This window comes from Enterococcus sp. LJL51 (assembly GCF_054871795.1).
Genome location: NZ_JBTXLW010000006.1, coordinates 57,672 through 115,342, shown reverse-complemented (window position 1 = coordinate 115,342; position 57,671 = coordinate 57,672). Strand labels below are relative to the sequence as shown.

The following is a 57,671-nucleotide window of genomic DNA, read 5'->3' as shown; positions in this document are numbered from 1 at the left end:
GGCATTGATTCTCCTGTTAAAGAAGACTGGTTCACAAACAAATCCTTTGTCCAAAACAAAACTGCATCCGCTGGAATCATATCCCCGGTTGCTAAAGTCACAATGTCTCCTGGCACCACTTCATCCATAGGAATTTCTTTCGTTTCTCCATCCCGAGTAACAGCCGTTGTATTTTCAATCAGTTCTTTCAATGCCAAACTTGCTTTTTGAGAACGATATTCTTGCACAAACGTGATAACAACACTAGCTAGAATCATTAGGCCCATCACAATTGCCGCTTCATAATCGCCTGTTACAGCGGATACAACCATCAATAGTGCTAGTACAAAAACAAAAGGATCTTTGAAAGCCTCTAAAAACATCAGCAGTGCAGGCGTTGGCTTTTGTGCTGATACTTCATTAGGACCAAATTCTTCTAAACGCTGCTCTGCATCCTCTGTAGAAAGCCCTCTTTCTGATGTCCGCAGTTCCATCATCAATTCCCGTTCTGATAATAATGCCAGTTTTTTTAGTTCTTGCTCTTTTGTTTCTTTTTTAAAATCTGTTAATTTTTTATTCATCATTATCTTTTCCCCCGATTATTCTGCCTAACCGGAAAAGAAAAGTTCTATCCGATCAGACAAAGATTATTGTTCATTCGCCTCTGATGTGGGTCTTCCATGATAATCTTCCTCTCTGTCTTTCCCTTTATTTTAAGTATTGAATAATTCCTGCATGCTCCTGTTCACAGCCTTGTCTGATTTAAGCGATACTTCGCTCTCTTTATTCGCCAAGTACTTTTCATCATCTGCTCTGTAGACAATCGCAGTGATTCAAACAGATGTCACAACGCTCTTTTTCTCTCGCCTTGTACTATTTAACATCTGATTGCTAGCAATCCGTGTTAACTTAAAAGGATACTTCGCTCTCTTCGTTCGCCAAGTACTTTTCATCATCTGCTCTGTAGACAATTGCAGTGATTCAAAGCAAAACGCACACTCAACAATAGAGTGTGCGTTAAAATAGCAACTTAAATAATAGTTTCTCTATCGTTGAGCTTTAGCACTATAGGGCGTAGATAATTTCTTATCAGCTACGTTATGAATAACCTTCACGATTATTCCTGTTCAACCAACTAAGAGTCTCTCGATTCTTTCGCGGCAGCAGCCTGTGTCCATATAGGAGCCTCACCTAACAATTCATATTCAATTCTATAACCAAAATCATAATAAAGCATTATCTGATAAAAGTCAAAACAAACCAATCGTTATTTTATTTTTTTGCGTTATTCTAAAGAACGCAGAGTGAATATTCTCACAGCGCTATAAACAAATCTAGAATTAACAATTGTGTTGCCTTTCTCAAAAAAGAACTTGAAAGAAAAATCAGATATTCTCTGTTTTTCATTTCAAGTTCTATGATTGTATTCACTTTTTATCTTACGAGGAATTATTTGATAGAAAACCAATCATCTTGTTTGGTACTATATTTTTTAAATTATTCGCTGATTTTTACTTCGGACTCTTTCATTTCTTCTAGATATTTATAAACCTGTTGTCCAGCAATTCCGCCTTCACCAACAGCTGTTGTAATCTGTCTCAATGTCTTTTCACGAACATCGCCAATCGCATAAACACCTGGAATTGCTGTTCTCATTTCCTGATCAGTAATGATCCAGCCTTCTTCATTTGTAATGCCGCTTGAACGGAAAGGCTCAGCTAGCGGATCCAATCCTACATAGATAAAGACGCCATCTGCCGCTGTTTCTTTCACTTCATTCGTTTTCACATTTCTCAACTGAACCCCTGTCACAGCCATGTCATTTCCGATAATCTCTTCTAAAACAGAATTCCACTCAAAATTGATTTTTTCATTGGCAAATGCACGATCTTGAATGATTTTCTGAGCACGCAATTCATCTCTACGATGAACAATAGTTACTTCAGAAGCAAACTGAGTCAGATACACCGCTTCTTCAACTGCTGAATCTCCACCACCAATGACCATCAAGTGTTTGTTTCTGAAAAATGCACCATCACATACGGCACAGTAAGAAACACCCCGTCCAGCATATTCTTCTTCACCAGCTACACCCAATTTTCTATGCACACAGCCGGTAGCAATAATCACTGTTTTGCCTTCATATGTAGTATCTTCACAAATAATTTCTTTGTAATCTCCATGATCCTTAATATCTAAAACCATGCCGTAGACATTTTTTGTTCCAAATTTTTCTACACTATCATACATTTTCAACGAAAGATCCGGCCCCATAATTGAATCAAACCCAGGATAGTTCTCTATTTCTGCGGTATTATTCATTTGTCCTCCTGGTACGCCGCGTTCAATCATCAAAACAGACAGATTGGAACGAGAAGCATAAAGTGCAGCAGTCATTCCTGCTGGTCCTGCACCAATCACAATCACATCATACATAAGTCATTCTCCTTTTCTCTCTTATCAAGAACTGTTATTTTCAAAGTGGAACAGCTGTTTCTGTTTTAAGACAACAAAAGCATTTCTGTCCTCCGAAGAAAAAAACAAGAATAAATGTTCTCTTTTTTCAAGTATATTTACTTTACAACCTAAACCTTTGATTGTCTATTTATCTGCCTAAGCAGACACCTTTATCATAATAACACAATCTCTTTAAAAGATTGACTGTAATTTCCATTTCTTTGCTCTTGTTCAATCAGAAGCTTTAATAACACTCCAGCCGTTGTTCATATTCGTATACTTCCTGCCCGTTAATTTTTGTTACAGTCATCATTTTTTTAGGATAATTAGAGACTTTAATCTTTTCATCAAGAAGAGAACTCCCTTGTTCCATTTGAAGACTTTTCACATCTGCTGTATCATAGATTTTTTTAAGCAGCGGCTTGATTTCAAACGAACTATGTTCGCTGCAGCGAACACCAACCAAGACCATATTATGCTGATCTGTAAAACCAAGATGTAAGTCAAAGAATAGAAGCTCATGCTGATTAGATACTGAATGGAGAATTACTGCTTCCCCTTGACCACTAATAATTTGGTCATATTTCGCTGCCATCCAATCATCATCCCAGTTAATATGCAGCAATTTACATACCTTAGAAAATTTTTCATCATAAAGAATATCGAAGATAGATAGCATAAAAATGAAATCTGTATACATACAGTATAGCTCCTTTATTTTTTTTATTCCAAAACAATTTTATCATTCGATATCTTTTGAAACAATAACGCTAAGTGTAGTTTAGTCAAAAAACTTTCTTATCTCTAGCTTACGCCTCTTACCTTCTAGCTTCCCATTCTGCTTTAGTCAGCAAATATTCATAGGAGGGAAAAGTCTGGTTAAGAGATTTTGAAACAAATTCACCTTCCTGATCAAACTGAAAGCCGCATTTTTCAATTAGTTTTTTTGAAGGGCGATTTACTTGGAAACAACAGGCATAGATCTTAACAATCCCCTGATTAAATAAATAAGGAAGAAAGTTTTCGATAACCTCTGCCATAATGCCTTGACCCTGATAGCCAGGATGCAGCACAAATCCCAGCTCTTTAGTATCTGTTCTCCCATCTACAGAGTCCTCATGTGCAGTAATATGCCCGATTACTTTAGTACTTTCGTTCAGAACAATAGCAAAAGTAAACCCACTTTTCAAAAACCGCCACAGCATCCTTTCAGCTTCTGACAGACTTTCATGATATTTCCAGCCTGCTTGTTCGCCCAATCCGCTAATTCTGCTATATGCATATAGATCAGCCAAATCCAAAGAGTCAAACGGTCTCAGAGTTGTTCGCTTGGTAAAAATCATCTTTTCTCCCCCTTTCATTTATACAGAAAACCGGCACTGAAAGTAGACCATGTAATGACTTTTCAGCACCAGTATTTTTTCTATTAGACTTCACTGTTTTGAAGCTTGTACATATCTGCATACAGGCCTTCCAGCTTCAGCAATTCCTCATGATTTCCCTGTTCAACGATGTGTCCTTTTTCTAAAACTAAAATCAGATTAGCATCTCGAATCGTTGAAAGACGGTGAGCAATAGCTATTGTAGTCCGCCCTTGTCTCATATTAGCCAGGCCTTCTTGGATAAGTCCTTCTGTCTCTGTATCAATATTTGCTGTTGCTTCATCCAATACCAGAATCTTAGGATCTGTCACCATTGTTCGTGCAAAAGAAATCAGCTGCCGTTGCCCGCTTGAATAGCTTGCCCCCCGCTCAATAACTTTAGCATGGTATTGATTCGGCAACGTTTCGATAAACTTATCTGCCTGAACAAAGCGTGCAGCTTCTTCAATCTTTTCATCGCTGATGTTCTTATTCAGCATTCGAATGTTCCCGGCAATATCTCCGTAAAACATAAATGCATCCTGTAATACCAGCCCCATTTTTTTACGCAATTCTGTTAATGGATATTCCCGAATATTCCGATCATCCAACAGAATTTCCCCTTCGTAAAACTCATAGAAACGCATCAGCACATTAATAATTGAGCTTTTTCCGCTTCCTGTATGTCCTACTAGGGCAATCGTTTCGCCCGGATTTGCTGTAAAGCTGATATTTTTCAGCACATAATTTTCTCCATCATACGAAAAACTAACATTTCTAAATTCTATTTTTCCATCCTGAATTTCTCCATCTGCATCCGGTTCCTGCTGAGGAGTTTCTTCTTCCGTATCAAAAATTTTCAAAATACGGCTGCCTGCAACCATACCATCAGTGAAAATACTTAGAAAATCCATCATTTGCGTCATTGGTTGAAAAAAGGCTTGAACATAAGTGACAAATGCGTAAATAAGCCCCACCTTAACTGGTGAATCCAATGCGTCCAGCCCAAACAAAGACAGTGCAACTGATACTGCTAAAGCGTACAGCAAATTAATAATCGGACTTAAAAGCAACGAATTCACACGAATCATCGCAAATTTTGTCTGCAGATATTCTTCATTTGTTTTTTCAAACTCATTTTCCAGTCTTTTTTCTTGTCTAAACTGCTGAATAATCTGCATACCAGAAATATATTCGTTCAGCTTGGTATTTAACTGACTCAGTCTTTCTCTCATGTTCCGATAAATACGGGAGCTGAATTTTTGATAATAAGCAATTACAGCCAACAGCACCGGCAGGAATAACAAGATGCAAAAAGCAATCTTTGAATCTATTTGCAGCATACCGACAAAAGAAGAGATTACTGCAAAAATTCCAGTCAACACCATCAAAAAAACATACCAGAATTCAAACAGAGTTTCTGTATCATTCGTCACACGAGAAACAATTGACCCTGCCGGTGTCTGATCGAAATAGCGCATACCTAAGGTCTGCAGCTTTTCAAATAGTTTTACCCGAATGTATTGATAGGTTTTCAGTGAAGCCATGGAATATAGAAACCACTGAAAAAACCAGATAATACTTTTCAAAATAATTCCAAGCAGATAAAGTCCTGCAAACAAATAGATAATCTGAGAAGTCGCTGTTTTAGTTGTTAAGTAGTTATCCATCAACAATTGTATAATTCTTGGCAATAGTGCATTAATAACTGACAGAATAAACGCAAAGCCGATAGCTCCAGCAAACGTATTCCGAAAAGGCTTTGCATAGTTGAATAGACGTCTCACAATCGTTACCTGTTCTTTGACAGGAATCGATTTGGACCATGCAGATTGTTGTTCCTCCATTACTCTTCACTCCCTTCGATTTTCGCTTCCAGCTGCTGTTTATCCCACATACGACGATACCAGCCATTTTTTTCCAGTAGTGCCGAATGAGTTCCCCGTTCAATGATTTGGCCCTTATCTAAAACAATGATATCCTGCGCATGCATAACACTACTCAATCTGTGAGCAGAAATGATTGTGGTTTTATTTTGTCTAGCTGCTTTTAGATTACTTAAAATTGCTTCTTCCGTTTTGGCATCTACTGCTGATAAAGCATCATCTAAAATTAGCAGCTCCGGATCAATAATCTCAGCTCTGGCAATTGATATCCTTTGTCTTTGTCCTCCTGAAAGGGAGACACCTCGTTCGCCGACCATTGTATCGTACCCTTTGGCGAAGCCTTTAATATCCTCATCAATAAAAGCCATTTGAGCAGCTTTTTCCACTTCCTCCTGTGATAATGAAGGATCTGCAAAACGAATGTTGTCCCGCACAGACATGGAAAACAGAAAATGATCTTGGGGAACGTAACCGATACCTGTCAGCAAAGCGTCCAAAGAATAATCTTTGACATTGTATCCCCCTAGTCTAATCTGCCCTTGATAATTATCATATTCCCGCAGAAGAAGCTTCAGAATCGTTGTTTTTCCTGCTCCTGTTTTACCAACAATTCCTAAAGTCTGACCTTCATTAATTGTAAAATCGATATCTTTGAGGGTTGCTTCTTCCTCTCCTGGATAAGAAAATGAAGCAATAGACATTGATAATGTTCCTTTGGCTGGTGTCTGAATGGCCTCCTGACGTTCAATAATGTGTGTCTTTTCATGCAGCAATTCATTCACCCGATCGTAACTGGCATTCCCTCTCTCAAGAACGTTGAACAATCGGCCAATGGCAAACATCGGCCACACCAGCATCCCAATATAGCTGATAAATGAAACCAGCTGTCCTAAGGAAATAATATCCTTCATAATAAAATGACCGCCCGCAATAATCGTTAGAACATACGAGATGCCAATAATCAGGGTAATAAATGGATCAAACAATGCATCTAAAAAATTTACTCGTTTATTTTTAACAATCGAATCATCGATTTTTTCAGTAAAATCCTTAATGTCTTCTTTTTCCTGCCCAAAGGTTTTTATCACTTTGATTCCAGTAATACTTTCCTGCGTTTTCTCATTAATCGCTGAAAAAGCGGCTTGAGAATCTCTAAAAGCATCATGGAGCTTTGAACCAAGAATTCGAGACATCAATGCCAGCAGCGGCAGCGGAACCAAAGCAATCAATGTTAACCGCCAATCGACAAACAACACCATAGCAATAATCGTACTGCCTCCAGTCAGAAATGAATCTGCAAAGGTTAGAATTCCTGCTCCTGCAACATTCTGAATAGCATTCAAGTCATTCGTTGCATGAGCCATTAAATCTCCTGTACGGTGTTTCTGATAAAAAATACTGTCCATCTTTGTAAAATGATAAAACAGCTGCCTTCTCAGTTCTTTTTCTAATCGAGCCGCCCCGCCCCAGATATGTTTTCGCCATATATAACGAAACACATATTGTGCGAGTGCAGCCGCCAGCAGGATACTTATCCAGAACACTATCTGACTGAAGCTAAATCCATCCTGGTCTATAATATCTACTACTACACCAATGACCTTAGGCGGTACAAGCTGAACAAGCGCCACCATCACTAATGCAAAAATCCCAATAATATAACTTCTTTTTTCTTTTTTGAAAAACCAGCTTAATTTCTTAAAAACTGACATTTACTTTCCTCCTAACACAACTTCTACTCACTAATCACTCGTTTTCTATTCTGTTTCCCCATTTTTACGAACCCCTTTCCACTACTGTTTTTGAAGACACAAAAAAACGGACAAAAAATCTGCCCGTTTCAGCTCCAAATATGATGATTAGCAAAAGGATTTACTTATCCCCTTGGTTCTTCATTTGCTGCATCATTTGACGAATCTTCTTCTCAGAAGGCTTCTGTCCCATCGATGCCATCATCATTCGCAACATATCCTCATTAACGGGAGGATTTTTTTTCAGATGGTCCTGCATTGCTTTACGGGCAAGGAAAAATCCGCCTACCGCACCAGCGATTAAAGCGATTACTGCAATTAAAACTACAACTCCTGTTGACATATTAAATCTCTCCTTTCCATCATAAAAAGCTAATGAGTATGGCGTCTTTTTTCTGTAAAAAAGTAGTTCTATTCATACTAAGCTTCAAATTTAAGTCATATAAATGCTCTCAAGAAATCATTTTACTAGAAAGCATAGAAAAAGAAAAGGCATTTTAAAAGATTCCTCAAAAGAATTTTTTTAAAAGCCCTTTTGCATTCTTAATTAGTTCTGTTTCTGAATCTTATCTAATAAGTCAAAATCAAATTTTCCGGATTTTAACATCGCGATTTCATAGCCGTAAGGTGCTTTGCTCGTCTTTTTGTCATCACCTACATAGGGTGTTTCCAAAATTTTAGGTAAAGCAGCCAGCTTTTCGTGATGTACGACGCCATTCAATGCATCAAAACCAATCGTACCGAAGCCGATATTGGCATGACGGTCTTTATGAGAACCCATTGGATTTTTAGAATCATTCACATGAACTACTTTTAAACGATCCAGTCCAATAATTTTATCAAATTCTTCCAATACACCATCAAAGTCTTCTTTCACATTATAACCAGCATCATTTGTATGACAAGTGTCCAGTGTAACAGATAATTTATCGTTTAATGTGACACCATCAATGATTACAGCCAGCTCTTCAAAAGTCCGCCCCAGCTCAGTGCCTTTACCTGCCATCGTTTCAAGCGCTATCTGCGGTACTTGTTCCTTTGTTAAAACTTCGTTAAGTCCTTTGATAATCTGCTGCAGACCTGCATCTACCCCAGCACCTACATGAGCACCTGGGTGCAGTGTAATCTGTTTTGCGCCCAATGCTTCTGCACGCTGAATTTCCTGCCGCAGGAATTCTGTAGCAAAGCCAAAATTTTCCGGTTTTATCGTATTTCCCAGATTAATAATATAAGGAGCATGCACAACAATGTTGCTAATGCCATGGTCTGCCATGAAGGCTTCGCCAGCCTCAATATTCATCTCTTCAATTGGTTTCCTTCTGGTATTTTGGGGAGCTCCTGTGTATATCATAAACGTCGAAGCCTTATAGCTTGCTGCTTCCTCTGCCGCCCCCAACAACATTTTCTTTCCACTCATACTTACATGTGACCCTATTAACATTCTTTTCCTCCTCTAGTCTTCATCCTTTTCAGATTAAGTGAAAATACCTGAAAAAACAATCTTTTTGCTTCAAATCAGCACAATCAAAACAACGGCTCTTCGTATGCTGTACACAGTTAACAAGGCTATATAAATTTTTGAATAGCCGCTTTTTTTAGATTTTTATAGTAGTTGCTTCACTGGCTCTAGCATGTCCGCTATAGACTTTCCATTCCTATTCATCTCTGGCTAGAAACTGCTGATATAAATTTTTCGACTTAAAGCCTTTTTCCAGCAGCTCGATCGCTTCCACCAGCCTTTTCTCTTGCGTGGCACGTTGCTTGGCACTATAAATATATTGCGCCCAACCTCTCTGATAGCCAGGTGTCAGCTCATAAAAAAACTGCAAAGCTTTCGGATTACCAGACAATGCTTCCTGAACCTTTGGAACCAACTCTGTATATTCCTGAACAGACTGACTCTTTTTTACAGGTTTATTTTTGCTTTTTGGTAAATACTTAATACCGACAATTGTGAATGTATCATCTAAACGAACCATTCGATTAAACTTCAATTCGGTTCCTTCCACATACCCATCTGCTTCATTGACTTTCAAAGTTGGGAAAATCTCGTCCCGATGAACAAACGTCTTATACAATTTATTACCCTTCTTCGGATAGGCAACATATAATACACCTTGTTCAGTCAACAGCTGCTTTTCCGCGACCTGTTGAACACATTTTTTAAAACTCGCCATATCCTCCACAAAAGCAATGATTAAGTCCACCGGTATGCTTCCCTGGTTTTCATATTCAAAGCTTAATTCTGAAAAATATGCAGGCTTCGGCCGCCCTAAAATCAACTTGTTTTTATACTTATCTAATTGCAATTTTTCTACGATTGAACGAGTCATTACTTTCTCCTTTATATGCTATCTATTTTATAACTTCTTTTGAGTTTGGGACATAGGTAAATACCTGCTCTTCTTTCTCTAAAATGCGAATAAACGGCGTTTCAGACTTTGTATGCTTCGAGTATTGCAACAGAGTGAAAACTGTAGACAAGCTTGTAGAAAACTAATGCTTTATATCGACCTCTTTTATTTTGTCTTGAAATTGTACAAGAATTTCCTTTGATAAAAAAACAGCTGCAGTAGATGCTAATTTATTCTTTCCAAGGTATACTGGAGTAGTTGAAAGAACATTCCTGTTAAATGATAGTATAGCAGGAATGGTATATATGCGAAAAGGCTTTTATGTAACAGCAGATAAAAAGCGAAATACCGCCTGTTCCTAAAAAGTAAAGGAGAGAACACATGACTACGCCAATTGAAGCATATATCCAAAAAAGCCCAGCAGATAGACAAGAGCTGCTGACAGAGCTTTATCATTTTATCAAGGAGCTGGTTCCTCAGGCTGAAGAAAAAATTTCCTACGGTATGCCAACTTTTTATTTAAACGGCAATCTGGTTCATTTCGCTAACGCCAGCAAACACATCGGCTTTTATCCAACTCCCTCTGCGGTTTCTGCTTTTCAAGAGGACCTGACCGGATATAAAACCTCTAAAGGAGCAATCCAGTTTCCTGTAAACAAAGAGCTTCCCTGGGAGGTAATAAAAAAAATTGTTCTTTTCAGAATCAAAGAAAATACGGAAGCAATCTAATCTCAAAAATGCAAAGAACTTTAATTGTTTGTGCTGGTGGAAAATCCTTCACGGAAAACACATCAGCACTTTTTATCTATGGATAGCTATACTTCAAAACCAAGAACAAGCAGTGTTAAAAGCAGATAAGGAATTACAGCTGCTTTTAACACTGCTTGTTTGACTTCATTTAGGAATGAACTCGGCCATCATTTTCTGCCGAGTTGCTTCCGGTTCACTGCCTATTCTATTGGTCTGAAGCATGATGAACTATCTTATTTTCTTTGCAACACTAGTGTAGAACATTAGAAAAATCGTTTCCTATAAAAAAAAAACCCTAATTTTACTTGGAGTACCCAGATTATTGACGAAGTTCTTCTTCCCCGAATAAAAAAACTTGAAACAAAACCAGCAAGTTCCTGCTTTTGTTCCAAGTTCTGTAATTTATTCATTTCTGTCCTGCCAGCTTAACTTGTTAATATTTCAATAGGAAATACTTTTTCTTGCCTCGGCGAACGACTATAAACTGCCCTTCAATTTTTTCATTATCAGACAATTCGAAGCCGACATCCTGCATCCGCTCTCCATTGATATAAATAGCCCCATTCTGTACATCTTCTCTAGCTTGACGTTTAGAAGGTTCAATACCAGCTGCAATCAGCAACTCAATAATATTTGCTGAATCCTCTGTTTGAACTTCATAAGAAGGGACATCCTTAAAGCCTTGCAAAATTTCGTCAGCATTCAAACCTTTGATATCTCCACTGAACAACGCTTGAGAAATTTTAACCGCCTGCTCGTAAGCCTCTTCTCCATGAACAAGTGTCGTTACCTCTTTAGCCAATGCTTTTTGAGCTGCTCTTTGTTCAGGTGCCTCTTTGAATGCTTTTTCAATCGCAGCAATTTCATCTAAAGAGAGGAAGGTAAAGTAACTCAAAAACTTGATTACATCACGATCATCTGTGTTAATCCAAAATTGATAGAACTCATAAGGAGAAGTTTTGTCTGCATCAAGCCAAACAGCATTTCCTTCTGTTTTTCCAAATTTTGTACCATCTGCTTTTGTAATCAGCGGCATAGTTAAGCCAAAACCTTGTACTTCTTTCTCACGACGCAGCAGCTCAATCCCAGAGGTAATATTTCCCCATTGGTCACTACCGCCCAGTTGTAGTAAACAGCCTTGTGTTTCATACAGCTTCAGAAAATCATACGCTTGGAGCAGCTGGTAAGCAAATTCCGTATAGGAAATCCCAGTTTCAATGCGGCGTTTCACACTCTCTTTACTCATCATGTAATTAATCGTAAAGTTTTTCCCAACATCTCTTAGGAAATCAATCAGCGAGATTTCTCCCAGCCAGTCATAGTTATTAGCAAGAATAGCCGGATTTGTCTCATCATCAAAATCAATAAAACGTGAAAGCTGACCTTTGATGCTATTCGACCAATCTTTTACCGTATCCAGTGTGTTCAGGCTACGCTCTGCATCCTTAAAAGAAGGATCGCCAATCATCCCAGTTCCTCCGCCTACCAAGGCAATAGGAACATGACCGTTTAATTGAAAACGCCGCAGCATCAGAACCGGTAATAAATGTCCGATATGTAAACTGTCAGCTGTCGGGTCAAACCCGATATAAAGCTTAACAGACTCATCATTCAATTGTTTTTTTAGTGCTTGTTCATCTGTTGTTTGATGAACAAGTCCGCGTGCTTTTAGTTCATCAAAAAAATCTGTGCTCATTTCGTTTCCTCCCACACTTTTTTACTGGAGTTATTTTTCTCCTATCCTCCAATATTAACTGATTCAGACCCCAAATAAAAGACAAAACACGGGATTTTTCTTAAGAAATTAAAGTTTTTTCGATAAAAGACGGAACAACTGTTCATTATCTCTTTTTTTTGCTATAATATCACGGAATATATGAATTGACATGTCGAGGTGAAGTTTTTGGATAATCAGAACAATTCAAACAATAACAAACAGAATTTACATAAGCTGGTCAATAAAAAAAATGCCCTTTTATCTTTTAATGTACTTGTTCGTGTATTGAAAGCAGTAATTTTGTTTGCTGTTGTTGCCATTCTTTTAGGCGGCTCATTAGGTCTAGGAATAGGTATGGGCTATTTTGCCTCTTTAGTTGAAGGAACAGAACCTCCTACGAAAGAAGAACTCCAGCGGGAGATTAGTGATATCACCGAAGTCTCAAAAATGACTTACGCTGACGGATCAATGATTTCATCAATCAAATCTGATCTAATCCGAACCCGTGTAGACGGCGAACACATTTCTCCACTTTTAAAAAATGCCGTAATCTCCACAGAAGATGAATATTTTGAAGAACATGACGGCGTTGTGCCAAAAGCACTAGTCCGGGCACTTTTAGCTGACTCTGTTGGCTTCGGCGGTTCTTCTGGTGGTTCAACCTTAACGCAGCAGCTGGTAAAACAGCAGCTCCTGACAGACGAAACTACCTTTAAACGAAAAGCAAATGAAATTCTTCTTGCTTACCGGATTGAAAAGTACTTTACTAAAGATGAAATTCTTACAACTTATCTAAACGTCTCTCCTTTTGGCAGAAACAATAAAGGAGAAAATATCGCTGGTGTTGAAGAAGCGGCAAAAGGATTATTTGGAAAGAGCGCAAACGATCTGACATTACCTCAGGCCGCTTTTATTGCAGGGCTTCCGCAAAGTCCTATTGTCTACACTCCCTATCGTAATACAGGTGAGCTGAAAAGTGATGAGGATTTAGCTGTTGGAATGAAAAGAAAAGATTTTGTTTTGTTTAATATGTTCCGGGAAGAAAAAATTACAAAAGATGAATACGAGGCTGCAAAAGCCTATGACTTGAAACAGGACTTTCTTCCTACCGAAGCAGCAAATACCACAACTGAGGGCTTCCTTTACTACACTGTAATGGAACAGGCAGTTGAAGCAATTATGGATGTAAATATTGAAAAAGCTGGTGTGAAGAGAGAGGATTTGGACGAGCTGGGACTGAGTCAGTACGAGGAACAGGCTAGACGACAAATTCAAAATCGAGGATACACCATCGAATCAACTATTGATCCAACTGTATACAACACTATGCAAGAAGCTGTAGCGAATTACGGCTATCTTCTTGATGATGGTTATGCAGCGGCTTCCGTAGAAACCGGAAATGTCTTAATGGATAATCAAACTGGGAAAATTATCGGATTTGTGGCTGGAAGAAACTATGAGATTAATCAAAATAACCATGCCTTTGATACCCACCGTCAGGTCGGCTCAACAATCAAACCTATTTCTGTTTATGGTCCAGCCATTGACCAAGGGATGATCGGTTCGGAAAGCCGTTTGGCCAACTATCCAACAAAATATAAAACAGGCGAAGAGCTGGGTAATGCGACAAACAGTGGAACCAATACCTTCGATACGGTTCGCACTTCCCTTGAATGGTCTTACAACATTCCTGTTTACCATTTAAATGAAGCAATGAAAGAACAAATGGGCGACTCGAATTTCTCTTATAATAATTATTTGAGTAAAATGAACTACCCTGCTGCTGACGGTTGGGCATTTGAATCTGCACCATTGGGGTCTGTTGAAGCCTCTGTTTACACACAGACAAATGGCTTTCAGGCACTGGCCAACAAAGGCGTTTATCAAAAGGGTTATATGATAGAAAAGATTACTGATAATGAAGGAAATGTTATCTATCAGCATCAGGAAGCCCCTGTTCAAGTTTATTCACAAGCTACGGCAACGATTATGAATGATTTGATGCGCTCTGTCATTGACTCAAAAATTACAACGCCATTCCGAGATGTCATTACTGGTCTTAATCCTCAGCTTGCAGCAGCAGACTGGATTGGTAAGACGGGTACAACAAATGATTATAAAGATGCCTGGCTCGTTGTTTCAACCCCAAGTATTACTTTGAGTTCATGGGCTGGTTATGATGAAGGAAATGTCATGAGCCCAAATAGCGGGATTCAAAACAGTACCTACCTGGCTCATCTGACAAATGCTATTTATAACGTACGTCCAGACTTATTTAATGCTGAAGAACGCTTCACTCTTTCTGATGATGTGATTAAAGCAACCGTTTCTAAACTAACAGGCGACAAGATTGGCGGCTTTACTTACAATAACATCAAATATTCAGTATCTAGCGAATCTGTTGTCTCTTACTTTGCTAAAAATGGTCCAGCTGATAGTCAATATAAGTTTGGTTTTGGCGGATCAGACGCCAATTACCAAGCATACTGGAGTAAATATATCTCTGGTTCAAATAATAGCAGCAACAGTGGCACGAACAATAATAGTAATAACACAAATAACAACAATAATTCTAACGATACAAACAACTCAAACAGTTCAGATACTACACCTTCTTCCTCTTCTTCGGAAGAAAGCAAAGAAGAAAACAATCAAGAGAACGGACAGGACAACGGTGGAAATCAGGAAGGTAATATTGAGTCGCCATCCGGTGTTGAACCTGAAAATTCCGATTAGTTAAATAAAAGCAGCGGATTCCCTTGAATAATTGGAATCCGCTGCTTCTATTTTTTATCTGTTCTTCTTTCTTCTAATCAAAAAAAGCTGAATTACAACAGAGTTCGTCATATTTCAGCTTTTGCATATTTAAATTACTCAACAGTCCAAGCTGAGTATTTTTCGTCCTCAATGACAAAGAATACTCTGATTATTTTGTTGAGCCTTTTTTATCTAAACCATAAGGAAGGATAACAGTTTTATCCTCGATTTCTTCTTTATTCATTAGTTTTGTCAGTAAACGCATAGCTACTGCACCAATGTCATATAAAGGCTGAGTCACGCTTGAAAGCTTCGGACGAGCTACCTCAGTCAGTAAAGAATTATTGCTTGTAATGATTTCGAAATCTTCTGGAACTTTAATACCCGCATCCAGCATACCATCCAGTAAGCCGATAGCAAGTTCATCATCTGTAACAACTGCAGCAGTTGCACCACTGTTGCGGATTCGTTCAGCTAGATTAATGCCGTCTTTAAATTTGTATTCTGATTCAAAAATCAGACCTTCATTATAAGGCAAACCATTTTCTGTTAATGCTTCTTTATAGCCGCTCATACGGTTTTTTCCATTAATAGGATCAATCAATGCACCACTAACAAATGCAATTTTTTTATTTCCATTTTTAGCTAAAAGATCGGTTGCGTCCTTTGTAGCTGCGGAATAATCAATATTCACACTTCCAACCTGTTCATCTGGATCAATAGAACCAGCCAGTACAACAGGTGTTTTAGACCGCGAAAATTCTCCACGAATCTCATCTGTGATATGGTGACCCATGAAGATAATACCATCTACCTGTTTCGCCAATAAATTATTCAGTACATTAACTTCCTTCTGATCGTTGCCATCAGAATTGGCTAAGATAATATTGTATTTGTACATTGTAGCCACATCATCTATTCCTCTTGCCAATGAAGAGAAAAAGATATTGCTGACATCTGGAATAATCACACCAACAGTTGTTGTTTTTTTGCTTGCTAAGCCTCTAGCTACAGCGTTTGGACGATAATCCAGTCTGTCAATAACTTCTAATACTTTCTTTCTTGTTGCCGGTTTAACATTCGGGTTGCCATTAACAACTCGGGAAACTGTTGCCATAGACACGTCGGCTTCACGGGCAACATCATAAATTGTGATTGTTTGTTTTTCCATCTTGCTTTTCTCCTAATCATCTATTAGATTTCATTTTCTGAAAACTTCATTTACATTTCTTAACTAGGATAGCAGAGAAATTTTTATTTTGCAACCGTTTTTATACCATTTTCATGAAATTTAAACAACCAATTTCAAAAACAAAATTATTCCTTTTCATGGTATGATAGTTACGTTCGAATAAATACACGAAAAAAAGTTACTATTTCTATTCTCTATAGCTAATAAGGAGCCTCTGACAGAACATTGGAAAATTGACTTCTTAGAATTTATCGGCTCTTTAAATTCATCGTTTTTAGTGATACGGAGTAGTATGCAGAAAAATGTTTATAAAATATTAGATAGAAAGAAGGATACCTATGAATTTGGCAAAAATCAATGAATTGAAAAAATGGATGGACAGTCTAAATATAGACTTAACTTACATTAGTGATCCCCATCATATTGCTTATTTTTCCGGCTATGAAAGTGATCCCCATGAACGAGTACTGGCCCTATTTATTTCTAAATCTGGAGATCCTTTCCTGTTCACTCCAGCATTGGAAATTGAAGATGCTCAAAACAGTACTTGGGACTTTCCAGTCCACGGCTATCTGGACAGTGAAAATCCTTGGGAAAAAATTGCTGCTCTCATCCGCCAAAACGGACAACCTAAAAAGATTGCAACAGAAAAAGAGTTTCTCTCTGTTGCGAGATTTGAAACATTACGTACCCATTTTCCAGATGCTAGTATGTCGGTAAGTGTTACTCCTGTCATTGAAAAACTACAGCTGATTAAAACTTCAGAGGAAATCGAACTGTTGATGGAAGCCGGAAACTGGGCCGATGTCGCTTTAGAAATTGGCTTTAAAGCGGTCTCTGAAGGAGCTGCTGAGCAGGAAATCATTGCTGAAATTGAGTATCAGTTAAAACGTAAAGGTGTTCGTTCCATGAGCTTTGATACATTGGTGCTAACTGGTAAAAACGCAGCTAGTCCCCATGGAACTCCTGGCGGTTCAACGGTGCAAAAGGGTGATTTTGTATTGTTCGATCTAGGGGTTGTCTGGAAAGGTTATTGTAGTGATGTCACTCGTACAATTGCTTATCAGGAGCCCACAGCTTTTCAAGAAGAAATCTACAGTATTGTACTTCAAGCTCAATTAGCCGCACAGCAAGCGGTAAAGCCGGGAATAACCGCTGGCGAGTTAGATCAGATTGCCCGCTCAGTTATTGAAAAATACGGATATGGAGAATATTTCAATCATCGTTTGGGTCATGGTATCGGAACTACGGTTCATGAATACCCTTCTCTCGTAACTGGTAATGATTTAGTGATTGAAAAAGGAATGTGTTTCTCGCTGGAGCCTGGTATCTATATTCCGGAAAAAGTGGGTGTCCGCATTGAGGACTGTGTCTATGTAACTGAAAACGGTTGTGAAGCTTTTACTAAAACACCAAAGGAGCTTCAAATTTTCGGCAGTTGAAAGCTGCCCTAAAAATATTCAACATCAGTTATACGTCAATAAATGCTTATAATTTTAAGAATATAAAAAATGTGCCGGTCTCAGATTTTGACCGGCACATTTTTTTATTCTTATTTAACAGTTTTTTCTGCTGCATCCTTCAAATCTTCTTTGGCTTCATCAGCCTTTTCTGGAATATCTGCTGCTGCAGCTTTGGCTTCATCTTTTCCTTCAGAAACAATTTCTTTGGCTTTTTCAGCAGAGTCTTTAACATCAATAATAATATCATCAGATGTATCTTCCGCAATATCCCTGAAATCATCCATCTCATTATTTAAGTCGTTTGCAGTCTTTTTAAAGCGGCTTGACAAATCATTGGTCTGTTGTCTCAATGTTTCCAGGACTGAATCGGATACATCCTGAGCTTTGCTGAATGACCCTTTAGATTTATTTTTGATGTTTCCTGCTAAATCTCCCGCCTGATCGCTAAGAGAGTCCGCTGTATCTTTTGCAATTGATGAGAATTCCGATCCCTTCTGTACCGCATACTCTCTATAATCTTCTGCTTTATCTTTTAAGGTGTCCGCTTGTTCAGCCAGATCTTTACGCAACTCTTTTCCTGACTTTGGTGCCAACAGTAATGCCGCAATCGCTGCTGCTGTTCCGCCTATTACTGCACCTAATAGAAATCCGCCGCTTTTTTTCGCCATTATCTATTCCTCCATAACTATAGTTGTTTTTTATTTTTTAGAACGCATTGCCCGAAAAGCCGCTCCGCCTACTTTTCCAACCATTCCAGCTTTAGAAGCATTTTTTCCGACAGAACCCATTTTTGTCACCAGATTTTTACTGGAATGATTCAAATCAGAAACACTGACACTCAAATCTGCAACTGCCTGGAACAAAGGATCAATAGTTGCTACCTTCTGGTTGACGTCATTTAGTAAATCATTACTTTTTACCAACAGCCCCTCTACCTGTTTTGATAAAATATCTACGTCATTTGTTACAACTGCAATGGTTTTATTCGCTTCATCCACTGTTTTTGTTACCTGATCCATTGTTTTAGCGATTTTCCATAAAACCACGCCAATAAATAACACTAGGACTGCAAAAGCCGAAGCCGCAATTAAGCCGGCAATCTCTCCACCTGTCATAAATTTTCTCCTTTCCAACATCCATTTTTATTAGCATAACACTTGCTATACATTTCTACAAATCTTTCACTGTTTCTTACTCTTTTTATTATACCAATTTATTAGCAATCCCACTATATAAAAATCTTAGAAAAATGTTCACTTCTCTTCTGATACGATGTTTCTTTTTCAGTGATAACTAATCAAATTTATCCCAACAAAAAAGCAGGCTTACGAAGAACGCCGTAAACCTGCAGAAAAATTATTTTTGATTTTTATTGTCTTTTACCTTTATTTCAGGACTATTTTCTTCTTTTATAAGCTTTTGTCCCAGTTCAATCAGATAAGCCCTCAAGTTGTCTTTGACTTCCGGATGATTCAGACCATACTCAATACTTGTCTTCATAAATCCAAACTTATCACCGACATCATACCGTGTTCCTGTAAAGGAACGCGCAAATACACGTTGTGTTTTATTCAAAGTATCAATGGCATCTGTTAATTGAATTTCGCCGCCTGCACCAGGCTCCTGATTTTCTAAAATATCAAAAATCTCTGGTGTAAGTAAATAGCGTCCAATAATTGCCAAATCACTAGGAGCATCCTCAGGGTTTGGTTTTTCTACAAAGTTTTTTACATTAAATAATCCTTTGCTAACCTCTGTTTCAGGATTAATAATTCCATACTTAGAAGTATCTTCATGAGGAACCTTCATCACCGCAAGCGTTGCTGCATGAGTCTCTTCATAATCATTCATCAGTTGTTTAGATAATGGTATCTTATCTTCCATGATATCATCACCCAGCATAACCACAAATGGTTCATTACCGACAAAAGCTTTCGCCTGAAGTACAGCATGACCTAGACCTTTGGGATGAGACTGACGTATAAAGTGCAAATTAACATCCGTAGTTTCTTCTACAAGTTTTAAGAGTTCCGTTTTGTTTTTTTCTTTTAAGTTTGTTTCCAGTTCAATATTCGAGTCGAAGTGATCTTCGATTGGACGCTTTGCTTTTCCGGTCACAATCAGAATATCCTCAATCCCGGAAGCCAGCGCTTCCTCTACAATAAATTGAATAGTCGGCTTATCAACAATTGGCAGCATCTCCTTAGCCATCGCTTTCGTTGCCGGCAAAAATCTAGTTCCAAGACCTGCCGCTGGAATAACCGCTTTTTTTACTTTCATTTGAAATTCTCCTTCCATTATAAAAACTCGTTTTCTGTTTTGCCATCGCGCAGCATAATATCTTTAGCTGCTTGCTTCACTTCTTTATCTTCATATAAAACCTGATAGATAGCTTCTGTAATCGGCATGTCAATATTCATTTGCTGTGCTAACTCATAAGCCGCTTTTGTTGTAGAAACACCCTCGACAATCATTCCCATATTCTCAAGGATTTCATCAAGACTATGTCCTTTACCCAGCAGATTGCCAGCACGCCAGTTGCGGGAATGAATACTTGTACAGGTGACAATCAGATCCCCAACACCACTTAATCCGATAAATGTCAGCGGATTCGCTCCCATTGCCACACCTAGTCTACTAATTTCAGCCAAGCCTCTCGTCATAATTGCTGCCTTGGCATTGTCGCCAAAGCCCAATCCATGAATTGCACCTGCTCCAAGAGCGATAATATTTTTTAAAGCAGCTCCCGTTTCAACACCAATGACATCTTCATTCGTATAAATTCTGAAATAGCTATTCATAAACAGCTTCTGCACATACTCTGCATGCTCAATCACTTCGCTGGCTGCAGTAATAGTTGTAATATCATGAACGGCTACTTCCTCAGCGTGACTCGGGCCTGAAAGAACTACAATCCCTTTTCGCTTATTGCTGGGAATCTCCTCCATCAGCACTTCAGAAATACGTTTATGACTTCCTTGCTCCAATCCTTTGCTGGCATGAATTATCAGCGGTTGATTTTGGGCAAGCTTTGTAAATTCTTTTGCTACTGCTCGAATAGCTTTTGTAGGAACTACAAATAGAACCGCATCAACATCAGCAATACATTCTTCCAAAGATTTTACACCTTTTATTGAATCGGGTATGACTAAATCCGGAAGGTAATGCTTATTGGTATGGAATTGGTTAATTTCCTCAATTTGCTTTTCATCATTTCCCCAGATTCTAACTTCATTTCCGTTTTCTGCTAACACTTGAGCCAAGGCTGTGCCCCATGATCCAGGGCCTAAAACAGCAATTTTTTGTTTCATTATATGCTTCTCCTCCTAAATAAACGATTGTTTATTTACTCTATCCTTTTTTTGTTTTCGTCTCTAATGATCCCCGTTCACGATTGTAAAAACTCAGCTTAGGGTTTCTTCTACGTATCGCCAGAATAACCAGAGCACCTAAAAACAGTACGACTGACAACAACTGGGAAACGCGAATGATTCCGAAAACATATAGACTATCGGTGCGCAGTCCCTCTATGAAAAAGCGCCCAAACGCATACCATGCAACATAAAGAAGGAAAATTTCTCCTTCTTTTAGAAAATCTTTTTTCCTGCGTAATAGAATTAATACAACAAAGCCCAGAAAATTCCAAATAGATTCATATAAAAAAGTCGGCTGACGATAAATACCGTCAATCTTCATGTTCTCAATAATGAAATTTGGCAAATGCAGCCCTTCTAGGAAGCTTTTAGTCGTATCTGGTCCATAAGCTTCATGATTCATGAAGTTTCCCCAGCGTCCGATTCCCTGCGCCAAAATAACACTTGGAGCAGCAATATCCAGAAATGTCCACGTTGAAATGAAATGATGACGGGTAAACAGTAAAAGTGCAATGCCGCCGCCAATCAATCCCCCATAGACAGCTAACCCGCCATTTCGGGTCATGAAGATATCCAATGGATTGTTTATATAATCCTGCCATTCAAACGCAACATAATATAATCTTGCACCAACGATGGCACTTGGCAATCCCCAAATCATGAAATCAACGACATCATCTGACTTCAATCCTACTCTAACAGCTTCCCGGCTACTCAACCAAACAGCTAGAATAATCCCCGAAACAATGATTACTGCATACCAGTAGACAGAAATTCCTAATATACGGAAAGCCACTGGACTAACTTGAGCCAACATGTGTATTCCCCCTATATTCCTGAATTTTCTTCGATAAGCTGTGTTAAGCGGTTTTCGAATTCTTTTGTAGCATCATAACCCATGCTCTTAGCACGGAAATTCATTGCTGCAACTTCGATAATAATCGCCACGTTTCTACCAGTTTTAACTGGAATACGAATCTGTGGAACATCTACATTGCCAATTTCCACTACTGCATCATCGCTGCCTAATCGATCGTACTGCTTATTCTTCGCCCAGGCCTCCAGATAAACGACTAACTGAACCTGCATAAAGCCTCGGACTGCACTAGCACCAAAAAGATTCATGACGTCAATAATTCCTATTCCGCGAATTTCAATTAAATGCTGTAAAATTTTTGGCGGCTCGCCTATTAATGTAAGTTCATCTTGCTGATGGACATCTACACGGTCATCAGCAATCAAACGGTGTCCCCGCTTAATCAGCTCCAGCGCTGTTTCACTCTTACCAATACCACTGTCTCCCTGAATAAGCACACCTAACCCATAGACATCAACCAGTACACCATGGACGCTCGTTCTAGTTGCCAGCTCATCATCAAGAAAGCTTGATAACTCACCCAGCAAACGGGAAGTAGAGATTGGCGAACGCAGTACTGCCATATCCTTTTCCTTAGCAGCTTGAATCATCTCCTTGGGAACCTCCAGTCCTCTGGAAATGATAAATCCTGGTGTATCCTCTCCACACATCCGACGCATAACCAGTAATCGTTCCTCAGGAATCATTCGCTCGGCAAAAGTAATTTCCTTGTTTCCAAACAACTGCAAGCGGTCATGAGAATAGTAACTAAAGTAACCCGTCAATTCCAGACCTGGACGGGAGATATCCCCCGTTGTTATTTCTTTATCTAAAGCCTTCTCTGATCCAAAAACAATTTCCAGAGAAAGTTCTTCGGCCAACTGGCGTATTTTTACAGTTTCTGACATATTTTATCTTTCATTCCTTTCCTCTCTCCGCTTTATTTTATCATTTCAACCACTAACTTTCTACTTATATTCATTTATCTCTGTAGGATTTAATCTTCTTGACTATTTTTCCCATCCTTGTATACTTAAACTGATTTTGAAAAGCAGAGAGTGATTGATATGAAGGAAAAGTTAAAGCAAAAAGCCCGTGCGCTGCCCTTATCTCCAGGAGTCTACCTGATGAAAGATCGTCACGGAGACATTGTTTATATTGGAAAAGCAAAAAAACTGAAAGAACGGGTCAGCAGTTATTTTATAAAAAATAGTCAGCATTCCAGCAAAGTGAAACGAATGATCCTACAGCTGGCTGATTTTGACGTCATTCATGTGGATACTGAGCTTGATGCACTTCTGCTCGAGTGCCGCTTAATTCAACAACACCGTCCCATGTATAATCGACAGATGAATGCTTTTGAACGCTACAGCTTCTTGACAATTTTAAATGAGAAACAAAAAATTCGTCTAGCTACAGCTCCATTTCCAACAGGCACTTATACTTTTGGTCCTTACACTAGCCACAGACAGCTCCCAGAAATTACAGCCATTCTGGAAAAGCTCTATCATTTAAACCCGAATGATTCCTGGCATCGTCTATTTGCTCAAACAACTGAATCAACCATAGATTCAGACCTTATTTTGACAGAATTACTAGCTGCTTTTACAGGTCATCCAGAAGCGTTGGAAAAACGGCTGGAACAGAAAATGATTGCTGCTTCCGAGAACCTTCATTTCATTCAAGCTGCACAATGGCGAGATGACTGGCAGCTTATTCATCGATTCTTTCATAGACACGCTCAACTACTGCTCTCTCCTATCAATCAGCAGGAATGGCATGCTTTATGGCTGCCTATTGAGAACGGTGGAAAATGCTATCTTATTTATCAGGGGCTAGTATTAGCCGAGCACTATTTTCCAAATATACCATTAGCTGATACAAAACAATTGCTTCATGCTGCAGAAAAACTGCTGCCTGAACAGCCGGAAACAATTCATACCTATTCAAAAAATCAAATTGATTTCATTTATATTCTTCATATGTACTTGCAGCGAAACACTGCTTACCAACTCATTCCTATAAAAAATAGCTAAACAGACTGACTGACACGCCAACTGCTTAGCTATTCTTCTTCTTTATTTAAATTGTGTTCACTAACAACCGCATTCACAAGCGACATAACTACAGCCATTAAAACCGCAGCCCCAAAACTGGAAAATCCAAAGTTCATCTCGCCAACAAAAAACGAAGTCATTTTCAAAATTGCTGCATTCACTACAAAACTAAAAAGTCCGAAGGTCAGCAGTGTAAAAGGGAGCGATAAAACCGTCAGTATTGGCTTAACCAGCATATTGAGAATGGACAGAACAAAAGCCGCGACGACAGCAATCCCGATACTTTTCACATGAATCATATCGGGAAAAATTACTGCCAGCGAGACAAATGTCAGTGTGTTAACGACCAGACGTTGAAAGTAGGTCATTAAAAGTCACTCCAGTCTTCATCATCAACTTTTTCAGCTGGTTTTCTTTGCTGACTGCTGTAAGGATTTTCATTTCTCACATTACGATTATAGTTGTCATAGCTATTGTTGCTTCTTCTGCTGCGTCCTGAAGGGATGATAATCGCTAAGACGATATACACCAGAATTCCAGGGAAAGCGGCTGAAAAGAAGCTTATGATTACAAATAACACACGTACAATAGTTGGATCAATTCCCAGCCATTCAGCAATTCCGGCTAAAGAACCTGTCAACACTACGTTATTAGGAGATTTTGTCAATCTTTTTCTCATTTTACTCTCACCTCTTGCTCTTGATAATTTTTATAGACCTCGGGGAGAAAGCCGCTCTCCCCTTTGGTCAGTAGTACTCGTCATTCTTCTACCATTTATTTGTCAGTATCTTTTAAATAAATGTTTCCTGTTGTTGTAGAAGCGTTGATTTGAGCCATTGTTCCTTCATTTACACGTCTGAATTGAAGCATTTGATTTGTGCGTTCCTTCTTCTCACGAACAACTTCGTAGTCCGACATCCGGCTGTTGATACTGCCTAAGCTTGTCTTCACAGTACCTTCTGCTCCAATTGTATCAGGTAAAGCAATCTTCACATTGCCGTTGACAGAGCTGGCTTCGATTTTTCTCAGCGTGTCGTCTTTGGCAGTGATGCGCACATCTCCATTGATTAAAGAGACTGCAACATTTTGAGGGGTAGCAGTAACAGTGACTGTACCATTAACTGTTTCGATAATATTGTCCAGGATTTCTCCTTTATAAATCTTAATATCACCATTCACACCTTCAACTTCCAGCATCGTTGCATCGATTGAATTAAATGTGATTGAACCATTTGTTGATTTTGTATAAACATCTTTCGCTTTTAATTCTTCCACGCTGATGTTGCCGTTTAGAAGCTTCACTGATACATGGTCATACGTACGTTCAGGTAAGTAGAATACCAAGTCAGCTCTTACACGTTTGTTAGGGATTTGGAAAGAAATAACTTCTTCATCCACATCAATCTGACTTCTTTCAAGGAATGCCTCTAATGGTGTATCAGCATCCATTTTACCGTAAAGTTTAATTTTCCCTTCAACTTTAAGGTCTTCTTTGTCCCAAGTTTTAAATACGATATTTCCGTTCGCTACCTTCACATCAATCAGACTAGCGTCCACTGAAGGATAATTGAATTCATGGTCAAATTTCGTTGTAGCCACACCTGGTACACGGAAATTAACATCCTTCCATTCAACATTGTCATTGATTGTATCTGTAAATGTGTTGAATGTTTTCTTCAAGAATGAGCCTAGCTGAGAACCCGCTTCACTCATCTTTTCGCCTACTTGGTTCAATGTATCTGTTGCCTGATCTTTCCAGTCATCTGGAATATCAAATTTAGAAGCTACGCGGTCTTTTGTTTCTGTCCATTGCTCTTTACGAATATTTTTCAACTCTGCTTCTAAAGCAACCTTCTCTTGATTTTGATCAGACAAATTATCTTCTAATGCCTTCAACTCAGTTTCCAAAGCTTCTCTGCGGGCTAAGTCTTCTTCTGACAACTCGCCTAGCTCTTCTTTGGTATTCAACTCCATTAGAGATTCCTGAGCTTCTTTGATTTCTTCTTTCAGTCCTGCGATTTCCGCATTGACTTCATCAAGTTCAACAGATGCGTGATTGGCTTTAGTTGCCAGCTCATCCAAGATTTTTTCTAGATTCTTACGATCTGCTTCTGAACTTTCTTTCGCCTTTTCTTCAAAGGACTCAACCGCATCCTCAATTTCCTTGTCAGCAGATTCTGCTTTGTTTTCTAAGTCGTTTACTAAATCAGCGACCGAATCGCTTTCCTTTGAATCAACAGTTGTCGTTGTTACATCTACTTCATCGGCAGCCTTTTTGATTTGTTTTTCATCTTTTTCAGTTGCCAGATTTTCTAATAGGACCAAGGCTTCCTCGGATGACAGGATTCCTTTTTTAACTAAATCCAATACTCTTTCTCTTTCTTTCATGGAAATTGCCTCCTTAGCAAATTTTTCACCCTAAGGTGTCTTCCTTACATGTCTTATTATGCCTTCTTTTTCATTCTTTGTCATAGGACTTAAGGATGAATTTTCGCTCCATCTCAAGGACAGCACGATAAATATCAGAAATGTTCTTCTTTTTTTCAGTTTAATTATAGAGATTCTTCACAGATTCATCAACTTTTTTCTCTTTAGTCAAAGATAAATCTCAGAAGTTTTCTTATCTCTAAAATACGAATCCCTATACATCAAAAAGAAGATGCTAATCATCTCCGCTGCGTTTCTGCAACAGCAGTCTATTCCGTCTGTATTTACTTTATCAGTAAAGTTACTTCTATATTATATTGCTTAAAAAAGAAAAGGTTGGGACATAGTTAAACGCCCAAACCTTTCTTTCACTAAAATTTGTATAATCAGCAGGATAGTATTTTCGTAAATACGGAAACTATGTCCATTAGCCTTTGTAAAGCCTCCGAAAAGAATCGATTAACAAACAACTATGATGCTTTTGTATTTCTTTGTCATACTTTAATTATTCATCATGATTCGTATTCAGCTCTGTGATTTTTCCAGTAGCCAGATAAACAATCCATTCACAAATATTTGTAACATAATCGCCGATTCGTTCTAAATAAGTTGCTACATGAAGGTAATCTGTACCGCTGATAACCGTTTCAGGATCAGCCTTCATACTGTTGATCGAGTTTTTATAGATACTATTGAAGTATTCGTTCACTCGATCATCCATCTTAGCAATCATTCGCGCATCCTTTTGATCAGTCTTTACATAGGCAACAAGGACATTGTCTACCATTTTCTTCACATAATCAGACATATCGGAAATCTCTTTTTCAATCTCCGGAATTCTTGTTTCACCTTTCAAACGAATCGCTGATTTTGCAATAGATACCGCGTGGTCTGCCATTCTTTCCAAATCTGAGCTGGCCTTCATTACCGTAATAATCATCCGCAAATCAGTGGTTACCGGTTGCTGCAAGGCAATCATTTCAAAGCTTTTCTTCTCAAGCTTTACTTCCATTTCGTTGATTTCAGCATCATAATCAATCACTCCTTGAGCAATTTGCTTATCATGATCAATATAGGCACGAACCGATTTATGGACAGCATTGCTTACCATCATACCCATTTCGTAAAACTGATTATGCAGATTAAGCAGTTCTTCTTCAAACTGACTACGCAACATGTGCATTCCTCCTAAAAATTGTATTATCCGAACTTCCCTGAAATATAATCCTCTGTCTCTTGTCTTTTCGGATTTAAAAAGATTTTCTTTGTATCGTTAAACTCAATCAGCTCTCCTTGTAGAAAGAACGCTGTTTTATCTGAGATACGGGATGCTTGAGACATATTATGAGTCACCATAATCATTGTATATTTTTCTTTCAGTGTGAGCAACATGTTTTCTATTTTTCCGCTTGAAATTGGATCCAGCGCGCTCGTTGGTTCATCCAGCAAAATAATTTCCGGATTAACTGCCAACACGCGGGCAATACAAACCCGCTGCTGCTGACCGCCGGAAAGAGATAACGCACTCTTGTGGAGTTTATCCTTTACATCCTCCCAGACAGAAGCTGCTTTCAAACTGCTTTCTACTACTTCGTCCAATATCTGCTTATCTTTCTCACCTTTCAAGCGTAAGCCGTAAATCACATTTTCATACACGGAAAAAGGAAACGGATTGGGCTGCTGAAAAACCATGCCGATTTCTTTACGCAGTTCCACTGTATCGGTTTTCGGTCCGTAGATATCTTTGCCTTTATACATCACACTACCGGTGATTGTTACTCCAGGTATCAGATCATTCATCCGATTAAGAGAACGAAGATACGTAGATTTACCACAACCTGAAGGTCCAATCATAGCCGTAATTTCTCCTTGATTGATTGAGAGATCAATTCCCTTTAACGCTTCTTTTTTTCCATAATATAGATGCAGATCCTTTGAAGAAATAATTTCTTGTGTCATCGTTTTCCTCCTAACCAAAATGCCCGGAAACATAGTCTTCCGTTGCTTGTATTTTTGGTCTTGTAAAGATTTTCCGTGTTTCATCGTACTCAATAACTTTACCCAAATAGAAGAAAGCGGTCTGGTCACTGATACGAGCAGCCTGCTGCATATTATGGGTTACAATGATAATTGTGTAGTCATCTTTCAAGCTCACTAATGTTTCCTCTACAGTCCCAGTTGAGATTGGGTCCAAAGCACTGGCAGGCTCATCCAGCAATAAAATATCAGGCTTCATAGCAATTGCTCTAGCAATACACAGACGCTGCTGCTGACCTCCCGATAAAGCTAAAGCACTTTTAGAAAGATTATCCTTTACCTGATCCCATAACGCCGCCTGCTTCAAACTTGTTTCTACAAGCTCATCCAATTTATGCTTATCTTTTTCCCCATGCTGTTTCAATGCAAAGGTGATATTCTCATAAATAGACTTACTAAAAGGATTTGGCCGTTGAAAAACCATGCCAATTCGCTTACGCATTTCGTAAACATCAACAGCTTTACTATTCACGTCAACGCCTTTATACATAATCTTACCGGTAATCTTTGTATTGGCAATTCCATCGTTCATTCGATTCAGAGATCGTAGATAGGTGGATTTCCCGCATCCTGACGGTCCAATCAGTGCGGTAATTTTGCTTTTTTCAAATTGAAGATCTACGCCTTTAATTGCTTCGTTATCTCCATACCATACATGAAGGTCCTCTGTATGCAGTGCAACAGGCGTTTTCTCTGGATCCATCTGCATAATATTTGTATCGTTCCAATTATATTCTTTCATTTGTCTACTCCTAACATTAGGCTGATGTCAATCGCTTGTGTAGTTTATTCCCTATAAAACGAGCACCGAAGTTAAATAATAGAACTACGATAATCAAGACTGCCGATGCCCCAGCAGAAACCGCAGGTCCATCCGGCATCGTTCCTTCAGTATTTACTTTCCAGATGTGAACAGCCAGAGTTTCTGCTTGTCTGAAAATACTGATAGGACTGGAGACGCTTAGCGGATTCCAGTTACTGAAATCCAACGCTGGAGCACTTTGTCCAGCTGTGTAAATCAGTGCTGCCGCTTCGCCAAAAATTCGACCTGAGCTTAGAATAACTCCTGTCAAAATACCCGGCATTGCTTCTGGAATAATTACTTTTTTAACTGTTTCCCATCGGGAAAGACCTAAGGCAAGTCCGGCTTCCCTCTGTGTATAATGAACAGCTTTTAAAGATTCCTCTACATTTCTAGTCAACAATGGAAGATTAAAGAACGTCAATGCCAATGCTCCAGAGATAATAGAAAAGCCATAGCCAATCTGCACAACAAAAATCAGAAAGCCGAACAGACCGACAACTACGGAGGGCAGTGAGCTTAAGATTTCGATGGAGGTACGAATAACATCAGTCAGCCAGTTTTTTCTAGCATATTCAGATAGATAAATTCCTGCTCCCAAAGAAATCGGCAAACTAATAATCATTGTGATTAACAGCAGGTAAATAGAGTTAAACAGCTGAATACCAATTCCTCCGCCAGCTTGATAAGCTTTTGACGGCTTAGTCAGGAAATTCCAAGAAATGTGAGGGATTCCCCGTACCAGAATATAAAGGAGCAGCGCGGCCAGAATAAAGACGATGACTCCTGAAACAGTGTATAAAACAGCAGTAGCTGTCTTATCGGCTTTTTTGGCATTCATTATTTCAACACTCCTTTTCTACCTATAATCCGAATCACAATATTGAACAATAAAGACATCAATAGCAGAATCAAGGCAAGCGACCAAAGAACGTTATTTTCTACGGTTCCCATGATTGTATTGCCGATTCCCATTGTTAGTATACTTGTTAAAGTTGAAGCCGGTGTTGTCAGGCCGTTTGGCATTACAGCTGCATTTCCGATAACCATCTGAATCGCTAAGGCTTCACCAAACGCTCTTGCCATTCCAAAGACGACCGCTGTCAATATACCCGGAACCGCTGCCCGCAACACAACTTTATAGATTGTCTGCCAGCGGGTTGCTCCTAGAGCCAGTGAAGCTTCTCTGTAGTGTCTTGGAACAGCTTTCAGTGCATCGACAGTCATTGTCGTCACCGTTGGTAAAATCATGACAAACAGCACGAAGGTTCCTGCCAAAATACCAAACCCAGTCCCACCAAAAATTGAACGAACAAAAGGAACAATCACTGTTAAACCAATAAATCCATAAACAACTGATGGAATTCCCACCAACAGCTCAATTACCGGCTGTAGGATTTTTGACCCTTTTTTTGGGGAGATTTCTGTCATAAAAACAGCGGCACCGATTGCAAACGGTGTTGCCACAATTGCTGACAGAAATGTAACAACGAACGATCCGGTAATCATTGGCAAGGCTCCTACCATCGGTTTACCGTTCGAACCAACCTCACTTGGATTCCAGTTTGTTCCAAAAAGAAAATCAAATATATTTATTTTATCAGTAAAGAATGTAGCCAATCCTTTACTTGCCACAAAGTAAAAAATGGAAAGGACAACCAATACGATGAGCGCAATACAAAAGAAGCTAAGTAGCTTTCCCCGCTGCTCCATTTTTGCCCGTTTTGATTTTGTCAGTAACTGCTTTTGCACATCTTCCAAAAATAACTCCTCCTTGAGCAATACATAAGATATTTTCAAGTGTACGCTTTGAATTTCAATTTGCGTTTAATAACATGTAAATCTTGTGTTAAGTTTGTAAATTTTGTGTAAAGGTGATTAATCAATCAGATTTCCTTCCCAATCCCGTTCCACTTTCATTTTTGAAACAGGAATATAACCTAAGTCTTCAATTATTCCTTCCTGCACCTCATCGGACAGCATAAAATCGAGAAACTCTTTCGTTAATTCTTTTGGTTCACCTAAAGTATACATATGCTCATAGGACCAAATTTTCCATTCATTCGTTGCTACATTATCATCAGTTGGATCCACACCATCAACTTTCAAAGTTGCCACTTCATCATTGACGTAGGAAAAAGCTGTATAGCTAATAGCACCTGGTGTATCTGAAACGATAGACCGTACCATGCCGCTGGAATCCTGCTCCTGTGCGCGGACAGCTGTTTTACCATCCAAAACCCATTTTTCAAAGGTTGCCCGAGTACCGCTGCCGGCTGCTCTATTCAGAATAACAATGCTGATATCTTTACCGCCTAGCTCTTTCCAGTTTTTTATCTCTCCTAAAAAGATTTTTCTCAAGTTTTCTATAGAGATATCCGTCACACCCACATTTTTATTAATAATTGGTGTGATTCCTGCAACCGCAACTTTGTGATCGACCAGTTTATTCGCTTCAATACCTTTCTTTTCCTCAGCGAACAAATCAGAATTTCCAATTTCAACAGCTCCAGCCTGTACCTGACTCAAACCCGTGCCGCTTCCGCCCCCTTGGACATTAATAAACTTCCCGGGATTTTCACTCTGGAAGGCCTCACTAGCCGTTTCAACTAAAGGCTGAAGCGCAGAGGAACCAACTGCAGTAATAGATTCTCCCCGATCAATCCAGCTGGCACACCCTGAAAGAGCAAGCATACTTATTAAACTAAAAATAATGAATAATTTCTTTTTCATTTCCTCGTAAACCTCCAAATCCATTCAATCAGTTTATTTTAACATTAAGAATTAACAATGAAAATCAAATTACTTAAAATTTCCTTTCATTCAGTTCTTTTGAGTAATAAAATAACAAAAAACTTCAATCAAGCCTAGTTTGCTCAATTGAAGTTTTATATTTTTATTCTGTTTTACCTTATAGCAATGGTGAGATTAAGCGTGCCAGCCCCTCTTTAAGTTTAATAATAAAACCTCTCGCATTGTACTTTTCCTGTGTTAACAGCTCTGACACCTGAGAATCTTCGTAAAAAGAATCTCTAACTTTTTCAGAAAACTCCTGATCATAAATGATTGTGTTAATCTCAAAGTCCAGTCTAAATGAACGAACATCAATATTAGCAGATCCTACTGAAACGATGCCGCCGTCAATAATAACCGTTTTGGCATGTATAAAGCCATTTTCATAGGTTTCGATAATCGCTCCATACTCCAGCAGCTCTGCTGCAAAAGAATACGTTGCCCAATAAACCAGCATATGATCCGGCTTATTAGGAATTTGGATTCTTACATTAACACCAGAAAGAAGTGCCAGCTTAAGGGCCTCATGAATAGATTCATCTGGAATATAATAAGGTGTCTGAATTAAAATTTCCTTCTTAGCTAAAGAAATCATTTTCAAATACGTCATTTTAATCTGTTCATGTTCAGAATCAGGACCGCTGGTCACAATCTGAACAGCCTTTTTACCTACAGAAGTAATTGCCGGGAAATATTGTTCCCGATAGCTTAATTCTTCTGGGTGTTGAGAGTTCCAGTCCATTAAAAACCGGTTCTGCATACTATAAACTGCATCGCCGCAAATACGCAGGTGATTATCCCGCCAATAACCAAATTTGGCGACATTACCTAAATATTCATCCCCCACATTAAAACCGCCAGTATAACCTACCATCCCATCAATCACAACAATTTTTCGATGATTTCGATAATTGATGCGGGGGTTTAAATAAGGTACAAACAATGGAAAGAAAAATGCAACCTCTCCGCCTTCATTTGTCAACCTTTCAAAAAACTTCATATTCACTTGGGTGGAACCCCATGCATCCAGAAGTACGCGAACCTTTACTCCACGTTTTGCAGCATTAATCAGTTCTTCCCGAACCTCTTTCCCAAGGGTATCCGCACGATAAATATAGTACTCCATATGGATATGGTCCTTCGCCCGACGAATATCTTCAATCAGTGCATCAAATTTTTCACGTCCATCTGTATATAAAATAATATCGTTATTCGTTGTATACATGGAGCTTTCAAAAATCGTCAGCATATAAATCAACTGTTTGGGCTTTACTTCGCCAGTTGGCGGATGAGGAAACAGCCCTCTCCTCAAGGCATTCTTTTCATTTTCGATTTCGGCGTTCATACCAATTTTGGCCTGCATCTTCATGTCAAAGATTTTATCTTTAGATATTCCCCGTCCAAGAAAGATATATAAAACGAATCCCACAATAGGGACAAAGAAAAGAACCAATAGCCAGGCCCAAGTTTGAGCTGTTTCCCGTCTCTCACGAAAAACAATAACCAGCGAGAGCAAAATATTAGCAATAAAAATAATTACAAAGAAATTATCAATAAAAAAATTCATACATTCACCTCTAACTACGCTTTCCCACACTAGTAAGGATATCTAACTTGTCATGAGAAGTAAAGAAAAAAGAGAATGAAATGATTTTTCAAACAAATCATTTCATTCTCTTAAGCTTTTATATCTTCAAGAATCGGCGCATAGATATTACTGAACCTACAGAGCCGATAACAACTCCTACACCAATCATCAGTAAATTCAACTGCCACAGGAATTCTTCTGGCTTCAACATTGAATAGTTTGAACGCAGCAGCTGCAGATTCAGAACTTTAAATGCCTGATGATAACCAAAAGTCAGAAGGACCATTGGAATAATAGCTCCCAACAGACCGATCCAGGCACCTTCCAAGAAGAAAGGCCAGCGGATATATCCATTTTTCGCCCCAACTAAACGCATGATTTGAATCTCACGTTGTCTTGACAAAATAGTAATTCGAATCGTATTTGAAATTAGAAACACTGCTACGAATAGTAGTAAACCTGCCGCAGCAAGTCCCCAAGTCTGAACGGTTTTAGCTAATTGGAAAATCTTATCAGAAGACAATCCGCCATAATCGGCTTTAAATACATTTGCCAGCTTACCAGCTTCTTCAGAGATTTTCTTTGTTTGTTCTGGTTGTTTTGCACTTAAATAATACACATCGTATAGCGGGTTGCTGTCTCCTTCAAAAAGATTCCAGGCATCCCCCATTTGATCTTGAATTTTTTTAAGCTGCTGATCTTTATTAGAGTATGAAATACTTTCGACATTTGGAATTTTGCCTAATTCGCCTTCTAATGCCTGCATTTCCTCTGCTGTTGTACCAATATCAACAAAAACTGAAACTGTTACGTTTTCAGAAATATCCTTTGCCAATTTCGTTGCATTGAAAATCACTGCCATAAAAATACCTACAAGTATTAATGTGATTGTCACGGCACTTGTTGAAGCTATCGTCATCCAGCCGTTTCGCTTCAAACTTTTAATACTCTCAAGTAAATGAGTAAAAAATGTTCTAATCATCGTAGCCGTAATCCCCTTCCGCTTGATCTCGAATAATCCGTCCGTTCTCTATCGCAATTACCCGATGACGGATGGTATTTACAATCGTACTGTTATGTGTTGCCATCACAACCGTAGTTCCCTGAGCATTAATACGATCCAATAACTTCATAATCTCCCAGGAATTTTCGGGATCAAGGTTACCAGTTGGTTCATCAGCAATCAGAACTTTAGGCATATTTACGATTGCCCGTGCGATTGATACACGCTGTTGCTCCCCACCGGAAAGCTCACTTGGAAATACCCGTACTTTGTGCTTCAATCCTACAAGATCCAATACTTCCATAACGCGTTTCTTAACTTCACGAGGTTTTCTTCCAATTACCTGCATAGCATAGGCAACATTTTCATAAACAGTCTTTTTGCTTAACAGTTTATAATCCTGAAAGACAATCCCGATTTCTCTTCTCAGATAAGGAACTTCATTGTTCTTAATTCTAATCAGATCGTGACCGGCTACCTTTAGGCGTCCCTTTGTTGCTTTTTCTTCGCGGTACATCAACTTGATAAATGTAGACTTTCCTGCACCAGATGGACCTACAACATATACAAACTCACCTGGTTTTATTTCTATTGAAAGATTTCTAATAGCAGTTGTACCATTAGAATACTTTTTCATTACATCTTTCATTTCAATCATGATGTTTTCTCTCCATCTCCATAATAAAATCACTGCTTATTATAACATTAATTTATTTCAATCCTCTTTCAACACTTTACAGTTATATTTCATTTCAGTAAAGAGCTTAGCTGATTTGCATTTTTAAATAAGCATCGATAAATCCGTCAAGATCTCCATCCATGACTGCCTGTACATTTCCTGTTTCAAAATTAGTCCGGTGGTCTTTGACCATCGAGTACGGATGAAAAACATATGAACGAATTTGTGAACCCCAACCGATTTCCAGCTGTTCGCCACGCAGATTTGCTGCTTCCTGCGCCTTTTTCTCCAGTTCCAGCTGATAAAGCTTCGCTTTCAGCATAGACATTGCCTGTTCCCTATTTTTTAGCTGTGAACGTTGCGCCTGACTTGCTACAACCGTTCCTGTCGGGATATGAGTAATTCTGACCGCAGATTCTGTTTTATTAATATGCTGACCGCCGGCACCGCTTGCACGATAGGTATCAATTTTCAAATCATCAGAATTAATCGCTACTTCTACTGTATCATCCAGCTCTGGCATTACATCTACCGAACAAAAAGAAGTATGTCTTCGTTTAGCAGAATCGAAAGGTGAGATACGAACTAAACGATGGACGCCTTTTTCAGATTTGAGATAGCCATAAGCGTTATATCCTTTAATTTCCAGTGTTACACTTTTTATACCGGCTTCATCTCCAGCAAGATAATCCAATGTTTCCACTTGAAATCCATGACTTTCTGCCCAGCGCGTATACATCCTTAACAGCATGCTGCCCCAATCCTGAGACTCGGTTCCGCCAGCCCCCGGATGTAGTTCAATGATAGCATTGTTCTTATCATACGGCTCATTTAATAGTAGGGAAAGCTCATAAATCGACAATTTTTCAGTCAATTGCTGGATTCTGTCAACTAGTTCCTCATGAATCTCTTGGTCGTATTCTTCCTGTTGAAGCTCATTCATCACTTCCAGCTCCTCCAGCTCTTCCGCAAGCTGATTAAACTGCTGAAACTTTTCTTTATAGACATTTGTTTCATTGATCAACTTCTGTGCTTCTTCGGTGTTATCCCAGAAACCAGGCTCTGCCATTCGATGTTCAGCCTCTGCAATATCCTCTTCCAGCTGGTCTAAGTCAAAGAGACCCCCTAAAACTACTTATTTTTTCATTCATATCATCTAATGAATGACGAATTTCTGCATTTTCCATCTATCTTAAAACTTCCTTTCCTTTAAATCAATGTTAGCAATTTACTCCTTAAACTTCTATCTAGTAAAATGATTATTTACTCATTTTACCAGTACAAAGTAACTTACACAAATCCTTCCGGAAATGCAACGTGTTTTCCATTATTTACACTGCTCTTAAAACTTTTTTAGACTGCTGTTCTCGTCAAAACAACAAGTAAAGGCAGGGACAAGCCCCGCCTTCGCTTTTATTTAGGCATTTTTTCCGTGACAGTTTTTGAATTTCTTGCCGCTGCCGCACGGACATGGGTCATTTCTTCCCACTTTTTGTACCTGAACAGGTTTCTTCTTCCCAGAAGTATTACTTTGTTCTTCTGGAGTTTCACCTGGATGAGTTGCTTCACCTTGGGCGACCTGCTCCCGTTGAACATTTTGACGAAGTTCCGATTTCATAAATAGACGGGTAACTTCAAATTCAATGGCTCCAACCATGTCCTCAAACATTTGATAACCTTCTGTTTGATACTCAACCAAAGGATTATTTTGACCATAGGCACGTAAGCCCACAGATTGGCGTAGCTGATCCATTGCATCAATATGGTCAGTCCATTTTGTATCAACCACTCTCAAAATAACAACCTTTTGGAATTCAAGCATTTGCTCAGGACCACTTAGTTGTGCTGCTTTTGTTTCATAGATTTCTTTTGCAGCATTATATAAGTAATCTTTAATCTCTTCTGGTGTTTTCCCTTTGATATCCTCAATAGAAATAGCATCTTCATGCAGGACAGCTGATCCGGCAAAATCTACGATTCCTTCCAGATTCCAGTTTTCTTTTTCTAATTGAGTATGACTGTCAACAACCCGGCTGATTGTCCGTTTTACCATATTCATCAATACATCTGTTAAGTCATTTTCTTCCATGATGACTTCCTGACGCTGCGCATAGATGACTTCACGCTGCTCACGCATCACGTCGTCATATTGTAAAACGTTCTTTCGAGTATCATAGTTGTTTCCTTCCACTCGTTTCTGAGCAGATTCAACTTGTCTAGTCAGCATTTTACTTTGAATAACAGCATCCTCGTCTTCGATCTTCATGCGATCAAGGAAAGCTTTAATTCGTTCTGAACCAAAACGTTTCATCAAATCATCTTCCAAAGAAAGATAAAATTGTGAAATCCCTGGATCTCCCTGACGACCGGAACGTCCGCGAAGCTGATTATCTATACGACGAGACTCGTGCCGTTCTGTACCAATAACGGCCAAGCCGCCTAATTCGACAACGCCCAAGCCAAGTTTAATATCCGTACCACGACCAGCCATGTTGGTTGCTATCGTAACCGCACCCTTTTGACCAGCATTCATGATGATTTCTGCTTCTTTAAAGTGATTTTTAGCATTCAATACTTCATGCGGAATTTTTTCTTCATTTAACATGTTAGACAACAGCTCAGAAGTTTCAACCGCTACTGTCCCTACCAGGATAGGCTGACCATTATGGTAGCGTTCCTTGATATCCTGTACAACTGCTTTAAACTTTGTATCCAGTGTAGGATAAAGTAAGTCCGCACGATCATCACGAACGATTGGTTTATTTGTAGGAATTTGAATAACCTGCATATTGTAAATTTCACGGAACTCTTCTTCTTCTGTTTTCGCTGTACCGGTCATCCCAGACAATTTTTTATACATACGGAAGTAGTTCTGGAAGGTAATAGTTGCCATTGTTTTTGTTTCGTCTTCAATTTCAACGCCTTCTTTTGCCTCAATCGCCTGATGCAAACCATCAGAATAACGGCGTCCATCCATAATACGCCCAGTAAATTGGTCGACAATAAGAACTTTTCCATCCTGTACAACGTAGTCGAAGTCACGAATCATGATGAAGTTTGCACGCAAAGCCTGCTCCATATGATGCGTCAATGCTGTGTTTTCAATTTCGTAAAGGTTATCCAAACCAAAAGCTTCTTCAACTTTTTCCATACCTGCTTCGGTAAGACTAATCGTTTTAGACTGAACGTCGATTTTGAAATCTTCTTCTTCTTTCAGTTTTTTCACAACTAAATCTGTACGTGTATACAGAGCAGTAGACTTTTCAGCCTGTCCTGAAATGATTAATGGAGTACGAGCTTCATCAACTAAAATAGAGTCCACTTCATCAACAATTGCATAGTTCAGCGGACGCTGTACCATTTGATTACGGTAAACAACCATATTGTCTCTCAGATAATCAAAACCTAGTTCATTATTTGTGCTATATGTGATATCCGCATTATATGCCGCACGCTTTTCTTCTGCTGTTTTTGAGTTGATATTCAGACCAACACTCAATCCAAGGAAATTGTACAACTCTCCCATTTCACTTGAATCACGAGTTGCCAAATATTCATTGACTGTTACCACATGGACACCTTCACCGGATAAAGCATTCAAATATACCGGCATTGTAGCTGTCAAGGTTTTCCCTTCCCCTGTTCTCATCTCAGGGATGTTGCCATCGTGAAGAACAATCCCCCCCATAAGCTGAACACGGTAAGGATATAAACCTAATACCCGCTTTGCACCTTCACGAACTACAGCGAACGCTTCAGGCAGCAGTTGATCTAAGGTTTCGCCTTTTTGATAGCGTCCTTTCAGCTCATCTGTTTTGCCGCGAAGTTCATCATCACTTAATTGTTCCATTGCTGAAGCAAAGCTATCAACCTGGTCTGCAATCCCTTCGAGACGTTTTAGTTCCTTTTTATCGTTTTCAATCATCTTTCTAAGAAAATTTGCCATTTTTCAAGTGTTCCTTTCAATTAACTCTATTTATTTTTCTACAAATCACACAATCATTTTACCTGAAATGTACAATCATCCTTCTTATTTTATCATTACTTCATAAGAAAGGAAATAACTTATCCTAAGAATTACTTAAATATTTGTATGTACTCACAATAAAAGCTGGAGAAAAGCACCTGCTTTACTCCAGCCGACTGTTCTACTTGTTTAAGAATGAAACAGCAGTTACTTAGTCTGTTTCGATTAAGCCGTATTTACCATCTTTACGACGGTATACGATGCTTGTTCCATTAGTTTCAGAATCTTCAAAGATAAAGAAATTATGTCCCAGCATGTTCATTTGCAGAACTGCTTCTTCGCTGTCCATTGGTTTCAGTGATAAACGCTTTGTACGTACGATATCAAGTTCAGATGTTTCTTCTGAATTGTCATCTTCTGTGAAGAAAGTTGCTGGCTGTGTATTGCCTAAGCCAGTTTCACGTGATTTACGATTGATTTTTGTTTTAAATTTACGAATTTGACGTTCTAATTTATCTACAACTAAATCAATACTTGCATAAAGATCTGGAGACGTTTCTTCCGCTCTCAATACTAAATATGGAAGTGGAATCGTCACTTCAACTTTTGCAGTTTTTTCAGTATAAACTTTCAAATTAACATAAACTGTTGCTTCAGGTGCATCGCTGAAGTATCTCTCCAGTTTTTTAACTTTTTTCTCTACATAATCACGAATCGCTTCTGTTACTTCGATGTTTTCTCCGCGCACATTATATCTAAACATAACAATTGCCCCTTTCATCTACCACTAAAGAGGGAACTAAAAGGACCACTCTTCCGCTCCCTCTTCTTACTTCCATTATAGCTAACATTTGGATATTTGCCAACAAAATTACTACTCAAATTTCGTTCAAATATTTCAAATTAGCGAGCTAAAGAAAAAGTTTCAATTTTTTCAACCGGATATTCCAAAAATAATTCAGCCGCAAAGAAAAGTGTTCTCCCTGTCGTATATATATCATCAACTAAAATAACACTTCTTTTTTTAAACTGCTGCTTATTCTCTGCGTTAATACAGAAAGGCTGCTGTCCTGCTAACCGCTCTTCCCTGTTTTTTTGTGCCTGAGGTCTTTCTTCATTATTTCTTAATAAAAGCGGAGAATATGAAATTCCTGCTCCTGTTAAGAGTCCTTCTACTTGATTGAACCTTCTTTCCTTCAACCGTTGTTCCGATAATGGAATTGGAACAATCAGATAATCATTTTTATTTTTTAGATACCCACTAATTTCTTTTGAAAAGCTGAAGCGCAACTGATAATTTCCTTTAAACTTATATTCTTCAAACCAATGCTTCATTTCTTTATTGTAATGAAACAATGCGGTATGCTGAAACTTGTAGTCTGGGTATTTTTGTTGCCACAAGCGACAGTCATCACAGTGACTGGTCTCTTGCTGCTCTCGACAACAGCCTGGACAGTTTGCTCCTTTTTCAATCAGTCGAAAATTACTGAGACATTCATTACATAGTTCGTTAGCATGAATAGAACGAAGCAATAAAAGCTCCGGGATTGGAAGTAGCTTAACAATTTTCTGGTTACAGTACAAACAGTTCATCTATCAACCCTCGTTTTCTAGCCAACTGATTCATCTTTTTAATTTGATAAATACTAGTTTTAACTGCTTTGGTCTGTCCGTCACATAAAAAATAGACTTTTGCATTGGTGAATTCTGCCTTGCGATCAACTCTTCCAGCAATTTGGACTAATACAGATTCTGTAAATACCGGACGTTCTGCTCCCAGAACAATTACAGACACCCGCTCGAACGTTACTCCACGTTCCAAGATAGTCGTCGTCAGAAACAAACGGAATTTTTGGGCTCTCATCCCCTGAACCTTTTCTAACCGTTTTTCATCTTTGGAATGGACGGCCTCTATTGCAAGGTCCTTCATCTCTTTATTTATTATAGGATAAAGCATTTCCAGTATTTTAATGCTTGGACAAAACAACAAGATGTTATTTTGAGCTACTAATAACCGAATCATTTCTTTTAATTCTTTAGGAATGAAGCCTTTTTTAATTTGTTTATACCAGCCCGCACACCTTTTGACTATTGGAACAGGTAGTACCCTTCGATGATATCTAGCTGGTAAAACGATTGTAGCTAGCTGACCTTTCCCCATCTCATTTAAGAGCTTCTTTGTCGGTGTTGCCGTCAGATAGACAAGGCTGCCCTCCTCTTTCAGAGCATTCTGTGCGCCTCTATGAAGTATTTCTTCATCTATATAAGGAAAGGCATCCACCTCATCAATTATTAGTAAATCAAAAGCTTGATAAAACCTCAACAACTGATGTGTTGTACAAACAACCAGCTTTGTATAACGATAAAGTTCTTCCACTTTTCCATGTAAAAGCAAAATATCTTCAAAAGGAAACACCGCTTTAATTCGTGGAAAAAGCTCTAGACAGACGTCAACTCTAGGAGAAGCGATACAAATCCGACTGTCTTTTTCTAATAAGGCATGGAGCGTTTCAAACAGCATTTCTGTCTTGCCTGCCCCTGTCACTGCCCACACCATACCATTTTTCTTGATTTCAGTAAGATGACGTAACTCATCTGAAACGACTTTCTGCCCGTCAGTCAATGTTCCGTTCCATGAAAAGACCACTTTCCTCGACTCTGTTTCAGGCTCAGGCAAATGATAAAAAACTTCTGTGCTGTCTACTCTTCCCATTTGAATACATGACGGACAGAAAAATATCTCACTACTTAAATGGACAGCTGATTTTTCATGTATGCTTCCACAACGGCAACAACTGACTCTTTTATGGGTTATTTCCATTGCAGGTAGTTGAATAGCCTTGGAAAATTCTTCGATTGCTGTAAGTTCCTTCTTCATAACTCTTCTTCCGGTCAGTTCATTCATTCGTTATCCCTCCAAAAAGAATATTCGCAAAAGAATAAAGTATCAATTAAAAAAAAGCTCAAAACTGTTTGTAAACGGTTTCGAGCTTTTTTAATTAATTTTTCAGTTTCTGCACTATACTAAATAAGCCATTTTGATTTTAATAACTTATTAAAAACAACATATTCTTTCTCTAAATTAACCTGAGCAACTTGATAGCTTGCATTTAGCCAGCCATAAGCGCCTTTTTCAGGATGTTTATAATCATTTGCCCACCAGTCAGAATCTTTACGAGCTGTTTTAGGGAGACCAGAGTACGGAAAAAGCAACTCATCAAACTGAGTGAAAGTCAAAGTCACCTGTGAACCACCGTTTTCTTTCAAATACTGTGTCACATGATCATATTTCTTTGATCGCTCTTTTGCCATTTGATCCCTCCTTTTTAATATTATCTCACAAATCATTGAAGATTCAACCACTTGAACTTATTTTTCAAGCGGTTTCTAGTTGCCTAACCTGTTTTTTTTACCTATACTTATAGTATTACCTAAATGAAAAGGAAGAGCCCATGATTGATCATTATTTTACCATCCGTCAGGATGGTCAGAGTGAATTAGAGATAAAAAAATCACGCTTTATTTGTTTTTTAAAGCGTGTTTCAACAGAAGAAGAGGCGAAAGCATTTATCGCTGGAATAAAAAAAGAACATTGGAAGGCAAATCATAACTGCAGCGCATTTATTCTAGGAGATCAAGGAGAGATTCAGCGCAGTAGTGATGATGGAGAGCCTAGCGGAACAGCTGGTATTCCTATGCTGGAGGTTTTGAAAAAACAGGAGCTGATTAACGTAGCAGCTGTTGTCACCAGGTATTTTGGCGGAACGAAGCTAGGGGCGGGTGGACTGATTCGGGCTTATAGTCATGCTGTCTCTCAAGCAACAAATGAGATTGGTATTGTTGAAGGTAAGCTTCAACAGGAAATTATTTTGGATATCGCCTACCCGCAGCATGGAAAACTACAGAATTTTTTGGAAGCCAGCAGTTACACAGTAAAGGATACTCAATTCAGTGAGAAAATTTCAGTTATTTGTCTAGTGGATGAGCATTTAACTAAACAATTTATTGCGGAAGTTACTGATATTTTAAATGGACAATTTTCGTACATCGAAGGAACAACCAGTTATCATGAGATTCCCGTAAAAAAACTGTGACATAAAATGTCACAGTTTTTTTCAGTCTTTAGCAGATAAATACTTTTATGAACTTTTTTCCCAAAGTATTTATCTTTAACTATAAATGTTTTTTGAAATAATAATCAACTACTGATTTTTTTGTAAAGTTCATTCGTTTTATCGAATGTGTAGCCGTTAGCTAGCAAAACACCACATGAGCCTAAATTTTCAGGTTCCGGCTGAACAATAATCCGTTCGGCATTTTCCGATTGAAATACAGTATCGGTTAGTAGAACAACGATTTGTTTACCAATCCCTCTACCTAAATACGCGTCTTCTCCAATCATATAATCAATGCTGAAGGTGCCTTCCAGTTGTTCAGACCCGTGCCATGTTTCACCACTCTCTGAAAATTGATAATACTGACAAAAGCCGATTGGCTGGTCATTGTGCTCAACAATAAAGTGGTGTAGAAAGCTAAAAGCTTCCCGCCGCTCTCTAACTTCCAGTAGCCAGTCTTCAGGGTCGTGATACCAACGTGCCACATGCTCTTTTTTCATCCAGCTTTCAAATAAACAAATATCTTCGTCTGTAAATGGTCTTAATGATAAATTCATAGTAAGTTCCTCCAAATAGTTTAGATTTATACATTCATTTTAAATCTATCTATTCGGCGGGCCTCGTATTCTATTTTCCTTTACAATTTAGCAGGGATATCTAATTCTCATCGTTCTTCCTCCTCTATTTTTCTAAGTAAAATTCAAATCGATTACCAGCGTATTGTGTTCGTACGTACTCAAACGGACGACCATCCTCCAAATAGGATATTTGACGTAGTCTAAGGATTGCTGCTCCACGTTTCATGTCCAAATACTCGGCAATTTGCTCAGATGCAAGCATTGCTGAAATTGTCTGATTTGCTTGTCCAATTTTGTAGCCGCCTTTTTCCTCTAGCGTTTTATAAAGAGACATGCTGATTTCCGATTTACTATACTTTTCTACAAGTGAATAAGGGATACTGGCTACCTCAAAACAAATAGGGACATCATCCGCATAACGAATCCGCTCCATTTTCAAAATAGAATCATCTTCACTTAATTGTAGTTTTTCTAATTCACTGGAGCTTGGTTTAGCAATAAAATAGGAAACTGTTTTACTCGAAGGTACCCGGTTTTGAGAAAGCATTATTTCTGTAAAACTAGTTGTCCCAATCATTCTTTCCTGCACCTTTTGGCGGGCAACATAGGTTCCTGAACCAATCTTTCTTTCAAGAATCCCTTCATCCGCGAGCGTCTGTATTGCTTGGCGCAAGGTCATTCGACTGACCTTAAACTGCACAGCCAGCTCTCGTTCCGATGGTAGACGGTCGCCAATCGCCCAATGACCTTTTTCAATATCTTCTTTTATTTTATCATGAATTTGTAAATATATTGGTAAAGATGAAGTCATCTCTATCCCCCCTCGTTATTTTTCTATCTCAAGTATAACTGGTATATACCTGATTAACAACCATAATTTTAAGTATAGCTTATCAAAAGATAATTCTGCTTTTTTTGGTCTAACTAATGAACAGACAAGAAAGAAGGTTTTCTTCAATTAAAGACAACAAATTGGTCTGTCCTTTTCATCAAGTAACAAGAGTTTAGTTTTGCCAGCGCGGCAAACATTTTTTTAGTTGACTAGTCCAGCTAATTAATCTGCTGTCTTGAAGAGCCTCCGCTTTACTTTGTTTAAGAAGCAGTCTTGTATATACCTTTTATGTAGACAGAAAAAATCCTTCTTATTGCTGTGCAGCCTCGCAATAAGAAGGATGTGAAGTAATAGCTGTTTCGTTTTCAACATCTAACACTTTTATTCAGACAGCTTTACTTCGTTTAAGAACGTACTTCGACTTCTTCTTTTGCCATCTTGTTGGCAGTTGCCATCATTAGTCGAATTCTGTTTAATTGATTAACCAAAGAAACACCTGGATCATAGTCAATCGCTGCAATATTGGCTTTAGGATATTGATGTCTTAGCTCTTTAACGACACCTTTTCCAACAACATGATTTGGAAGACACCCGAACGGCTGCATACAAACAATATTGTTTACACCTGCTTTCAATAGCTCAATCATTTCACCGGTTAAGAACCAGCCTTCACCGGTATGATTTCCTATTGAAAGGATTTTTCCAGCATCTTCAGCCAATTCATAAATTGAGGCAATCCCTTCAAAGCGTTCGGAATTTCTTAACGCCTTATCCATTGGCTTCTCTACTAATTCAATCATACGAATGGCAAATTCAGCAATCATCTTACTCTTTTTAGACATCCCCAGATTTTCATATTTAAAGATTTGGTTGTATAAAGAATAGTTCATAAATCCGACAATATCCGGAACAACTGCTTCGGCTCCTTCTTCTTCCAGCAATCGGACAATATCATTATTTGCCGTAGGAGAGTACTTCACCAGAATCTCTCCCACAACTCCAACTTTAGGTTTAACAATATCCAAAAGAGGAACTTCGTCAAAGTCTTTGATGATTTTCTTCATATTTCTATTAAACTGGGTTAATGAACCATTTCGAACGTTCTTTTCGATCTTTTTGAGCCATTCTGTATGCATCTTATCAATCATTCCCGGCTCAGTTTCGTACGGCCGAGTCCGATAGACAACTCGTTCAAATAGGTCGCCATATAAGAATGCAATTGCAACTCTTTTTAACAGAGGCAGAGTAAATTTGAATCCTGGATTAGATTCCACCCCTTTGTTCCCCATTGAGATTGACACAACAGGAACCTGAGGGAATCCAGCATCATTCAAGGCCTTTCTGAGCAAAGGAATATAGTTCGTTGCTCTGCAGCCGCCGCCAGTTTGGGTCATCATGACACTTACATTATTCAGATCGTATTCTCCACTTTGTAAAGCTTCAACTAGCTGTCCGATAGAAATGATTGCCGGATAGCAGGAATCATTATTCACGTATTTCAACCCTACGTTGACAGCTTCACGGTCTTCTGCCGGCAAACAAACCACATTATAACCGGATGCCTTCAATGCAACATCTACTAATCCGCTTTGATGAATTGGACTAAGCATTGGCAGCAGTAGTGTATGATCTTTCTTCATCTGCTTAGTAAAGACAATTTTTTCTTGAGTCTCTTCTTTCAGCTGGGGTTCAAAGCCTTGTTTATCCCGTTCACCAACAGCTGCTTTTAATGACCGCAAACGGATTCGAATAGCCCCTAGATTAGAGCCTTCATCAATTTTTAAAACCGTATAGATTTTTCCGTACTGATCCATAATTTCTTCTACCTGATCTGTTGTAACAGCATCTAACCCGCAGCCAAACGAATTCAACTGAACAAGCTCAAGATTTTTAGATTTTGCTACCACCTTTGCTGCAGCATATAAGCGGGAATGATACACCCATTGATTAACTACACGGAGATTTCCAATGTCACCAAGATGGGAGATACTATCCTCAGTTAAAACATGAAAACCTTCTTGTGTAATCACTTCAGCAATGCCGTGATTGATTTCCGGATCAAGATGATACGGTCTTCCAGATAAAACAACACCTTTCTGACCTTTTTGGTTTAGCATCAGAAGTGTTTCTTCTCCTTTATTGCGGATATCCGTTTTGAAATTTTCAAGTTCCTCATAGCCCAAATGAAGCGCCTTTGTAATTTCTTCTTTAGAAATACCTAAATCAGCAAAGCAGTTCGCCATGACGTCCGCCACAGAAGCTTCGTTTGCCAAATTAATAAACGGATTACGATAATCCACTTTTCCTTCACGAATGTCATCCACATTATTTCGGATAACATCTGGATAACTTTGAACAATTGGACAGTTGAAATGATTGTCTGCCTTTTTATCTTCTTGACGTTCAAATACAACACCTGGATAAAAAATCATCGGGATGCCTTTATCAATCATTGCCTGAATATGTCCATGAGCAATTTTTGCCGGATAACAAGCTGTATCGCTTGGAATAGTCTCCATTCCTTGTTCATACAATTCCTTATTGGAGCGAGGTGAAAGCTCCACTCTGAAGCCTAGCTCTGTAAAAAACGTAAACCACAAGGGATAATTTTCATACATATTTAATACTCGAGGAATACCTACTACGCCCCGCGGTGCTTCTTTTTCCTTCAGTGCCCGATATTTGAATAGCCGACGATACTTATAATCTATAAGGTTCACTTTACGGTCTTCACGTTTAACTTTAATTCTTGCTCCGCGTTCACAGCGATTTCCAGTAATGAATTTCCGACCGTCTGAAAAAACTGTCACTGTCATCATACAGTTGTTTTCACACAAACCACAATGAGTGAATTCTTTATCTGCTGTAAAAGCTTCAAGCTCTTCATATGGCAGCAGCGTTGTCTGCTCTCCAATCTCATAATTTTCCAGAGCAATTAAAGCAGCACCATAAGCACCCATCAAGCCTGCAATAGAAGGACGAACTACTTCTCGTCCGCTGATCATTTCAAACGCTCTTAAAACTGCTTCATTATAAAATGTTCCGCCTTGACAGACAACTTTTTTTCCCAGTTCTTCTGGTCTGCGAATTTTGATTACTTTATAAATCGCATTTTTGATAACTGAATAGGAAAGTCCAGCAGAAATATCCCCAACTGAAGCTCCTTCTTTTTGAACTTGTTTTACTTTGGAATTCATAAACACTGTACATCGCGAGCCCAAATCAACAGGCGCCTGAGAGCTTAACGCTTCTATTGCAAAATCCTTCACATCGTATTTCAAAGACTTTGCAAAAGTTTCTATGAAAGAGCCACAGCCTGATGAACAAGCTTCGTTCAGCTGAATGGATGATAAGACACCGTCTTTAATTGTCATGGCTTTCATATCTTGACCACCGATATCCAGTATAAAATCTACTCCCGGCTGAAAATGATCAGCTGCTTTATAATGAGCCATAGTTTCAACTTCGCCAATATCAACTTTCAAAGCATTTTTGATTAGGTGTTCTCCATAACCAGTAACAGCTGCCTTGCCAATAAAAACATCCTCTGGCATTTGTTGATATAAGTCCTTCAAGACGTCCATTGTCGTTTCCAAAGGCTGTCCCTGGTTATTTCCATAATAAGAAAACAGCAAATTGCCGTCCTCATCAATCAATGTAACCTTCGTTGTTGTTGATCCAGCATCTAATCCTAAGAATGCTACACCTGAATGTTTAGAAAAAGCTTTTTCAGTCGCTTTTGCCTGATTATGTCTATCTCTAAACGCCTGCAGCTCATCTTGATTTTTAAATAGTGGTTCCAACGTATCTGTCGGCTTCAGCTGTTCCTTATCCCCTTCAGTTAAACGTTCCAAGAGCAGAGACAGCGTACTTTGTTCTGCATCTTTAGAATAAATTGCAGCTCCCATAGCGACAAAAAGCTGAGGATTTTCCGGAAAAATCACATCTTCTGGTTGAATATCCAACGTTTCTATAAATCTTCTACGCAGTTCAGACATGAAAAAGAGCGGGCCACCTAAAAAGGCAATCTTTCCTTTTATTTTTCTGCCGGCAGCTAATCCAGCAATCGTCTGATTCACAACCGCCTGAAAAATACTGGCTGCAATATCTTCTTTAGCCGCACCTTCATTGATTAACGGCTGTACATCTGTTTTGGCAAATACACCACATCTTGAAGCAATTGGATAGATGGTTTGATAATTTTTGGCTAATTCATTCACTCCATTTGCATCTGTTTTCAACAGAACAGCCATCTGATCAATAAAAGCACCAGTTCCTCCTGCACAGCTACCATTCATTCTCTGCTCCAGAGCACCCTCAAAAAAAGTGATTTTAGCATCTTCTCCGCCTAGCTCAATAGCTACATCTGTTTCCGGGATGATTTCCTCAACTGTACGAGTGCAAGCAATTACCTCCTGAACAAAAGGAATTTCCAGAACATCTGCCAGTCCCATACCGCCTGAGCCTGTAATCATCATCGTTAGTGGCTGGTCTCCACCCAGAAGCTCTTTTGCCTCTTCCAAGACCTTTTCTGTTGCGGCTTTTACATCTGAGTAGTGCCGCTCATATTTTGCAAATTTTGTTTGATTTTCTTCATCTATAATTACTAATTTTACTGTCGTCGATCCGACATCGATGCCTGCCCTCAATTTCATATCTCCCTGCCTCTCCAAGAGAAAAAGTTCACAATCAGCAACACACTGTTGATTAACTTACATCCTGTTTGTTATAATACTTATGTCTATTTTAGGGAGTATTAATTTTTTTTGCAACAGTCAAAAGACCTGTTTTTGTGAGATAAACAACAAACTTATTCAAATTGTTGGCTTTTTGAAAGGAATTTAAAGGATGAAAAAGAAAGATCTGCGAGTTATGCGTACCCACAAAATGATTATTGAAGCATTTATCCAATTAGTTGAAGAAAAAGGATTTGATGTTCTAACAATTCAGGAGATAGCGGATCGGGCAATGATTAACCGTGCTACATTTTACGCCCATTTTAAAGATAAACAAGATCTTTATGAACAAATTTTTGATTTAGCTGTTCGTGCATTCACCTCAGTTTTAGATACAGATACCTCGATTAAAGAAAACAAAATTGAGGTAAAAAAAATCGAACTGCTCCTGTCCAGAATCTACAATAATATTCATAAAAACAAAAACTTTTTTCTGACAATTATGGATGGCAGCTCCAATGAAATTTTAAAAAGAAAATTGGCTGATATTCTCTATGAGAAATACGCCGACACACTTTCCCGTTTACGTATTACAGAAAACGATATTGAAGTCCCGATTGATTTTATTATTGAATACATGACCTCGATATTTATTGGAACACTTCATTGGTGGATTACCAGCGATACAAACATGACACCCAATCATTTAGCTCGGTTAGTTATAAAGCTTGTAGGAAACGGACATTTAACCGTTCTCGGCATTGAGATTGAAAAATAGCTGTAAAGCTAAAATAAGGGGCTGTGACATTAGTATGCCTCAGCCCCTTAAACCCAGATAAACGGTGTTTCAGAAGTAACTACTAGCAGCGAGCTGCATCGATGTCCGCTCAACATCAGTGGTAAACCACTGTGTTTCAAGGCTCTTCGACAATAAGTCGAAAATTCGCAAAAATTTGTGGAACACCAGGTAGGAATCAGTCAACATCGAATGGTTTACCTTCGTGTTTCCTGTCATTTCCGGAATTTCCGCCTTATTGCTTAGAATCACTGTGACTGCTCTTTGAGCAGAGCAGATGATGAAAAGTACCTACTTGGTGCTTAGAATCACTGTGACTGCTCTTTGAGCAGAGCAGATGATGAAAAGTACCTACTTGGTGCTTAGAATCACTGTGATTGCTCTTGAGCAGAGCAGATGATGAAAAGTACCTACTTGGTGCTTAGAATCACTGTGATTGCTCTTTGAGCAGAGCAGATGATGAAAAGTACCTACTTGGTGCTTAGAATCACTGTAATTGCTCTTTTGAGCAGAACAGATGATGAAAAGTACCTATTTGGTGCTTGAAGCTGAACACTTCCGCCTCAACCTCATTTTTTATTAGTTATTTTTGGCACGCCACTTTTTATTATGAGTAGTGTTTCTATTTGAGGTTATTTTACTAGAAACACCAACCTTCACATTGTACTTCTTCTGCTTGGTTAAGTCATAGACCTTCTCTGCTGCATCTGTAATCTTTTCTTTCAAATTCATAGACAATCTCTCCTTTGCTTTCTTGTTCATTCGTCAATGTGAGATGGTAAAAAAAATAGAACCACTCAGTTATGCTGAGTAGCTCTAGGTACTGGGGTAGCTGGATTCGAACCAACGAGTGACGGAGTCAAAGTCCGTTGCCTTACCGCTTGGCTATACCCCAAAAACAAAATGGAGGAGAGTGGATTCGAACCACTGAACCCTAAGGAACGGATTTACAGTCCGTCGCGTTTAGCCACTTCGCTACTCCTCCAAAAGTCATCTTAAAAACCTGACTTGTTTATAATACATAATTTCTACTCGAAATGCAAGTGTTATTTTAAAAAATTTTTCAACTTATTCAGCTAAATTCCATAGGCGAATAACTGTTTCGATTCCTTCATCAATGGACTTAACAACCCCTTGGTTTTCTTTACCCATTTCAATCAAAAATTTCCCAGAACCATTAGGAACAATTCTGCCTATTTCTTTTTTTCCAATCAACAAATTTGTACTCTCGACTTGTTGACCGTTGAAGGTTATTTTTTCCTCTTCAACTCGAACTTCAATATCTTTATTCTTTTTTGACATTCTTATCCCTCCAGAAGTAAATCATACCATAAACAGCTAAAAAAGCATCTATTTCTGCATAAATAGATACTTTTTTTTATTATTGACTAAATAAGTGTTTTCGCTGATATTCACTCCAAACTGCCACACCAACGCCAATTAGAATAGATCCAATCCCCATATAAATAAACATCCACAAGAAACTTGATAAGTAAGCCTGAATAAAATCATACATAGCTTTTGACTGAATACCAATCCGCTTCAAATAACCAGAAAGTAGAATAAGTGCTGGAATAACGGCCATCATTAACCCGCCCCCAACAAAAATGTATTCCCAGTATCTCAGTAAGCGATGCAGATAGCCGCGGAGTGATCTAAATAAAATTACACTTAATACTATCCATAAAACACCACAGACAGCCATGAATATCCATAGTTTTGAACTATATGCCATCACTCGATTTCCAAAAGAAAGCAGAAACGGCAGTTCAATATATCCTTTATAAACTGTTGCAGTCTGATCTGCCAACAGTTTAACGGCTTCGTCGCTTTCCGCTGTCAAATCAATATTATTTTCCGCCGCGTATTGTTTGATTTTTTCAGTTACTGAACTTTTTACTTGCTGTTCATTTTTAATTGAAAAAGGCGTATCCGGATGATACATTGCAGTAAAGTAGTTATTCATATCCTCTTTGACAATAGCTTCTTCTACTGCATTAGATAGTACCCCTTCAGGAATATTGCTCCCTAGCGCACTATTTTCAATTTGCTTATTCATTTCTTTAGTAAGCTGACTATAGTAATCGGCTTTCTCAGCTTGCTTCTCCATATATTTCTCACTAAAAAGCGTCAACCGCAAACTCAATAAAAGGAGGAATGCAACTAGAAAGACCATCGCCAAGAAAGCTAGAAACAAACGGGAAACTGCTGCTCCCTTAAATTTTTTTCTTTTCATTAAGCTTTATTCCTCCACTTTATTTTGTTCCATCAATAATCGGTCCAGAAACATAATCAGCAAACACAAATACCCGATCAGGTGTCAGCCCAATAGCATCTAATGGGTAGCAGGTATATAGAATCAATGAATGCTTCGATTTATCTCCCAGTCTTTCATCGATAACAGGATCAGTATAGTGTGCAATTCTATTTTCTGTCACTTGATAGGTATAGTCCCCGTAATGCGTATGGATAGTAATCTGGTCTCCTACTTCCAAATAATGGATTTGACCAAAGGATGGCCTGTTGTGACCGCCAATCAAAGTCGTTCCTAAATCTCCTGGAATCATACTTCCAATATACTGCCCGGCACCTTTACTAAGGATATCTTCGCTATCGCCATAAAACAATGGTTCATCAATTCCAACTTTATCAATAACCACCCGACCAAACTGATCTCCACCAACAGGATAAACCAATGTAGAAGAAGGTATTTTCCCTTCATCGTTCACCGCTGCCGCTTTTTCCTCAGGCTCAACCTGAGTAAAAAGATCGTTTGCCTTTACTTCAAAATCTGGTGAATCATTTAATAGTATCAGCTGTACTGCTGATCCTGCAAAATTGATGACAGGTGCACCAATGATATAAATGACAAAATAGCCAAAAAGCATAAAGAGAAGAGGCATAAAAATAAATGCCCCTACTCTCTTAAGAATTTTTTTATTATGCAAGTTTACGTTTTCTACTTACAAATGCTGCACCTGCAGCTGCTGCTAGTAAAGAACCAAAAGTGATGCCGCTCAGTGCATAGTTGTTTCCAGTGTTTTTAACTGTGCTTCCAGACTGATAAACAGGGTTGCCTTTAGCATCAGTAATCATCACTGCTGTGTATGCACCGCCAGTACCGAAAGTAATTTTCACGCCTACAGCATTACCTGCTGCTACAACGTAGTTTTTCAACTGATCGATAATACTTGTCGGCAACAGACGCAATGCATCTGCTAAAGTTGTTGCATTTGTTGTATCAACGTTTTGTGATTCAACTAATGCTACTGCAGCACGGATGTTTGTAAGAGCTTCTTCCACCTGTGCATCTGTTAGCGCTACACGTTTCAAATGATTTTCTGTTGCATTAATTTCTGCAGCTCCAAAATAGAATTTTTTGCCGCCAATTGTTGCTCCAGCATTTAGCGTATCAAGAATTTTTTGCTCGTTCGCCGCAATTGCTCCGTCAGCAGAAGCTTGCGAAGTAGGAACAGCAAACACCCCAACAGCCATTAGAACTACAGCTAAGAATCCAATGATTTTTTTCACTTAGTCTCCTCCTATCCTTTATTATTTATAATAAATCATAAGCAAATCAAGAAGAATCGTCATGATAAATTATACGTGTAATATCCCACCATAAATATATAAATGGCGCATGATACCTTACTTATCAAAATTATCACACGTGAAAATAATAGTCAATTAGTTTAATCACTTTTCTATTAAAAAAGTATTTATTTCTCTTGTTTTGATAATAAAACAGCTTCAAAGACATCATACCCTGCTTCTTTTAAAACTTTTTCAATTTTTTCAGTTTCCCGGCTTTCAATTTGCATTTCGAGAATTGTCTCTAATTCTTTACGGTGCACTACAATATTAGTAATACTAAAATCATTATCAGAGAGCAGCTTGGTAATTGCTGCTAAAATTCCTTTGTGGTCCTCTAATATCCGCAATTGAATTCTAGTTCCGCCTTCATGATATCCAGTAATCTTTAAGAAGGCATCAAAAATGTCATTATTTGTTATGATTCCATTCAGCTCACCCTTACTATCTACCACTGGAAGAACTCCCACATTATTGGTTCTCATCTTATAAATCCCGTCTTCCAAAGAAGCTTCCGGATCTACCGTAAGCACATTCTTGACCATGATATCTGCCGCCGTGGTCTTGTTCAGCAGATAGTTCACTTCGTATACACTCAAGCTTGTTGCCTGAGACGGCATCGCAGCTTGAATGGTTCCTTCTGTCAGCAGCCCTACCAGACGTTCATTTTGTACAACTGGTAAACGATGAATATCGTTTTTTTTCATTAAATCTACCGCATCAAAAATTTTTATATCAGGCTGTACAACGATCAGATTTTTCGTCATAAAATCTCTTATACTCATTTCCTAGCCTCCCAAATATGCTTTCTTCACTTTTTCATCATCGATTAATTCTTTTCCTGTACCGCTTAGAACGATGCTGCCGGTTTCCAATACATACCCTCTATCTGCAATAGACAATGCCATTTTTGCATTCTGCTCAATTAACAGTACAGTTGTCCCCTGTTTGTTAATCTCTTGAATAATATTGAATATCTCCTGAATGAAGATTGGCGCTAGTCCCATTGAAGGCTCATCCAGCAGCAGCAACTTAGGTTTAGACATTAATGCCCGGCCCATCGCAAGCATCTGTTGTTCACCGCCGGAAAGCGTTGCAGCATCTTGAGTTCTTCGTTCCTTCAAAATTGGAAAACGCTCAAAAATCATGTCATATTCTTCTTTAAGCTCATTCGTTTTCCTTAAGAATGCTCCCATTTCTAAATTTTCCTGAACAGTTAATCCAGGAAACACATGGCGTCCTTCGGGTACCTGACACAAGCCGGAAGCAACAATTTTCTGAGGCAAGGTTTTCTGAATTTCGTTTCCTTCAAAAATGATTTTACCTTGGGAAGGACGGTTCAATCCTGATATTGTTCGAAGAATAGTTGTTTTTCCTGCGCCATTGGCACCGATTAGAGAAACAATCTCCCCCTCCTCCACATGAAAACTAACCTCTCGAACAGCTTGAATCATCCCATAATGGACCGATAAGTTTTCAATTGACAGCATTATAGCTCACCTCCGAGATAAGCTTCGATTACCCTTGGATTGTTACGAATATCCTCCGGTTCGCCTTCAGCAATGATTCGTCCATATTCCAGCACATAGATTCGCTGACAGACTTCCATCACGAGACTCATATCATGTTCAATTAACAAAATCGTAATTTGAAATTCTTTTTGGATTTTTCTAATTAGTTCCGTCAATTCGGCTGTTTCCTGCGGATTCATACCTGCCGCCGGCTCATCGAGAAACAAAACTTTTGGATCTGTTGCCAAGGCTCTGACAATCTCCAGTCGGCGCTGTTCTCCATAAGGTAGATTCTTCGCCAAATGCTCTGCTTTCTCTTCCATGCCGAAAATACTTAGTAGTTCCTTCACTTTAATGCGCAGTTTATCTTCCTTTTTATAAAAGCTGGGCAACCGCAAAATACTAGAAAAAATACCTTCTTTGTTTTTACTATTCATTGCAATCAGGACATTATCCATTACGGTTAATTCTTTGAACAAACGAATATTTTGAAAGGTTCTGCTCAACCCCATATCAGCTATTTTATAAGGCTTCATCCCGTTTAAAATGTGTGTTTTTCCAAGTTCTTCTAATTCTACAGTTCCTTCACTTGGTTCATAAACACCTGTTAGAAGGTTAAATAAGGTGGTTTTTCCGGCACCGTTTGGACCGATTAAACCAATTAATTCGTTTGTCTCTAATGACAAATTGACATTAGAAACGGCTGCCAGACCGCCAAAGTTTTTTGTCAGATTTTTAACTTCCAATAGAGGCATTAGAATCGTCCCCCTTTTTATTAAATAGTCGCTTCACTGAAAATTCCCAAGTTCCCAGCAAACCACCTGGTTTAAAAATCATAATAATGATTAACGCCAACGCATAAATAATCATTCGAAGTTCGCCAAAATTCTGCAGATACATATTCATAAAGCCTAAGGCAACAGCAGCGATTACTGTTCCCGTCACACTTCCGATACCGCCAAATACAACAATAATTAAAATATCTATAGACTTCATAAAGCCGAAATCTTTTGGAGCAATTGTCTGAATATAGCTTCCATACAAACCGCCTGCTACACTGGCTGTCATTGCACCTATGACAAAAGCGATAACCTTATATTTGGTAGTGTTTACTCCCATTGATTCAGCGGCTATCTCATCTTCACGAATAGCAGTTGTCGCCCGCCCAGATCCACTATGGATATAGTTAACCACAATTAATATAGTGATAACAGTAAATCCAAAGACCATCGACCAGTTCACAAAAGGCGGAATACCAAAAATTCCCGCTGGTCCATTCGTGATATCTCTCATATTAATAATGACAATTCGAATAATTTCAGAAACACCTAACGTAGCAATCGCAAGATAGTCCCCTTTTAGACGTAAAGTAGGAATCCCCACAATTACGGCAATAATTCCCGAAAGAATAATCCCAAGCAATAATCCACTGAAAAAACCAGCCATCGTTGGATTTTTAACTGATACTATCGCAGTCGCATAGGCGCCAATTGCCATAAATCCTGCATGCCCTAGAGAAAATTGACCGGAAAAACCAATAATCAGGTTTAAACCCAACGCTAAAATAATGTTGATTCCAATCGTGATAAGTGTATTTTCCATATACAGATTTACTGCCCCTGCGACATAAGCCGCATAAATAATCCCATACACAGCAAGTGTTATCAGCAGCCAAATTAGATTATATTTCAGATTTTTTTTCATACTTATCACCTACACTTTCTCTTTCACGTTTTTCCCTAGAATTCCAGCTGGACGAATGAGCAATATAATGATCAGCAGTGCATATACTACGGCATCTTTATAATCAGAAAAACCAAAAGCAACAGCCGCCGTTTCCAACAGACCGATAACAAACCCGCCAATCGCTGCACCTGGAATAAGGCCAATACCGCCGACGACAGCTGCAACAAAGGATTTCAGTCCTGGAACAACACCCATCATCGGATCAATTGAATTATAGTATAAACCAATCAGCATACCTGCGGCAGCCGCTAAAGCAGAACCTAATGCAAATGTGAATGATATCGTACGGTTTACATTAATTCCCATAAGCTGTGCTGCGTCTGCGTCCACGCTTACTGCCCGCATTGCTTTCCCCATTTTGCTCTTTTTAACGATAACCTGGAGCAAAATCATCAACAATAATGAGGTAAATAGAATAATTAATTGAATATTCGAGACTTCAATGAAACCTAATTTATAAACCTCCATCTTGATGGCTTGAGGAAATGCCCGAGGGTCTGACTTTACCATTTGAATCATCACATTTTGCAGCAGAAACGATACGCCAATCGCTGTAATCAGAGCAGCAATTCTTGT

The 57,671-nt window shown here is 38.7% G+C and carries 54 protein-coding genes, 2 tRNA genes and 1 riboswitch (2 of these 57 cut by a window edge); of the genes, 6 read left to right on the top strand and 50 right to left on the bottom strand.

The window, feature by feature from the left end:
* From mgtA to ACYSNQ_RS08100, 9 genes are all read right to left on the bottom strand, one after another.
* Positions 1-563 carry the start of a magnesium-translocating P-type ATPase gene (mgtA, locus tag ACYSNQ_RS08140; protein ID WP_426082411.1) on the bottom strand. Its footprint begins 2,050 nt before the window's first position, so the window shows 563 of its 2,613 coding nt (coding positions 1-563); it begins with the start codon at positions 561-563; its stop codon lies beyond the left edge, outside the window.
* A 453-nt stretch (positions 564-1,016) separates the two neighbouring features.
* A riboswitch (M-box (ykoK) riboswitch) is annotated at positions 1,017-1,185 on the bottom strand.
* 291 nt (positions 1,186-1,476) lie between these two features.
* Positions 1,477-2,415, bottom strand: a complete 939-nt coding sequence (trxB, locus tag ACYSNQ_RS08135) for a thioredoxin-disulfide reductase (RefSeq protein WP_426082410.1) — start codon at positions 2,413-2,415, stop codon at positions 1,477-1,479.
* A gap of 265 nt (positions 2,416-2,680) precedes the next feature.
* Positions 2,681-3,136: a hypothetical protein gene (locus ACYSNQ_RS08130; protein WP_426082409.1), complete on the bottom strand. Its 456-nt coding sequence runs from the start codon at positions 3,134-3,136 to the stop codon at positions 2,681-2,683.
* Positions 3,137-3,254: 118 nt separating this feature from the next.
* Positions 3,255-3,779 (bottom strand): GNAT family N-acetyltransferase, encoded by a 525-nt coding sequence (locus ACYSNQ_RS08125; RefSeq protein WP_426082408.1) that lies wholly within the window; start codon positions 3,777-3,779, stop codon positions 3,255-3,257.
* Positions 3,780-3,862: 83 nt separating this feature from the next.
* The gene (locus ACYSNQ_RS08120) at positions 3,863-5,644 is read right to left on the bottom strand and encodes an ABC transporter ATP-binding protein (protein ID WP_426082407.1); all 1,782 of its coding nucleotides are present in this window, start codon (positions 5,642-5,644) and stop codon (positions 3,863-3,865) included.
* The gene (locus ACYSNQ_RS08115) at positions 5,644-7,395 is read right to left on the bottom strand and encodes an ABC transporter ATP-binding protein (protein WP_426082406.1); all 1,752 of its coding nucleotides are present in this window, start codon (positions 7,393-7,395) and stop codon (positions 5,644-5,646) included. The genes ACYSNQ_RS08120 and ACYSNQ_RS08115 overlap by 1 nt, the downstream gene beginning before the upstream one ends.
* Before the next feature lie 160 nt (positions 7,396-7,555).
* Positions 7,556-7,777, bottom strand: coding sequence for a YneF family protein (locus ACYSNQ_RS08110; RefSeq protein ID WP_086348183.1), 222 nt, complete (start codon positions 7,775-7,777; stop codon positions 7,556-7,558).
* Between the two features lie 204 nt (positions 7,778-7,981).
* Complete coding sequence (locus ACYSNQ_RS08105) at positions 7,982-8,875, bottom strand: deoxyribonuclease IV (protein WP_426082405.1); 894 nt, start codon at positions 8,873-8,875, stop codon at positions 7,982-7,984.
* A gap of 214 nt (positions 8,876-9,089) precedes the next feature.
* A complete protein-coding gene (locus ACYSNQ_RS08100; protein WP_426082404.1) occupies positions 9,090-9,767 on the bottom strand; it encodes a YdeI/OmpD-associated family protein in 678 nt (225 codons plus the stop codon).
* Between the two features lie 402 nt (positions 9,768-10,169).
* Between ACYSNQ_RS08100 and ACYSNQ_RS08095 the strand changes: the two genes are divergently transcribed.
* Positions 10,170-10,517: an iron chaperone gene (locus tag ACYSNQ_RS08095; RefSeq protein ID WP_426082403.1), complete on the top strand. Its 348-nt coding sequence runs from the start codon at positions 10,170-10,172 to the stop codon at positions 10,515-10,517.
* A gap of 454 nt (positions 10,518-10,971) precedes the next feature.
* Here ACYSNQ_RS08095 and tyrS read toward each other — a convergent pair whose 3' ends face one another.
* Positions 10,972-12,234 (bottom strand): tyrosine--tRNA ligase, encoded by a 1,263-nt coding sequence (gene tyrS / locus ACYSNQ_RS08090; RefSeq protein WP_426082401.1) that lies wholly within the window; start codon positions 12,232-12,234, stop codon positions 10,972-10,974.
* A 207-nt stretch (positions 12,235-12,441) separates the two neighbouring features.
* On the opposite strand from tyrS, the gene ACYSNQ_RS08085 reads away from it, so the two are divergent.
* The gene (locus ACYSNQ_RS08085; RefSeq protein WP_426082400.1) at positions 12,442-14,991 is read left to right on the top strand and encodes a transglycosylase domain-containing protein; all 2,550 of its coding nucleotides are present in this window, start codon (positions 12,442-12,444) and stop codon (positions 14,989-14,991) included.
* Between the two features lie 190 nt (positions 14,992-15,181).
* Here the strand turns inward: ACYSNQ_RS08085 and ccpA are convergent, their stop codons facing one another.
* Complete coding sequence (gene ccpA / locus ACYSNQ_RS08080; RefSeq protein ID WP_426082399.1) at positions 15,182-16,183, bottom strand: catabolite control protein A; 1,002 nt, start codon at positions 16,181-16,183, stop codon at positions 15,182-15,184.
* A 359-nt stretch (positions 16,184-16,542) separates the two neighbouring features.
* Between ccpA and ACYSNQ_RS08075 the strand changes: the two genes are divergently transcribed.
* Positions 16,543-17,646 (top strand): M24 family metallopeptidase, encoded by a 1,104-nt coding sequence (locus ACYSNQ_RS08075; RefSeq protein ID WP_426082398.1) that lies wholly within the window; start codon positions 16,543-16,545, stop codon positions 17,644-17,646.
* A 110-nt stretch (positions 17,647-17,756) separates the two neighbouring features.
* Here the strand turns inward: ACYSNQ_RS08075 and ACYSNQ_RS08070 are convergent, their stop codons facing one another.
* From ACYSNQ_RS08070 to hprK, 6 genes are all read right to left on the bottom strand, one after another.
* The gene (locus ACYSNQ_RS08070) at positions 17,757-18,335 is read right to left on the bottom strand and encodes a YtxH domain-containing protein (RefSeq protein ID WP_426082397.1); all 579 of its coding nucleotides are present in this window, start codon (positions 18,333-18,335) and stop codon (positions 17,757-17,759) included.
* Between the two features lie 30 nt (positions 18,336-18,365).
* The gene (locus ACYSNQ_RS08065) at positions 18,366-18,782 is read right to left on the bottom strand and encodes a DUF948 domain-containing protein (protein ID WP_426082396.1); all 417 of its coding nucleotides are present in this window, start codon (positions 18,780-18,782) and stop codon (positions 18,366-18,368) included.
* Between the two features lie 241 nt (positions 18,783-19,023).
* Entirely contained in the window at positions 19,024-19,947 is a 924-nt protein-coding gene (gene galU / locus ACYSNQ_RS08060; protein ID WP_426082395.1) for a UTP--glucose-1-phosphate uridylyltransferase GalU, read from the bottom strand.
* 17 nt (positions 19,948-19,964) lie between these two features.
* Positions 19,965-20,978 (bottom strand): NAD(P)H-dependent glycerol-3-phosphate dehydrogenase, encoded by a 1,014-nt coding sequence (locus ACYSNQ_RS08055; protein WP_426082394.1) that lies wholly within the window; start codon positions 20,976-20,978, stop codon positions 19,965-19,967.
* 40 nt (positions 20,979-21,018) lie between these two features.
* Positions 21,019-21,858, bottom strand: coding sequence for a prolipoprotein diacylglyceryl transferase (gene lgt / locus ACYSNQ_RS08050; protein ID WP_426082393.1), 840 nt, complete (start codon positions 21,856-21,858; stop codon positions 21,019-21,021).
* Between the two features lie 11 nt (positions 21,859-21,869).
* Positions 21,870-22,805, bottom strand: a complete 936-nt coding sequence (gene hprK, locus ACYSNQ_RS08045; RefSeq protein WP_426082392.1) for an HPr(Ser) kinase/phosphatase — start codon at positions 22,803-22,805, stop codon at positions 21,870-21,872.
* A 159-nt stretch (positions 22,806-22,964) separates the two neighbouring features.
* Between hprK and ACYSNQ_RS08040 the strand changes: the two genes are divergently transcribed.
* Positions 22,965-23,933 (top strand): GIY-YIG nuclease family protein, encoded by a 969-nt coding sequence (locus tag ACYSNQ_RS08040; protein WP_426082391.1) that lies wholly within the window; start codon positions 22,965-22,967, stop codon positions 23,931-23,933.
* Between the two features lie 29 nt (positions 23,934-23,962).
* Here ACYSNQ_RS08040 and ACYSNQ_RS08035 read toward each other — a convergent pair whose 3' ends face one another.
* The 18 genes from ACYSNQ_RS08035 to ACYSNQ_RS07950 all read right to left on the bottom strand — a co-directional run bounded on the left by ACYSNQ_RS08035 (position 23,963) and on the right by ACYSNQ_RS07950 (position 42,562).
* The gene (locus tag ACYSNQ_RS08035) at positions 23,963-24,322 is read right to left on the bottom strand and encodes a phage holin family protein (RefSeq protein WP_426082390.1); all 360 of its coding nucleotides are present in this window, start codon (positions 24,320-24,322) and stop codon (positions 23,963-23,965) included.
* On the bottom strand, positions 24,322-24,633 hold the full coding sequence (locus ACYSNQ_RS08030) for a PspC domain-containing protein (RefSeq protein ID WP_426082389.1): 312 nt from the start codon (positions 24,631-24,633) through the stop codon (positions 24,322-24,324). Before ACYSNQ_RS08030 ends, ACYSNQ_RS08035 begins: the two co-directional genes overlap by 1 nt.
* A gap of 95 nt (positions 24,634-24,728) precedes the next feature.
* The gene (gene liaX / locus ACYSNQ_RS08025) at positions 24,729-26,342 is read right to left on the bottom strand and encodes a daptomycin-sensing surface protein LiaX (RefSeq protein WP_426082388.1); all 1,614 of its coding nucleotides are present in this window, start codon (positions 26,340-26,342) and stop codon (positions 24,729-24,731) included.
* A 544-nt stretch (positions 26,343-26,886) separates the two neighbouring features.
* Positions 26,887-27,558: a phosphate signaling complex protein PhoU gene (phoU, locus tag ACYSNQ_RS08020; RefSeq protein WP_426082387.1), complete on the bottom strand. Its 672-nt coding sequence runs from the start codon at positions 27,556-27,558 to the stop codon at positions 26,887-26,889.
* 23 nt (positions 27,559-27,581) lie between these two features.
* On the bottom strand, positions 27,582-28,340 hold the full coding sequence (gene pstB, locus ACYSNQ_RS08015; RefSeq protein WP_426082386.1) for a phosphate ABC transporter ATP-binding protein PstB: 759 nt from the start codon (positions 28,338-28,340) through the stop codon (positions 27,582-27,584).
* Between the two features lie 10 nt (positions 28,341-28,350).
* Positions 28,351-29,160 carry a phosphate ABC transporter ATP-binding protein PstB gene (gene pstB / locus ACYSNQ_RS08010; protein ID WP_426082385.1) on the bottom strand — a complete coding sequence of 270 codons (810 nt, stop codon included), beginning with the start codon at positions 29,158-29,160 and terminating at the stop codon, positions 28,351-28,353.
* A 16-nt stretch (positions 29,161-29,176) separates the two neighbouring features.
* Complete coding sequence (pstA, locus tag ACYSNQ_RS08005) at positions 29,177-30,061, bottom strand: phosphate ABC transporter permease PstA (RefSeq protein WP_426082383.1); 885 nt, start codon at positions 30,059-30,061, stop codon at positions 29,177-29,179.
* Positions 30,061-30,981: a phosphate ABC transporter permease subunit PstC gene (gene pstC / locus ACYSNQ_RS08000; protein WP_426082381.1), complete on the bottom strand. Its 921-nt coding sequence runs from the start codon at positions 30,979-30,981 to the stop codon at positions 30,061-30,063. Before pstC ends, pstA begins: the two co-directional genes overlap by 1 nt.
* Positions 30,982-31,098: 117 nt before the next feature.
* On the bottom strand, positions 31,099-31,953 hold the full coding sequence (locus tag ACYSNQ_RS07995) for a phosphate ABC transporter substrate-binding protein PstS (protein ID WP_426082380.1): 855 nt from the start codon (positions 31,951-31,953) through the stop codon (positions 31,099-31,101).
* A 178-nt stretch (positions 31,954-32,131) separates the two neighbouring features.
* Positions 32,132-33,580, bottom strand: a complete 1,449-nt coding sequence (cls, locus tag ACYSNQ_RS07990) for a cardiolipin synthase (RefSeq protein WP_426082379.1) — start codon at positions 33,578-33,580, stop codon at positions 32,132-32,134.
* Positions 33,581-33,698: 118 nt separating this feature from the next.
* The gene (ftsX, locus tag ACYSNQ_RS07985) at positions 33,699-34,583 is read right to left on the bottom strand and encodes a permease-like cell division protein FtsX (RefSeq protein ID WP_426082378.1); all 885 of its coding nucleotides are present in this window, start codon (positions 34,581-34,583) and stop codon (positions 33,699-33,701) included.
* Positions 34,576-35,262 carry a cell division ATP-binding protein FtsE gene (gene ftsE, locus ACYSNQ_RS07980; protein ID WP_426082377.1) on the bottom strand — a complete coding sequence of 229 codons (687 nt, stop codon included), beginning with the start codon at positions 35,260-35,262 and terminating at the stop codon, positions 34,576-34,578. Before ftsE ends, ftsX begins: the two co-directional genes overlap by 8 nt.
* A 106-nt stretch (positions 35,263-35,368) precedes the next feature.
* Positions 35,369-36,470 (bottom strand): peptide chain release factor 2 gene (prfB, locus tag ACYSNQ_RS07975; protein WP_426082376.1). Its coding sequence is split into 2 segments (ribosomal slippage): positions 35,369-36,397 and positions 36,399-36,470, totalling 1,101 coding nucleotides; the frame shifts between segments, so codons are not numbered across the junction.
* Between the two features lie 230 nt (positions 36,471-36,700).
* Complete coding sequence (secA, locus tag ACYSNQ_RS07970; protein ID WP_426082375.1) at positions 36,701-39,229, bottom strand: preprotein translocase subunit SecA; 2,529 nt, start codon at positions 39,227-39,229, stop codon at positions 36,701-36,703.
* A gap of 232 nt (positions 39,230-39,461) precedes the next feature.
* Positions 39,462-40,013: a ribosome hibernation-promoting factor, HPF/YfiA family gene (gene hpf / locus ACYSNQ_RS07965; RefSeq protein ID WP_426082374.1), complete on the bottom strand. Its 552-nt coding sequence runs from the start codon at positions 40,011-40,013 to the stop codon at positions 39,462-39,464.
* 140 nt (positions 40,014-40,153) lie between these two features.
* Entirely contained in the window at positions 40,154-40,843 is a 690-nt protein-coding gene (locus ACYSNQ_RS07960) for a ComF family protein (protein ID WP_426082373.1), read from the bottom strand.
* Positions 40,824-42,155, bottom strand: a complete 1,332-nt coding sequence (locus ACYSNQ_RS07955; protein ID WP_426082372.1) for a DEAD/DEAH box helicase — start codon at positions 42,153-42,155, stop codon at positions 40,824-40,826. The genes ACYSNQ_RS07960 and ACYSNQ_RS07955 overlap by 20 nt, the downstream gene beginning before the upstream one ends.
* Before the next feature lie 119 nt (positions 42,156-42,274).
* Positions 42,275-42,562 (bottom strand): DUF7662 domain-containing protein, encoded by a 288-nt coding sequence (locus ACYSNQ_RS07950; RefSeq protein ID WP_426082370.1) that lies wholly within the window; start codon positions 42,560-42,562, stop codon positions 42,275-42,277.
* A gap of 140 nt (positions 42,563-42,702) precedes the next feature.
* On the opposite strand from ACYSNQ_RS07950, the gene ACYSNQ_RS07945 reads away from it, so the two are divergent.
* The gene (locus ACYSNQ_RS07945) at positions 42,703-43,344 is read left to right on the top strand and encodes a YigZ family protein (RefSeq protein ID WP_426082369.1); all 642 of its coding nucleotides are present in this window, start codon (positions 42,703-42,705) and stop codon (positions 43,342-43,344) included.
* A gap of 104 nt (positions 43,345-43,448) precedes the next feature.
* On the opposite strand, the gene ACYSNQ_RS07940 is transcribed toward ACYSNQ_RS07945, so the two are convergent.
* The 3 genes from ACYSNQ_RS07940 to ACYSNQ_RS07930 all read right to left on the bottom strand — a co-directional run bounded on the left by ACYSNQ_RS07940 (position 43,449) and on the right by ACYSNQ_RS07930 (position 49,430).
* The gene (locus ACYSNQ_RS07940; RefSeq protein ID WP_426082368.1) at positions 43,449-43,922 is read right to left on the bottom strand and encodes a GNAT family N-acetyltransferase; all 474 of its coding nucleotides are present in this window, start codon (positions 43,920-43,922) and stop codon (positions 43,449-43,451) included.
* 124 nt (positions 43,923-44,046) lie between these two features.
* Complete coding sequence (locus ACYSNQ_RS07935) at positions 44,047-44,754, bottom strand: GntR family transcriptional regulator (RefSeq protein ID WP_426082367.1); 708 nt, start codon at positions 44,752-44,754, stop codon at positions 44,047-44,049.
* Between the two features lie 425 nt (positions 44,755-45,179).
* Entirely contained in the window at positions 45,180-49,430 is a 4,251-nt protein-coding gene (locus ACYSNQ_RS07930; protein ID WP_426082365.1) for an acyl-CoA dehydratase activase-related protein, read from the bottom strand.
* 193 nt (positions 49,431-49,623) lie between these two features.
* Here ACYSNQ_RS07930 and ACYSNQ_RS07925 point away from each other — a divergent pair, with 193 nt between their 5' ends.
* Positions 49,624-50,229 carry a TetR/AcrR family transcriptional regulator gene (locus ACYSNQ_RS07925; RefSeq protein ID WP_426082364.1) on the top strand — a complete coding sequence of 202 codons (606 nt, stop codon included), beginning with the start codon at positions 49,624-49,626 and terminating at the stop codon, positions 50,227-50,229.
* 597 nt (positions 50,230-50,826) lie between these two features.
* Here the strand turns inward: ACYSNQ_RS07925 and ACYSNQ_RS07920 are convergent.
* The 12 genes from ACYSNQ_RS07920 to ACYSNQ_RS07865 all read right to left on the bottom strand — a co-directional run.
* Entirely contained in the window at positions 50,827-50,979 is a 153-nt protein-coding gene (locus tag ACYSNQ_RS07920) for a hypothetical protein (protein WP_426082362.1), read from the bottom strand.
* A 91-nt stretch (positions 50,980-51,070) separates the two neighbouring features.
* Positions 51,071-51,142 (bottom strand) — tRNA-Gln (locus tag ACYSNQ_RS07915).
* Between the two features lie 9 nt (positions 51,143-51,151).
* Positions 51,152-51,232, bottom strand: a tRNA-Tyr gene (locus ACYSNQ_RS07910).
* A gap of 83 nt (positions 51,233-51,315) precedes the next feature.
* Positions 51,316-51,549 (bottom strand): DUF2969 domain-containing protein, encoded by a 234-nt coding sequence (locus tag ACYSNQ_RS07905; RefSeq protein WP_426082361.1) that lies wholly within the window; start codon positions 51,547-51,549, stop codon positions 51,316-51,318.
* Positions 51,550-51,628: 79 nt separating this feature from the next.
* Positions 51,629-52,483, bottom strand: coding sequence for a hypothetical protein (locus ACYSNQ_RS07900; protein ID WP_426082360.1), 855 nt, complete (start codon positions 52,481-52,483; stop codon positions 51,629-51,631).
* Positions 52,484-52,502: 19 nt separating this feature from the next.
* The gene (locus tag ACYSNQ_RS07895) at positions 52,503-53,150 is read right to left on the bottom strand and encodes a class D sortase (RefSeq protein ID WP_426082359.1); all 648 of its coding nucleotides are present in this window, start codon (positions 53,148-53,150) and stop codon (positions 52,503-52,505) included.
* 37 nt (positions 53,151-53,187) lie between these two features.
* On the bottom strand, positions 53,188-53,778 hold the full coding sequence (locus tag ACYSNQ_RS07890; protein ID WP_426082357.1) for a hypothetical protein: 591 nt from the start codon (positions 53,776-53,778) through the stop codon (positions 53,188-53,190).
* Positions 53,779-53,966: 188 nt separating this feature from the next.
* Complete coding sequence (locus ACYSNQ_RS07885; protein WP_426082355.1) at positions 53,967-54,623, bottom strand: CBS and ACT domain-containing protein; 657 nt, start codon at positions 54,621-54,623, stop codon at positions 53,967-53,969.
* A gap of 3 nt (positions 54,624-54,626) precedes the next feature.
* Positions 54,627-55,328: an ABC transporter ATP-binding protein gene (locus ACYSNQ_RS07880; protein WP_426082354.1), complete on the bottom strand. Its 702-nt coding sequence runs from the start codon at positions 55,326-55,328 to the stop codon at positions 54,627-54,629.
* Positions 55,328-56,104, bottom strand: a complete 777-nt coding sequence (locus ACYSNQ_RS07875; protein ID WP_426082353.1) for an ABC transporter ATP-binding protein — start codon at positions 56,102-56,104, stop codon at positions 55,328-55,330. The genes ACYSNQ_RS07880 and ACYSNQ_RS07875 overlap by 1 nt, the downstream gene beginning before the upstream one ends.
* A complete protein-coding gene (locus ACYSNQ_RS07870; protein ID WP_426082352.1) occupies positions 56,085-57,053 on the bottom strand; it encodes a branched-chain amino acid ABC transporter permease in 969 nt (322 codons plus the stop codon). The genes ACYSNQ_RS07875 and ACYSNQ_RS07870 overlap by 20 nt, the downstream gene beginning before the upstream one ends.
* Before the next feature lie 9 nt (positions 57,054-57,062).
* Positions 57,063-57,671, bottom strand: the 3' portion of a protein-coding gene (locus ACYSNQ_RS07865) for a branched-chain amino acid ABC transporter permease (protein ID WP_426082493.1). Its footprint extends 270 nt past the window's final position; only the last 609 of its 879 coding nucleotides appear in the window; its start codon lies off the right edge, out of view; its stop codon occupies positions 57,063-57,065.

Coding starts and splice junctions, on each gene's coding strand:
- trxB (WP_426082410.1), bottom strand. CDS start 2,415: ATGTATGATGTGATTGTGATTGGTGCAGGACCAGCAGGAATGACTGCT.
- ACYSNQ_RS08130 (WP_426082409.1), bottom strand. CDS start 3,136: ATGTATACAGATTTCATTTTTATGCTATCTATCTTCGATATTCTTTAT.
- ACYSNQ_RS08125 (WP_426082408.1), bottom strand. CDS start 3,779: ATGATTTTTACCAAGCGAACAACTCTGAGACCGTTTGACTCTTTGGAT.
- ACYSNQ_RS08120 (WP_426082407.1), bottom strand. CDS start 5,644: ATGGAGGAACAACAATCTGCATGGTCCAAATCGATTCCTGTCAAAGAA.
- ACYSNQ_RS08115 (WP_426082406.1), bottom strand. CDS start 7,395: ATGTCAGTTTTTAAGAAATTAAGCTGGTTTTTCAAAAAAGAAAAAAGA.
- ACYSNQ_RS08110 (WP_086348183.1), bottom strand. CDS start 7,777: ATGTCAACAGGAGTTGTAGTTTTAATTGCAGTAATCGCTTTAATCGCT.
- ACYSNQ_RS08105 (WP_426082405.1), bottom strand. CDS start 8,875: ATGTTAATAGGGTCACATGTAAGTATGAGTGGAAAGAAAATGTTGTTG.
- ACYSNQ_RS08100 (WP_426082404.1), bottom strand. CDS start 9,767: ATGACTCGTTCAATCGTAGAAAAATTGCAATTAGATAAGTATAAAAAC.
- ACYSNQ_RS08095 (WP_426082403.1), top strand. CDS start 10,170: ATGACTACGCCAATTGAAGCATATATCCAAAAAAGCCCAGCAGATAGA.
- tyrS (WP_426082401.1), bottom strand. CDS start 12,234: ATGAGCACAGATTTTTTTGATGAACTAAAAGCACGCGGACTTGTTCAT.
- ccpA (WP_426082399.1), bottom strand. CDS start 16,183: ATGGAAAAACAAACAATCACAATTTATGATGTTGCCCGTGAAGCCGAC.
- ACYSNQ_RS08075 (WP_426082398.1), top strand. CDS start 16,543: ATGAATTTGGCAAAAATCAATGAATTGAAAAAATGGATGGACAGTCTA.
- ACYSNQ_RS08070 (WP_426082397.1), bottom strand. CDS start 18,335: ATGGCGAAAAAAAGCGGCGGATTTCTATTAGGTGCAGTAATAGGCGGA.
- ACYSNQ_RS08065 (WP_426082396.1), bottom strand. CDS start 18,782: ATGACAGGTGGAGAGATTGCCGGCTTAATTGCGGCTTCGGCTTTTGCA.
- galU (WP_426082395.1), bottom strand. CDS start 19,947: ATGAAAGTAAAAAAAGCGGTTATTCCAGCGGCAGGTCTTGGAACTAGA.
- ACYSNQ_RS08055 (WP_426082394.1), bottom strand. CDS start 20,978: ATGAAACAAAAAATTGCTGTTTTAGGCCCTGGATCATGGGGCACAGCC.
- lgt (WP_426082393.1), bottom strand. CDS start 21,858: ATGTTGGCTCAAGTTAGTCCAGTGGCTTTCCGTATATTAGGAATTTCT.
- hprK (WP_426082392.1), bottom strand. CDS start 22,805: ATGTCAGAAACTGTAAAAATACGCCAGTTGGCCGAAGAACTTTCTCTG.
- ACYSNQ_RS08040 (WP_426082391.1), top strand. CDS start 22,965: ATGAAGGAAAAGTTAAAGCAAAAAGCCCGTGCGCTGCCCTTATCTCCA.
- ACYSNQ_RS08035 (WP_426082390.1), bottom strand. CDS start 24,322: ATGACCTACTTTCAACGTCTGGTCGTTAACACACTGACATTTGTCTCG.
- ACYSNQ_RS08030 (WP_426082389.1), bottom strand. CDS start 24,633: ATGAGAAAAAGATTGACAAAATCTCCTAATAACGTAGTGTTGACAGGT.
- liaX (WP_426082388.1), bottom strand. CDS start 26,342: ATGAAAGAAAGAGAAAGAGTATTGGATTTAGTTAAAAAAGGAATCCTG.
- phoU (WP_426082387.1), bottom strand. CDS start 27,558: ATGTTGCGTAGTCAGTTTGAAGAAGAACTGCTTAATCTGCATAATCAG.
- pstB (WP_426082386.1), bottom strand. CDS start 28,340: ATGACACAAGAAATTATTTCTTCAAAGGATCTGCATCTATATTATGGA.
- pstB (WP_426082385.1), bottom strand. CDS start 29,160: ATGAAAGAATATAATTGGAACGATACAAATATTATGCAGATGGATCCA.
- pstA (WP_426082383.1), bottom strand. CDS start 30,061: ATGAATGCCAAAAAAGCCGATAAGACAGCTACTGCTGTTTTATACACT.
- ACYSNQ_RS07995 (WP_426082380.1), bottom strand. CDS start 31,953: ATGAAAAAGAAATTATTCATTATTTTTAGTTTAATAAGTATGCTTGCT.
- cls (WP_426082379.1), bottom strand. CDS start 33,580: ATGAATTTTTTTATTGATAATTTCTTTGTAATTATTTTTATTGCTAAT.
- ftsX (WP_426082378.1), bottom strand. CDS start 34,583: ATGATTAGAACATTTTTTACTCATTTACTTGAGAGTATTAAAAGTTTG.
- ftsE (WP_426082377.1), bottom strand. CDS start 35,262: ATGATTGAAATGAAAGATGTAATGAAAAAGTATTCTAATGGTACAACT.
- secA (WP_426082375.1), bottom strand. CDS start 39,229: ATGGCAAATTTTCTTAGAAAGATGATTGAAAACGATAAAAAGGAACTA.
- hpf (WP_426082374.1), bottom strand. CDS start 40,013: ATGTTTAGATATAATGTGCGCGGAGAAAACATCGAAGTAACAGAAGCG.
- ACYSNQ_RS07960 (WP_426082373.1), bottom strand. CDS start 40,843: ATGAACTGTTTGTACTGTAACCAGAAAATTGTTAAGCTACTTCCAATC.
- ACYSNQ_RS07955 (WP_426082372.1), bottom strand. CDS start 42,155: ATGAATGAACTGACCGGAAGAAGAGTTATGAAGAAGGAACTTACAGCA.
- ACYSNQ_RS07950 (WP_426082370.1), bottom strand. CDS start 42,562: ATGGCAAAAGAGCGATCAAAGAAATATGATCATGTGACACAGTATTTG.
- ACYSNQ_RS07945 (WP_426082369.1), top strand. CDS start 42,703: ATGATTGATCATTATTTTACCATCCGTCAGGATGGTCAGAGTGAATTA.
- ACYSNQ_RS07940 (WP_426082368.1), bottom strand. CDS start 43,922: ATGAATTTATCATTAAGACCATTTACAGACGAAGATATTTGTTTATTT.
- ACYSNQ_RS07935 (WP_426082367.1), bottom strand. CDS start 44,754: ATGACTTCATCTTTACCAATATATTTACAAATTCATGATAAAATAAAA.
- ACYSNQ_RS07930 (WP_426082365.1), bottom strand. CDS start 49,430: ATGAAATTGAGGGCAGGCATCGATGTCGGATCGACGACAGTAAAATTA.
- ACYSNQ_RS07925 (WP_426082364.1), top strand. CDS start 49,624: ATGAAAAAGAAAGATCTGCGAGTTATGCGTACCCACAAAATGATTATT.
- ACYSNQ_RS07920 (WP_426082362.1), bottom strand. CDS start 50,979: ATGAATTTGAAAGAAAAGATTACAGATGCAGCAGAGAAGGTCTATGAC.
- ACYSNQ_RS07905 (WP_426082361.1), bottom strand. CDS start 51,549: ATGTCAAAAAAGAATAAAGATATTGAAGTTCGAGTTGAAGAGGAAAAA.
- ACYSNQ_RS07900 (WP_426082360.1), bottom strand. CDS start 52,483: ATGAAAAGAAAAAAATTTAAGGGAGCAGCAGTTTCCCGTTTGTTTCTA.
- ACYSNQ_RS07895 (WP_426082359.1), bottom strand. CDS start 53,150: ATGCCTCTTCTCTTTATGCTTTTTGGCTATTTTGTCATTTATATCATT.
- ACYSNQ_RS07885 (WP_426082355.1), bottom strand. CDS start 54,623: ATGAGTATAAGAGATTTTATGACGAAAAATCTGATCGTTGTACAGCCT.
- ACYSNQ_RS07880 (WP_426082354.1), bottom strand. CDS start 55,328: ATGCTGTCAATTGAAAACTTATCGGTCCATTATGGGATGATTCAAGCT.
- ACYSNQ_RS07875 (WP_426082353.1), bottom strand. CDS start 56,104: ATGCCTCTATTGGAAGTTAAAAATCTGACAAAAAACTTTGGCGGTCTG.
- ACYSNQ_RS07870 (WP_426082352.1), bottom strand. CDS start 57,053: ATGAAAAAAAATCTGAAATATAATCTAATTTGGCTGCTGATAACACTT.